The organism is Bhargavaea massiliensis (genome assembly GCF_050480245.1).
In the GTDB taxonomy this organism is placed as follows: domain Bacteria; phylum Bacillota; class Bacilli; order Bacillales; family Anoxybacillaceae; genus Anoxybacillus.
Genome location: NZ_JBCNEQ010000031.1, coordinates 1 through 49,185 on the forward strand (window position 1 = coordinate 1; position 49,185 = coordinate 49,185).

Below are 49,185 nucleotides of genomic sequence, written 5' to 3' on the forward strand. Positions count from 1 at the left end.
GACTTCGTTAATCGTGCCATCGCCACCTGCGGCAATAACAAGGTCAAATTCTCGCTCAACTGCTTTTCTTGCCGCCTCTGTCGCATCCCCTGCCCCTGTTGTCGCATGACATGACGTTTCATATCCTGCTTGTTCTAACCGAATGAGTACATCAGGTAAATGCTTTTTAAATATTTCTCTTCCCGACGTCGGGTTATAAATAATACGTGCTCGTTTCATCCCCATCATCCTATTTGTTTTATTTTTCCACTATTTAGCATCATACCAAATTTTCATGATCGTTGCAACGAACAAAAGAAAGCCGACTCGAATGAGCCAGCTTACACGAACATTTCATATCAAATTTTTATCACAGTCGCTACAATTAATACAAGCAAAATGTATTCGAGCACTTTCGTATTTATGTTTGTAGAAAATAATGACTCCTCGCTTTTCCTAATCACTTCTATTTTTCTGATCTCATTTCTTCATTTTCACTCATTTTTCACCAACATTTGATATGATGAAGGAAAAAAAGGTGATGAGGATGAAAGTATTGCTTGCAGAAGATGATGCCTATTTAGGTGAACTAATCGTCCATTTATTGAAGAAAAAAGGAGTCGAACATATTGACTGGGTGCAAGAAGGAGAAGATGCCTACGATTATGCCCTCGCTTCGTTTTATGATGTGATCATTTTAGATTGGATGTTGCCAAATAGCGATGGGGTGAGCGTATGTCAACGTTTAAGAAAACATGGTTATCACGGAGCGATTTTAATGTTAACCGCAAAAGATGCGGTTCAAGATCGCGTGGAAGGACTGGAAGCCGGGGCGGACGATTATTTAGTGAAACCGTTTGAAATCGACGAGCTTATGGCGCGGCTGAAAGCATTGTCTCGGCGCACGTTTGCACCGATTCAAGAAGAAATTGTCCGCTGGGGAGAATTTGAAGTGAATCGCACAAGCCATACATTGACGAAAAACGGAGAGCAAATTATATTAACTCCACGCGAATTTCAACTACTTGATTTATTATTGCAAAACAGAGGTCGTGTTTTAACGCGCGACATCATTCTTGATCGCATTTGGGGATATGATGCCGATGTGTCGATGAAAACAATTGATGCAACCGTTAAGTTGTTACGTAAAAAAATTGGTGATGAACAGCAGCAGCTTATTAAAACGGTGCGCGGGGTGGGATATACCATTGAAAAATAGCATTCGATCCTTTTTCCATCATTCCGATATGTTTCACCGCACACAATGGCGATTAACTGCCACATATAGCGGTATTCTTATCGCTTTTTTAGCGATTTTTATTGCGGTTGTTTCTTTTTTTATTCATGCTACGATCACAAATGATCTTGAACGGCGTATTCGCACGCTCGCCGAACAAGAAGGTCAAACGATTGAGAACATGCTAGAAGAGCAATCGTTTATCGGGTGGTCTAGCGATCAAAACGTCATATTTTTAAGTGAAGATCAACTATTTTTTTACGTCATTGATACGCGCGGACGATTGATGATGGGAGATGAAGTGAATAAAGGATTGCGACCGCTGCTCCTTTCGACGCTTCAACCGTGGACGCCGGAAAAAAACGAATTGAGATATGTCGAAGTCACGATCCCCCATCATCGCTATGAGTTAAAACGATTTCGTGCGGATGAATTAAAAATATTAACGGCTGCCCGACCAGTAATTGTTGACCGACAACTTATCGGCATTTTATACGTTGGGATGGATGCGACAAGCATGTTTCGCTTGCTCAAATGGTCGACATTTATTTTGCTTAGTCTAGGCGTCTTATTTATCGCTGTCGCTATTGCCTTTAGCTATTTCATGTCCAAACGAGCGCTCATCCCCATTCAAGATGCCTACAATCGGCAACGTCAATTTGTGGCGGACGCTTCCCATGAACTAAGAACCCCACTTAGCGTCATTTATTCATCTGTGGAAGCGTTGAAAATGGATGAGTCATTAACGTCCGATCCATTCAGCCAAAAAACAATTGAACGTCTAGGAGACGAAACGAAACGAATGACAAAGCTCATTAATAACCTTCTCACCCTTGCGCGTACAGACGATGCAAAGCTACAAATTGAAAGAAAACCGTTTGAACTACGTGCATGTGCAGAACGTACGTTACAGTCGTTACAAGAGCTTGCAAATAAAAAGAACATTACGCTTCAGTTTCATGCGTCTGAACAAATTGAATTTGTTGGAGACGAGGACAAATGTACACAACTGTTGTACATTTTGCTTGATAACGCCATCAAATATACACCTGAAGGCGGAACAGTTTCCCTATCGTTAGCTCAACACGTAATAAAACAACGAAAAGTAGTAACCATCTCTGTGGCTGATACAGGTATTGGAATTGCTCCTGAGCATCTTCCCCGCATTTTTGACCGATTTTATCGTGCAGACAAGGCGCGGACACGACAAATTGGCGGACACGGACTTGGGCTTTCCATCGCAAAATGGATTGTCGAAGCACATGAAGGAAACATTCAAGTACAGAGCGAAGTTGGCAAAGGAACGACATTCACGATCACTTTTCCAAATGATAAACGTGCATAAATATGTTGCACGTTTTTTTCTTTTTCACCTAATTTTCTCTTTTCTCTTGTACAATTCAAACTGTAAATAACGAAGGAGGTGATAGATGTGAAAAAACGAACGGTTTTCTTCTTGATCGGTGGACTAGTTGTCATCGCCGTATTCGCGCACATCGCTACTTATTTCATGCACATCGGTTGGAGCGGACGAATGCCAGCAGAACACATAATGGGAATGGGTAAACATCATCGCGCGTTCGGTCATCACGGTCCACAAATGATGCGACCACACGGTATGCCAATGTTCGGATGGATTCCTTTCCTTCTTCAGCTGGCATTAGTCATCATCGGATGGATCGTTTGGAAAACGACGCGCGGTGGTGGGAAGTGGATTGGCGGTGCGCTGATGGCAATTGGGCTCATTGCGCTTTTACCAAAAACGTTGCTCGCCGTCTTAGCGATCATTGCAGCGTACGTTTTACTAAAAAACAAAACAAAGCCGACACCTGAATTTGCACCATTTGTCTCACCTATTCAAAACGATAGCTTTTTAGATGAATGGGAAAAAACAATCCAAAAGGAGGAAAAGTGATATGGGCATTTTTAAACGCGTAAAACATGTCGTTCTTGCCGACATACATGACATCATTGACAAATGCGAAGATCCGATTCGCATGACGAAACAGTACATTCGTGAACTAGAAGAACAGCTTGAACAAGCACAACAAGCATTGGCACAACAGTTTGTGCTAGAACAAAAATATGAGCGTCTCATCGCAGATGCAGAAGAAATGATCGCAAAGCGGGCTCGCCAAGCAAAATTAGCTGTAGAAAAAAATGAAGAGCCGATCGCAAAGATGGCCCTTCAAGAAAAAATCGCCTATGAAAAAAAATTAGAGCTATATACGCAACAATACAACACATTAAAAGAAAAAACAACCGTTTTAACGGAAAAAGTGAAACAATTGTACGAAACGTACGAGCAATTAAAATTGAAACAAATGCAATTAATGACGCGCTTTTATGTCGCTGAAACGATGAAACAAATGGATGAGGCGATCACATCTTTCCGTTACGATCATATCGTAAAAGGCTTCGCACGTATGGAAGAAAAAGTAATGTTACTTGAAGCAGAAGCAAAAGCTCGCTCAGCCATTCAAACGTTGCCCCCACAATCATTTGATATAGAAGTCGAACAACAACTGAAACAATTAAAAGGTGAGTAATACAAAAGGTGTCCCTATCCGGACACCTTTTGTATATGTTATGTCGTCCATTCATCATGAATGATGCCGACAAGTTTCCATTGACCGTTTTCTTGTTCAAAAACAAGACGTAAAATGAATTGACTTGTTTTGCTTCGCTCTTCACTTGCTCGGCATCCAACTCAGTCTTTCTTGTTTTCTTTCTTGCAAAAATGATGAAAATGCGGGAAGTACACATGTATATACATGTTTACAGGTATAAAAAACAACCGGCATATGACCGGTTGTTTTTAATGCCCCGCATGTCCCGATGTCAATACCCAAATCGAGCCTGCGACAATGACGATCGCGACAAATACCGCATAAGCCATATTAATAACGTTCGTTTTTCCGTCTTCGCCTTCCGTTACATGCATAAACATAAACAGTTGCAGTCCGGCTTGAATGACCGCGAGTGAGCCAATGATCCACATCACAATTGTATATGATACGTTCATTTTCAACGCAACAAATACGGCGACAAACGTTAAAACTAACGAAAGCAAAAATCCAACAACGTGACTAACGGGATATTTACTTTTATGTTCCATTTACGCCACCATCCCTTTTAAATAGACGAACGTAAAAATAAAGATCCAAACGACATCAAGGAAATGCCAATATAAGCTAATAATAAACATTTTTCTCGCCGTAACTGGCGTCAATCCGCGTTGGAGCAACTGGATGATAAGCATGATTGCCCAAATGATCCCGAATGTAACGTGCGCTCCGTGTGTGCCAAGCAAAACGAAAAAGCTTGATAAGAACGCGCTCGTTTGCATCGTTGCTCCTTCGTGCACGTAACGAATAAACTCACGAATTTCCATAAATAAAAATCCTGCCCCTAATAAAAGGGTAATGACGAACCAAGTAAGCAGCTTTTTCATATCCCGACGGCGCATGAAGAAGACAGCTAAGCCAGATGTAAAACTACTCGTTAACAACAACAACGTTTGAATCAGCACATCGTTTAGCTTAAAAATATCGCTCGGCGTCGGGCCACCGGCATAGCGGTTACCTAACACACCATATACAGCAAACAACGTCGCAAATAATACAACTTCTGCGCCAAGGAAAATCCAAAATCCTAAAATGTTGAGACGGTTTTGTTCCGTCTGATATTCGAGCGGAAGCGAATGATTGACGTTAGCCGACATGGTTTTCCGTCCCCCCTTCTACATTTCTCCACGTGCGCTCTGTTTGTTTAATTTCATCGACGCTTACATAGTACCCATCGTCATAGTCAAAGGAACGAACAATAAGCCCAACAACAATGCCAATTGCCGCAACAGCTGCCGCGATATGCGCCTCAAAAACGAGGAAGAAACCTGTAATTCCAAACACAACCGCCATATAAAACGGTAAGCCTGAGTTGCTCGGCATATGAATTTTCTTTATGTCGCTTTCTTTTAATGTGAGCGTTTCACCGCGCTTTTTCATATGCCAAAACGCGTCTAACTGTTTCACCTCTGGGACGACCGCAAAGTTATAAAACTGCACTGGTGATGCTGTCATCCACTCGAGCGTACGCGCATCCCACGGATCGTGGGAAACATTTCGTTTCGCATAACGGAAGCTCCAATAAATGTTATAACAAAATACCGCAAAACCGATCGCTAAAATGATTGAACCGATCGCAGAAACGAGGAAAAGCGGCGCAAAGCCTGACTCGGCCGAGTACGTATAAGCACGACGAACGGCTCCTTTTAAACCAAGGAAAAACATCGGCATAAATGTGACGTTAAATCCGATCGTAAACAACCAGAAATGATATTTTCCAAGTTTCTCGTTTAACATAAAACCGAACATTTTCGGCCACCAATAATACAATCCTGCAAATACAGCAAACACGACGCCTGGAATTAACACGTAATGGAAGTGTGCGACTAAAAATAATGTGTTGTGATATTGATAGTTGGCCGCTGCCATCGCCAGCATGACCCCTGTCACTCCACCGATGACGAAATTTGGTACGAAAGCAAGCGTCCATAACATCGCTGTTGTAAATTGGATGCGGCCTTTTCTCATCGTAAACAACCAGTTAAAAATTTTCACTCCAGTTGGAACTGCAATTAACATCGTTGTAAAAGAGAAAATTGAGTTTACCACAGGGCCAGCATCCATCGTGTAAAAATGGTGTACCCATACGATCATACTTAAAAACGAAATACCAACGATAGAAATAACCATAGACTTATATCCATATAACGTTTTACGTGAAAACGTCGCAATGACTTCAGAGAAAATACCGAAAGCCGGTAAAATAACGATATATACCTCCGGATGTCCCCAAAGCCAGAACAAGTTTGCCCAAAGCATATCGCTGCCGCCTGAAGAAAGGGTAAAGAAATGCGTGCCGTACAAACGGTCAAACGTCATTAATGCTAAAGCGACTGTGAAAATTGGAAAAGCCGCTACGATAATGATCGACGCAATGAGTGTTGTCCATGTAAACATCGGCATTTTCATCAATGTCATGCCCGGTGCACGCATTTTTAAAATTGTAACAATAAAGTTAATCCCCGTCATTAACGTCCCAAGACCTGCAATTTGTAAGGCGATGGCATAGTAGTTATTTCCGATTCCCGGACTAAATTCCTTCCCTGCAAGCGGGAAATATGATGTCCATCCTGCATCCGGCGAACCACCGACAACGAACGAAATGTTAAATAACATCGCTCCACTGAAAAACAACCAAAAGCTAAGCGCGTTCAACTGTGGAAAGGCAACATCGCGCGCACCGATTTGCAACGGAACGACGACGTTCATTAAACCGATCAAAAAGGGCATCGCCATAAATAAAATCATAATGACGCCATGGGTTGTAAAAATTTCATTGTAATGTTGCGCATCCAAAAAGTTCATTTCTGGCCGAGCCGTTTGCGCCTTCATTAACAACCCGTCCATGCCACCACGGAAAAACATCAATACACCAGATAAAATGTACATAATCCCGATCTTTTTATGGTCGACGGTCGTTAACCATTCACGCCATAACCAACCCCATTTTTTAAAGTACGTTAAGCCAACGACAATCGCAACGACAGTCAGTACAATCGCAATTTGTGAACCAACAAGAAGCGGGTTTCCCCCAACAAGTATTTCATTCCACTTAATACCCATGATGTTCACCTCCGCTATAGCTTTCAGAAGCTTGTTGCTCATCATCTGTCACATTTGATGTATGTCGATCATTTTCGTCAAAAATTTTTCCTTGGTATCCATGCCCGCGATATAATTCTGGATTTGTGTACGTCTTTGACTGCGGATCAGCATGGTTTACCCATTGTAAATGTGTATCAACAAACGTCAATCGTCCTAAATGGGTTGGCAATAACAGCTCTTCATATTTTTCTTTCGTTAATTTCGGTGCCGTTTGTTTTACTTCTTGTACCCATTTGTCAAACTCTTTTGGCGTTTGTGCTAACACTTCAAATTGCATATGCGCATACCCTCGTCCGTTAAAGTTTGTATTTCTTCCTTCGTACGAACCAGGACGTTCCGCAACAACGTACAATTCTGTCTCCATTTTGTTCATCGTATATTTTTGTCCCGCTAACGCAGGCACCCAAAATGACTGCATAGTCGATGCGGAAGTCATTTTAAATAGCACGAGACGATTGACAGGAATATTGACGTAGTTCACTGTTTCAATATTTTGCTCTGGGTAGCTAAAAATCCATTTCCAATCCGCTGATGTCACGTGAATAACAAGCGGATCTTGATCTTCGTACCCCTTCGGAGGCTTTTCTAAATCAAATAATGTTCTCACAGTTGGGATCGTTAACGCAACAACGATAAGAATCGGAATAACTGTCCATACAATTTCAAGCACCACATTCCCGTGCTCCTCCGGAGGCTCCTCTCCTTGACGCTCAGGTCGATCTCGATATTTCCATACGATATAAGCAAACAAGGCAAATACAACAACAACAACAAGAAGCATCCACCAAATCGACCAAGTAATGAGCTCCATAATGCTTCGAGCAGCTGGTCCTTGTGGCTGAAAAACAACCATCTCACAGCCTGCAAGAAGCGGAAGCAATCCGACTACCAGTAAGGAAAACAAGCGCTTCATCATTTTTCACCTCAACAAAATTGTGATTCATTGAACAAGTAAGTAAATACATAACGAACGAATTTAAATAACTTTGTGGTATTAGCACTATCAAAATGATTTTAACATGTATTGTAGAAATAATTGTGACGAAAAAAGTAAGGAAGAAACTGCATTGAGGGGAAAACAAAAAGAAAAATCATTGACAAAAAGAAAAATACTTTTCTCAAATCTAAAGAACAAGCGAGGAAAGCGTTATTTTTTATATAATACATGGAAATAAAAAAAGAAATAGGTTGTCTGCATGAAAACTTGTCACATTTTCGTCAAATTTTTTTCGAAATTTGTTCAAATTTACTGTCCGAAAACAAAAAAGTGCCCGGTTAGGAACACTTTTTCATCTCAATAGTTTCCGCACCCATTTGGACGCATTTGGAAAGTTTGGATAAAACGAACACTAAATGCAAGGAGTTTATTCGCCATCCCCGGAATAATGACGGTTTTATTGTTCATTACTCCTTTTTTTAAACGTTTAAAAACTTAAACATATAAAATGAAAAATTTGGCCTTTAGCATATCTAAAGGCACTCCTTCTCAACAGCATGAATTAAATCTTTCAATAATTCAACAGCTTTTTCGATAGATAATACATAGTATCGCAATGTCCCTTTTTGTTCTACCGACACTAGTCCTTGGTCACGCAAAATTTTTAAATGGTGCGAAATCGCTGGACGCGATAAACTTGACCGTTCCGTAATTTCATTGACTGTTAGCTTATCGTGTTCCGCAAGCAGCAATACAATATCTTGGCGATGAGGATCGCTTAGCGCTTGAAATAATGGTATACACGATCGAAACACCTCGATCGCTTTTTGTCCCATTCCCCTCTTCCTTTCTTTTGTTTAAAAGTTTAAACATTTGATATCTTTATCTTATTCTTTTTCTTCACGCCTTTCAATGCATTATTCGAAAAATAGATCCTTTACCTTCCCTTCACCTCCCTCCTCAACTGTTCCACAAGCGCCTCTTGGTATCCTGCTTTTTTCCGCCGCAATATTTCTTGTTTTACTGGCTGCAAGTCATGAAGCGTCACCGATTGCAGTTTCGCCAAACGTTCATCGGATAGCGGAACGGTCGGTTTGGTCGCCAAATAATCAGAACAGTCGTAATGCCAAAGCCGAACAGATGAACCGTACCGCTCGACAAGGCGCTGCGCCATTTTTAGTCCTTCCGGGTCAAAATCGCCCGAATAATAAAGGGTAACCCCTTCTTTTACGAGTAAATCAAACAGCCACCTCGTCGCTAAATTCAATTGACCGTTTGTGCTAATGAGCGGTACGTTCGCATCTAACAGCGTCGAAAACACACCGGCATTTTCGACGACAAAGACGTTGTTTCCTACGGACGGATACGCCCGCACTAGTGGCATCACTTCCCGTAACGGCACATTTAGCGCCGTATTCGTTGCACATGCGGCAGCGAAAACAGGATGGCGGCCTTTCTCTGTTTCTGCCATCACGCCAGCGCACGTCACAAAGTTTAATACATCTTCCCGCAACAGCCGATACGACTGCAATAGTTCGTTCACGTCTTCGACCGCCGAAAGGTCGTACTCGGTGTCCGTATAAAATTCGAGCGCCGAAAGCAATAGCTTCCCTGCAAGTGTATGCAAATCAAACATATGCGGATCGTTCGCTACTTTTTGCGCAAAAACGGGCAAGCGAACGTAGGTGGACGGAAGCTGTTCGAGCGCGCGGCAAACAGCAGAAAGCGCCGCCTCTAACGCGTGATGGTTTTGTTGATACGCTAATTGCACAAACCGCTGCTTTTCTACCGCCATCAACCAATCGCGCTGTGCTCGATACGTATTCATAAGCCGAGCAAAATAGGCTTCCTTTTCCCGCTCTATTTCTTGTTGTTGCTCTTTTTTCGTTACGAGCGGCTCGCCAAAATAGCATGACAGCAACTCCACGAGAGAAATGCCGGCAAACCTTGTATTCGCAAGCTGTTGTTCAAACGCCGCGAGCGACACGCGGCTCATTTCTTTGCCAAAAAACGACGCGATCGCTTCCTTTTCCTCCGCCGAAAAAGACGAAACGGAAATCGTGCCCCCTATGCGACCAAGCGATTCGTATTTCTTTTTCATTTCGCAAAAAAGGCGGTGAAACGAACGTTCACCGCGAAAAAATTGCACCGCTTCCTCTACCCGATTCAATGCGATCCCCCTCTCATCATTGCCGCTAACTTTTCATCCGTAACAAGCTGCTTTATTTTTCCGTTCCAATAATAGCGAATGACCGTCACGAACGAAGCATTTTTCGGACGAACGAGTTCGCAAATCGACAGCGCCGGAACGGTATCATAATCGCCCCAGAGCGCTTGCGAGTTCATCACATAGTTAAACCCAAGCTGCTCGACAAGCCCGAACATATTGCGAATATTATTTTCGTCTACCCCCGCGAACGCTTCATCCAACGAAATAATGTACGGCGCATCATCTGCTGCTTCTTGATAACGCGAATACGTCGCGGCAAACAACGGAATATACATCGCCATCGCTTTCTCCCCGCCGCTAAATTGATAGAACCGTTGGTTCGTCAACTCTCGTTTCGGTTCATTCGTTTTTTGGTAATAAAGGGTAAATGAAAACCATTTCCGATAGTCTAATACTTCTTTAATAATTTGGTGGAGCGTATTGCCTTGGCCGCGCTCTTCTAGCAATTCGCGCGCTCGATGAATTTTCGAGCGGAAATGTTTCGTCACTCGCTGCAAATCTTCCTCTTTTAATAGCCGCGAGTTCATCCGCAACAACTCGACAAGCTCTTTCGTATCCATCTCTTCTTCCGTTTCCGCGGTGCGCGGCTTCCATTGAATAAACAACACCAGCCCAGAAGACGTGTCGAGCTGTTGCATTAGTTCGTTCATATCTTTTACCCAACGCTCCGCCCGTTGAATGCGGCTGCGCAAAATTCGACCGATCGTTTTTAAAATAATTTCTCCATACAATTCGCGGTCTTGCTCTTTCATATATTCCCGCTGCAAGAAAATGTCGTGCTCGATTTCACGCAATACATAAAATGGTGATACGCGCTGCCCTTTATAATCAAGCAAAAGGACGATGCGGTCTTGCTTTTCTCTCCATCCGGAGACTTTTAATTCCATTTCTTCATCTAGCTCGATATCCGTAAACAAATTGTCCTCCTCAGCTGCGACGGGCTCTTGGCTGAGCCGGTATTCCGTTAAATTCGCCGACTCTTGGAAAAAGACGCTATTTAATCGGTTCACAAGCGACGTTCGAGCTTCTTTCGCTAGCTCCCCGTATTGCTGCATCGCTTCTTTTGCTTTTTCCAACCAATCAGAACCGTGAAGCTCTACAAGCTCAAGGGAAAGCTCTCGCGCAAACGACCGCTTCCACGCCTCCGCTAGCCGCTTTGCGAACGTTTCTTTCACCGAAAGCTGTTCGCATTTTTCACGAATGGCTTTCAGCTCATGCTCTAGCGCAATGCGCTCGTTCATTTTCGCTGGCATTTCTCGCTGCAAAAATGCCAACCGGTCGCGGACGCGCTGAATTTCCGCTTGAATTTCTTCTGCGCCCATTAGTTGCAGCGTCCGCTCGATTTCTTGCCGCTTCAGTTCGAGTTTTTGCTGCTCTTTTGCGAGCATATGCCGTTCGCCTTTCGTTTCATCGATTTCTTGTTGCAACGTTTCTAACTGCTCCGTGAGACGATCAATGGTGTCGAGCACATGAGTAAGTGCTTGATGGGTAAGCTCAAGTTCATGCAGACGCCGCATATACGATTTCATAAAAACAAGCGCCTGTTCATAGCCGTCCTTGGAAAACTCTAAATCGAGCCCCTCGGTTTGCTCGCGCAACGTTTGTTTTGCTTGTTGCCAATCGCGGGCAAGCTGGGCTAACTTTTCGTTTTTCTTTTCCCATTCGCGTTGTTTGCTTATTATCATTCGCTTCGTTTTTTCTCGTTCTTCAAAGGCCGCGCGCATGTCGCGGTCGGTTGGAAAGGCACGAAACCAGCGGGTTATTTGCGCAATCGTCTGCTCGAGCTGTTTTAGCATGTCGGTTCCCTCATGAAGCTGGGCGCGAAGTTCGTGGAGTTCTGCTTCGAGTGCGGCGATCTTTTCTAGCCGCCAACGCTTGCGGGCAGTGCGTCCGATAAACAACGCTTTTTCCCGCGCCGGGGCATGCCCTTTGATTAAGCCGAGCGTATAACGCCCTTCTTCATGAAGCATAAACGTCCCGTCCATTTCTCCATCGGCAAGAACGATGCTTTGAAGTACTTCGTTAATGCGCGTTTTGGACACTTTGCATCCCTCATCTACATCTGGCTGCAAATAGTCTGCTAATGTATGCGCCAGTTCGACAGGACGTGGAACAATCACTCGGTCACACGTTACTTCGACATCGGTTTCTGTAATTAACGCATCAAGTAGCCCTGCATGATACAATGCCGATTCAATCCGCTCCCGAAGCGGTTCTGGTACATGGTCTTGAAATTCCACCCCTGCATAAAACGGGACAAAAGCAATCCCTTTTTCGTCTAACTCCGCCCGCGCTGCGATCGTTTGTTCATCGCGCATGAGCTCGGGGTCTTTTTGCGTTTTCCATTGGTTCCATTCGGCTTCTTTTGCGGCAATTTTTTCCTCTAATAACGTGCACGTATGCTTTTGCTTCATTTTTTCTTCGTTTTTTCGATTGAGTGCTTCGTAATACGCTTCCGTAAACGGTTGCTTCATCTCATCGACGTGATACGTTTCGTATAGTTCGTGAAGACGCTGTAAAAATAGTTGGACAGAGGGTTCCGGTACGGAAACGTCTTGGCATTGTTCGAGCCAGCGAAATACTTCTTGTTGGAAACGCGCCTTTTCGTTTTCTAACAGTTCGAGCCATTTCGCTTCTTCATGGCGCAATTCGTCTACTTCCCGCTGCAGCTCCCCTGCCTCTTTACTCGTTTCTTCATAGCGCGCCTTCATTTCATCATGGCGGCGCCAAAGCGCAATCGTTTGTTCTAGTTTTTCAACGTATTCTTGTCCTTCTCGCTTCCAGACGGTAAAATCAAATTTCGTTTGGCGCTGTCGAGCAAAGTCCGCTTCGTTAAGAGCATGGGAAGAGAAGGAACTTTCCATCGCATCATGTCGTAAGTCTTCTACTTGCTGCGTGAGTTGCTTTTCTATCTGATACCGCCGGTCTTCGTCTTCTTCTAACTGGCGCTTATAGCGGCGTTCGAGCCGCTCTTTTTCATCGATTTGCCGCAATAGTTTTTGTTGCTTGTCATGAATGTCGCGTATTTCTTGTTGGACTCGCTCATATTCTTTCGCCGCTTGAAACACTTCGTGGCTCGCTAATTCTAATTCTCGTTGATGCAATACGTCCTGTTCGTTTGCAAGCGTTTGAATGTATTCGCTCAAAGCGACAAGGTGCGCTTGCTTTTCCTGTTCCTCCGCAAGCCATTGCTTTTCTTCTTCTGCTAGCCGCTTCACTTGTTTGTCAGCCTTTATCCATTCGCTTGCTTTTTCCGCAATCATATACTCGTTATACGCTCGATATTGCGCACAAAGCCGTTTTAGTGATTGCTCATCGCGCTCTAGCTGCTCTAACTGCTGTTTCGTTTGGTCCATATTTTCAATCGTTTCCGATAAATGGCGCAACTCGTCGTCTGTCAACGCGGGGAGCGAGCTTTCTAAAATCTCGTAAATGACCGTTGGCTTGAAATCCTTCGATAGCTTCGGGCTACGCAATTGAATCAATAGCTCAATTAATTCTTGAAACGCCTCCATCGATTCAAATCGGAAGACGTGCTTATTGACGAGCTCCATATATTCTTTTTGTGAATCCACGACCGTTCCGCCGTTGCCAAGTACATTCGCCAGTTCGCGTTTGGTGAGCGGGATTTTTTCTGTGCCGTTCGCTGATTTTTCCGTTTTATATAAAAATAAATCGCGACCGATGCGGCGGTTATCAAAAATGACGAACCCCCAAAAGTCCATATTTTTTTGCCGCTTTGCCCGTAAGCCAATCCCTGTCGTTACGTATTGTTCCGTCTGCATTCGCTTATATTCTAAAAATAAATAGCCTGTCCGCTCATCGCGATCGACAATTTCCTTTTCGCCAAGCAAGTAATCTTCCATTTTTCGTGCCCGAGAACCGAACGGGTCGAGCCGGTCGGGCGTTTTTTTTCCGTCCAATAAGACAGGAAGCAAGCTTTGCATCGTTACTGACTTCCCAGAGCCGTTCGTCCCGCGCAACAACAACTTGCCGTCGGCAAACTCGAAATATTGTTCGTCGTAATACCAAAAATTAATTAATCCCGCGCGATGAAGCACCCATTTATTTGTCATCATCGTCTCTTCCTTTCGTTGTAAAGTCGTCTGGATATTGACCGACAAGTCGTCCAAGCAGCGGATAAAGCACGACCATGCCCGTTTCCTGTTCATATTCTGCCATCTTCCAGTCTTTTAAAGCAGAGAGCAGTTCAGAGGCGAGCTGTGCCGTCGTCATTTCCCGATACGTTTTGCTCCAGCCTTCGCCATACTGCTCGCTGCACCGGTGAAGCAGCTGCCGAAAATCGGACATCGTCACGTGGATTTGCCCGTATTCATCCGGTGGATAGTTGTCCAAATGAGCGCGAACGACAGAGGCAAAATGAAGGATAATATCCGACGTTCCCTTTTGATCTGGAAATAACGTATACACATGTTGCCGTTCTGGAATCGTCAGCAAGGCTGCATTTTTATATAGTTCGTAGCGAAAATCAGTATGCGCCTCGATGTCATCGCGCAGTCGATGGCGGAAGTTGCGCAAATAATAAAAGTTTGGGTCGTCTTTTTGCCGACGATATACAACAGGAGATAAAAAGAGCTGCCGATAAATAAAGTGGCGGCGGTAGTCGTCGGGTGACACTTTCCACTCTTCCTCCAACAGTTGCTCGATCGTTTCATATTGAATGAAGTCTTTCGGATAGGACCGCATAAAATAGCGGGACAGTACAGGAACTTCATACAACGCTTCTTCGTCTTCTTGATTGGCAAACGCCTCAACTTCCCCGTCGACGTGATGTATAATCCCGATTTGCTCGGCTGTTTTTAAGACGCGAATTAACGCGCGACGATGTTGGTAGTTCGTCCAATCGAGCGCCGTTTCGCCTGGATACATCGCTTTTATTTCTTCGCATACATCAGACAATAAAAATTTTTCCTCGACTGCTTTTCCTTCTAAATATGCTAACAAGCAACAAAATAACGCGTAGTCGAGCGGTTCTTGAAACGACTCCATTCCCATCCACGCTTCTGGTTCGGCTGGTATTTTTTCGAGCTTAGCAAAATAGCGGTGGACAATGAGCCGATAGCCGAATTTCTCTTGCACATACCGCTTTAGCACTTTTTCACGTTCTCGTATTTTTTGAAAAAGTTCCGGCTCTTTTTCCCGAACAATCCAAAACTGTTCAAACAGCGCCGTTAACGCTTCTTTCGCTTTCTCATCGAACTCTTTTTCCATTCTCTCTTCTCCTAGTCTAGCAAATGGATTTCGTAATTTGGCATCATTAACGTACCATCTTCTGCTTTCAGTATAATCGTCCCTTCACGTTGGACTACTTTCACTTTCCATCCGTTTTCCGTTTGCACCGTCCGGTCTTCTCGCCCCATCGCTTTTGCAATCCACCCGAGCAGCGTTTTGCGAATATGCGAAGCAACGACCGGTAGCTCCTGAAGTACAATTTTTCCGTCGTTTATAAGCTGTGTGAGTTCTTCTTCCTCCTGTTGTTTCGCTGCTAGGTAGGCGGCCATCGTTTCCTCTTTTTCTTTCCGCCGATCAATCATTGCTTCTGGCTTTTTCTTTTCTCGGTAGTGGCGAACGCGCGGTTTTACGAGCCATTCTGCCGGCTGTTCCTCCCAAATATCGCGGTACATATTTTCCGTTGCATCGTTTTCGGCGACGATGTGCTTTGTATGAAAACAGCCGAACACAACCGCCGATAATTTATGCGCTTCTTCTATCGTTTCTAATGAAGAAAACCATTTCGCTAAATGCAAGTAATCTTTTTTTCGGCTGCGGAAGTGGTGATGACGTTCCCCTAAGCGCTGAACGACGCGCGTCATTCGCCGAATCGCTTCGTTTGTCTGCTTTTGTAAAAACGACAGTTCGCTTTCATGCCCGTTTCGTCCTAAAAACCATTCGCTTAAACTGCGCCACGTGTCTAATTTCTCTTCTACTAGCTGTTCACGCGAAAGAATCGCCCCTTCAAAGCGTGGAATGGCAAGCTGGTAAGCGACCACTTCCTCAATAAAACGGCGAACACCGTCCTCTGGCAAGTCTTCGAGCAGTTTTTCAATTTGCATCGACGTTTTTTGCAATGCGACGATAAAATCGCGCAAATAAGCGGTAAACTGTTCTTTATAGACGAGAAATGAATCAGACATCATCCGTTCTTCCATGTTTTCTCCGTTTAAATAGGCAATATAGTCGGCAGAATTTTGGATGATTTTTTTAAAATAATCAAACGTTTCTTCCCACACTTGATTCATTTCTTCCCTTTTTTCGGCAAATCCATCGTGGATAATCGATTCCATTCGGATAAGCGACGCATACAAGCGGTCAAACCGCGTTTTTTCGAGCGAGCCGCCAAACGTCTCCCCTAGCTGCTCAAGCGTGCGAATCATTCGTTCGATTTCAACCGTATATGGGCTGCATTGATAGCGAAACCGTTTCTTTTTAAATTCCTCAATCGTCCGAATATGACCCGTTTCTTGTCTAGCGATTAAGTTTCTCCATTTGACGAGCTGCTCTAGGTCCTGTTGCAGCTCTTCTTCTGTATAATCTTGAAATTCATCGAATTGTTTTAAAAAAGCGTACACTTCTTCTGGAAACAAATATTGCCGCATTCGTTCGTGTTGCGTATAAAAATAGCGTAAAATCGCGCGGTACCGGTACGCGTTATCAACTACTAAATATTTCGCCTCCGTAATCGGCTTTAGCCATGACGTATCCATCTTGTGCTCCCCTTATATCCTTCATCTACTATCATTGTAATCGATTCGCCGGCCGTTCTCTACTAAAACGTCGTTGGGAAAATGTGCTCGCCTATAAGAAGCTTGCTTAAAACACGAATATGTTCGCTAGTCATCCGCTGTCGATTCGTGTAAAATGGAAACGAAAAGGAGGTGAAAGGAATGGTAGAACAGCTGCTATACGAAATTCTTCATGAAGTAAAAGCAACTCGAGAAAAAGTCGAATCGCTAGAAAAACGAGTGGAAGCAGTCGAGCAAAAGGTGGAAGCTATTGAAAAAGAAGTATCTTCCTTACGCCAACAAGTACAAGCACTGGACGAGAAAGTTCAAGCGCTGGACGAGAAAGTTCAAACGCTGGATGAGAAAGTTCAAACGCTGGATGAGAAAATACAGTTACTTGATGAACGAACACTCGAAACGAAAGCGATTTGTGAAGCGGTTCGTCACGGTCAAGAGGCGCTCGCCGCAAAATACGATGCACTCGCGCTCGATGTCCACAACATGCAAGGAAACATCACCCGCTTAACAAACATACTCGAAGAAAAAGTACTCCCTGCCCTCACCGACCACGAATCGAGCATCCAAGTATTAAACAATCGTGTATTTAAAGTCGAAAGCACTTTACAAAAGCTTGTTCATCTGTAAGAAAAGCGGCATTGTCCGATGGCAATGCCGCTTTGTTTTTATCGTTTATTAATTTCTTCAAGCAATAGCTTATTGACAAGCGGTGGGTTGGCTTGTCCTTTTGTTGCTTTCATAATTTGACCGACTAAGAAGCCGATCGCACGGTCTTTTCCGTTTTTGAAGTCTTCGATCGATTGTGGATTCGCGTCGAGCACTTCTAACACAATTTTGCGCAACGTTGCTTCGTCAGAAATTTGCACAAGCCCTTGTTGTTTGACGATTTGCTCTGGATCGCCGCCTTTTTCCACAAGTTCTTTAAAGATTTTCTTCGCAATTTTTGACGAAATCGTGCCGTTTTGAATGAGTTTAATCATGCTTGCAAGACTTTCTGGCGTTAACGCAATGTCATGTAATTCTTTTTGTTCTGCGTTTAAATAAGCAGATACTTCGACCATGAGCCAGTTTGAAGCAAGCTTTGGATCCGCACCATTTGCAACCGTTGCCTCAAAAAAGTCTGCCATTTCTTTTGTAAGCGTTAATACTTTCGCATCATACTCCGGCAAACCAAGCTCTTCGACATATCGCTTTTTCCGCGCATCCGGAAGTTCTGGAATGGACGCACGTACGCGTTCTTTCCACTCATCGTCAATATAAAGCATCACTAAATCTGGTTCTGGGAAGTAACGATAGTCTTCCGAACCTTCTTTTGTGCGCATCAAAATGGTTGTTTTCGTTGCTTCGTCGAAACGGCGCGTTTCTTGCTGGATCACACCGCCAGACAATAAAATTTTCTCTTGGCGCTTCGCTTCGTATTCTAATCCTTGGCGAACGAAGTTAAATGAGTTTAAGTTTTTCAATTCTGTTTTCGTTCCAAATTTGTCTGAGCCAATTGGACGAAGGGAAATGTTCGCATCACAGCGAAGCGAACCTTCTTCCATTTTACAATCGGATACACCTGTATATTGAATGATCGACTTTAATTTTTCTAAATACGCATACGCCTCTTCTGGCGAGCGAATATCTGGCTCAGAGACAATTTCAATGAGCGGTGTCCCTTGACGGTTGAAATCAACTAACGAATAGCCATCCCCTGTATGCGTCAGCTTCCCGGCATCTTCTTCTAAATGAATGCGCGTAATGCCGATTTTTTTCTTTTTGCCGTTCACTTCAATTTCGATCCAACCATTTTGTCCAATCGGTTGGTCGTATTGTGAAATTTGGTACGCTTTCGGGTTGTCTGGATAAAAATAGTTTTTTCGGTCAAATTTCGTTTCCGTCGCAATTTCGCAGTTTAACGCCATCGCTGCTTTCATCGCATATTCAACCGCTTGTTTGTTTAGCACCGGAAGAACGCCCGGATACCCTAAGTCAATGACGCTCGTTTGTGTGTTTGGGGGCGCTCCGAATGCGTTTGGACTGCTTGAGAAAATTTTCGATTTCGTTTTCAGCTCGACGTGCACTTCAAGTCCGATGACGATTTCAAAATTCATCACTTATTCCCCCCTTACAACGTTGGTTTTTGTTTATGATAGTCTGTTGCTTGCTCGAAAGCATGAGCAACGCGGTAAATCGTACTTTCATCGAAATGTTTGCCGATAATTTGCAAACCAACCGGAAGCCCGTCGACAAATCCGCATGGAATCGAAATACCTGGAACACCGGCAAGGTTTACTGGGATCGTTAAAATGTCGTTTGCGTACATTGTTAATGGATCGCTCGTTTTTTCACCAATTTTAAACGCTGGCGTTGGGGTTGTTGGTCCGATAATGACGTCGTATTTTTCAAAGACGTTTTCAAAGTCTTGTTTAATGAGCGTCCGCACTTTTTGCGCTTTTTTGTAGTACGCATCATAGTAGCCCGAGCTTAACGCAAACGTTCCGAGCATAATGCGGCGCTTCACTTCGTTGCCGAACCCTTCGCTGCGCGTTTGCTTGTACATCTCCATTAAATTTTTCGCATTATCTGTCCGATAGCCGTAACGAACGCCGTCAAAGCGAGCAAGGTTAGCAGACGCCTCAGAAGATGCTAATAAGTAGTATGTTGCTAGCGCATATTTTGAATGAGGGAGCGATACTTCTTCCCACGTTGCGCCGAGGCTTTCTAACACTTTTAGCGCTTGAAGAACAGATTGGCGAACTTCGTCTGATACACCTTCGCCCAAATATTCTTTCGGCACGGCAATTTTTAAACCTTGAATGTCACCTGTTAAGGCAGAAACATAATCTGGTACATCGACATTTGCTGATGTAGAATCCATTGGATCTAAACCAGAGATGACTTGTAGTAAATATGCGTTATCTTCCACCGTGCGTGTAATTGGACCGATTTGGTCAAGCGAAGACGCAAACGCAACAAGCCCATAGCGCGATACGCGACCGTACGTCGGTTTTAAACCAACGACGCCACAAAACGCTGCTGGCTGGCGAATCGATCCACCTGTGTCTGATCCAAGCGCAAATGGCACTTCTCCTGCCGCCACTGCTGCTGCTGAACCACCGCTTGAACCACCTGGCACGCGCTCTAAATCCCACGGGTTGCGCGTGAGTTGAAAACCAGAGTTTTCTGTCGATGATCCCATCGCAAACTCGTCCATATTTAATTTACCGATCGTTACTGCATCAGCTTCGTTTAAACGCTCTACAACCGTCGCATCGTAAATCGGGTCGAAGTTGTACAAAATTTTGCTGGCACACGTTGTGCGAAGCCCTTTTGTCACAATGTTATCTTTAATGCCAATTGGCATCCCAAAAAGCAAACCAAATTCCTTTTCCGTAGCTAGTTTTTCATCTAACTGTTTCGCTTTCGCGCGCGCTTGTTCTTCGTTTAACGTTAAAAACGCTTGTACTTTTTCCTCTACGTCATGAATGCGTTTAAACGATTCATCCACTAAATCCGAAACAGAAATTTCTTTTTTATGTAATAAACTGTGTAACTCAGATATGCGGTAGTCAAACAATGACATATTCTTCCCTCCTTACTCTAAAATGGCTGGTACTCGGAATTGCCCGTCTTGATGGTCTGGTGCGTTTTTCAATACGTCTTCTAACGGAAGACCAGCTGTCGGTACATCTTCCCGCATCACATTTTTCATATTTAATACATGTGACGTTGGTGGAACATTTTCAGTATCTAGCTCATTTAACTGCTCCGCAAACGTAATAATGGCGTCTAATTGTTTCGCAAACATTGTTGCTTCTTCCTCTGTAATCGCTAAACGTGCTAAATGCGCGACGTGTTTTACTTGTTCGATTGAAATTCGTGACATATGTTTCACCTCCGATATTGTCGACCTTCCACAATACTATGATGATACCAAACTTTCGCGCAGTGAAGCAACATTTACCATTCATTTTACTTACAGAAAAAATCATTCATTGACGAAAAAACGATGAACGTTGTAGAATGAAAAAAATTTTAAAAAAACAACTCGTATAATTTCGGAAATATGGTCCGAAAGTTTCTACCAAACGACCGTAAATCGTTTGACTACGAGGATTGCTCCTCGTATCGAGTTGGGGAGGAGGAACATCTATGAAACGACTTACTGTAGCTTCAAAACAACAATTAGCCGATGTTGTCGTAAAAAACGGAAAAATTATCAACGTCTTTACACATGAAATTGTCCAAGCGGACATTGCCATTGCCGATGGCAAAATTGTTGGTATCGGTGCATATGACGGGCAAACCGTCATTGACGCAAAAGGAAAATACGTATGTCCTGGACTTATCGACGGACATGTTCATATTGAATCATCAATGGTCACCCCAAGCGAATTTGCTCGCGTCGTCGTTCCACACGGCGTCACCACCGTTATTACGGATCCGCACGAAATTGCGAACGTCTCGGGGACAAAAGGCATTGAATTTATGCTAAACGACTCCAATGACATTCCGCTTGATGTATATGTCATGTTGCCATCATGCGTGCCTGCAACCACTTTTGAACATGCTGGGGCAACGCTTCACGCCGAACATTTAGCCCCATTCTTTTCCCATCCGCGCGTGCTTGGGCTTGCAGAAGTGATGGATTATCCTTCACTTCTAGAAGGAAAGCAACCTATGCTTGCGAAACTAGCCGCTGCGATGGAAGCAAATAAACTGATCGACGGTCATCTAGCTGGACTGGATGAAACAGCTGTGAACGTATACCGAAGCGCCAATGTCCATACTGACCATGAATGTGTCACCGTAGACGAAGCGCTCACTCGCGTTCAACGCGGCATGTACGTTTTACTTCGCGAAGGGTCGGTCGCAAAAGATTTAAACAAACTCCTTCCAGCTATTAATACGTATAACGCGCGTCGCTTTTTATTTTGCACGGACGATAAACATATTGACGAGCTTGTCACAGAAGGAAGTATCGATCATCATATTCGTCTAGCGATTCAGGCAGGCATGAATCCACTTACAGCTATTCAAATGGCGACATTAAATGCGGCAGAATGTTATCGCCTATATACGAAAGGCGCGATCGCTCCTGGGTACGACGCTGACTTTTTGCTTGTCGAAGATTTACCGTCGTTTTCCATTACGCACGTCTATAAAAAAGGGGTACTCGTTGCAGAAAACGGACGCGCTACCTTTTCTGTGGCGAAAGCAACTTCGATCGACAAAGCGATTACTCAATCGGTTCATGCCAAAAAGATAACAAAAGAAGATGTGCAAATTTCGTTTACACGCGGAAAGCAAGCAAATGTCATTCAAATCATTCCAAATCATTTGCATACGAAACGAATCGTAACAGAAGTGGATGTTGAAAATGGCGTCTTTCAACCGTCGATCGGGCGAGATTTATTAAAGCTCGTTGTCGTTGAACGTCATCGCGGTCTCGGTGTCGGTGTTGGCATTGTCAACGGCTTTCAACTGAAAAAAGGAGCGATTGCTTCATCGATTGCCCATGATTCACATAACATCATCGCCGCTGGAACGAACGATGACGACATCATCAATGCAATTGAACATATAAAACATATAAACGGTGGACTTGCTGTTGTCGAAAGCGGACACGTGTTGGCAGACTTGCCGCTTGAAATCAGCGGTCTCATGACAGCGAAAAGGTTTGAAGACGTATTAGAACAACTGCAAAAGATACACGATGCTTTAATAACGATTGGAGCATCAGACGAATTCAATCCATTTATTACGCTCGCCTTTTTAGCGTTGCCAGTCATTCCAGAGCTGAAATTAACCGACCAAGGCTTATTTGACGTTTCATCGTTTCAATTTATAGACGTGGAAGCATAGGGGGATTTTTTATCCCTCTTTTTTATCGAATGAAATTACATGATTCTCCGCCCCACATAATATCCCAGTGCTCCCATATAAATCGGGGCTGCAAAGCCAAAAGGAGGATAAAAAGGAAGCGACGTAATCGTTGCGATCCCTAAAACAACAGCCCAATCCCATTTAAATCCCCATTTTTCATCGATAAAAAAAATGAGCGCCTCTGTTACCGCACATATAAACGGAACAGCTAGTACTGCAATTGGAAAAATGGCAATAAAGAAAGAAAAACCGCTAAATAATGAGAGCGAAAGGGCAAACATGACAAACGACAACAAAACTCCTATTAAAAATTTTTTCACTCATTCTCCCCCTATTCTTCCAATTCACGAACTCGTTTTTTCATCTCTACTAATAATTGATCAAATAAATGAACGTATCGCTGGCGAATATGTTCATAAATTTCCATCGCTATTTGTTCATCGTATGTATGTGATGTCCTATTTCGATCTTCTAACATTTGAATCCACGCTTCTCCATCTTCAATAAGTCCTTCTTTAAATGCTTGTTTAATCGTTTTTCGCGGACTTGTCACTTCGTTATTTCCGTTATATTCCAAGTAACTTTTCATCCATTTCCATGCTAGCTCGTACGTAAATTCAAATCGTTGAATTGTTGCGTCAAGAACTAGGTCGTCTTTTTCCACATCACGCGTAATGCTTTGATGTAGTTTATTTAATGCTTTTTCAAAGTCAAATAGTTTATCCATGATTTTATTCATCGTCACAACGACCTCCCCTCGTTCATTCGTTAAAAAAATTGTCTTTCCTTCAAGATCAATATACGATTTGAGTTTTTCATTGCTGATCTTTTCATAATCAATAGCATCTACCGTATAAATGATATTTGCTTCCGCTAAATCGTCTTGAATGCGATACAGCTGCTCGTTATGGCTTCTAAACTTAATCGCAATATCGATGTCCGACGTTTCTTTATAATCGCCTCTTGCCCTTGATCCGAACAAAATCACTTTTTCGATGATGTTCGCATAATTTCGAAACACACAAATGAGGTTATAAAATGTTTGCTTTTTTAAGCCGTACATGTTTGTACTCAATCGCCCATCACCACCCACTTCTATATCATCTTTTATACCCTATCACTCTTATCTTACGTATTTGAAACCCCTCTTAGCATTTTCGCCAAGAGGGGTTTTCCATTAAAACATTTCGGATACCGTTTTTGCTTGCATATGAAGAAGTAAGTAGTCTGGTCCACCTGCTTTCGAGTCTGTTCCAGACATATTGAACCCACCGAATGGATGGTAGCCGACGATCGCGCCTGTGCAACCGCGGTTAAAGTAAAGGTTACCAACATGGAACTCCTCACGCGCTTTTTCAAGGTTAAAGCGGTTATTTGAAATGACGGCACCTGTTAAGCCATATTCGGTATTGTTGGCAATTTCAAGCGCATGGTCGAAGTCTTTTGCTTTCGTAAACGCCACAACAGGTCCGAAAATTTCTTCTTGCATAATGCGCGCTTTTGGATCAACATCGGCAAACACCGTCGGCTGAATGAAGAAGCCTTTCGAGTCGTCTCCTTCACCGCCTGTCATAAGCTTGCCTTCTTGTTTCCCAATTTCGATATATTCCATAATTTTGTTGTACGCCGATTGATCAATAACCGGTCCCATAAACGTGCTTTGTTCTTCTGGGTTGCCAACTTTTAATTGCTTCGTTAACTCGACGACGCGGTTTAATACTTGGTCATACACGTCTTCAAGCGCGACAACACGCGAGCATGCCGAGCATTTTTGCCCAGAGAAGCCAAAAGCAGATGCCACGATCGATTGTGCAGCTAATTCTAAATCTGCTTCTTTATCGACGACAATTGTATCTTTTCCGCCCATTTCCGCAATGACGCGCTTGAGCCAAATTTGTCCTGGATGCACTTTCGCTGCGCGCTCGTAAATGCGAATGCCGACGTCGCGTGAGCCTGTAAAGCTAATGAAACGTGTGCGCGGATGATCTACTAAGTAGTCGCCTACTTCTGCGCCGCTTCCTGGAATGTAGTTTAATACGCCTGCTGGAAGACCTGCTTCTTCTAGCACTTCAACGAACTTATATGCTACGACTGGCGTTGCACTTGCTGGTTTTAAAAGCACCGTATTTCCTGTGACAAGCGCGGCAACGGTTGTTCCCGCCATAATCGCAAATGGGAAGTTCCATGGTGAAATGACAACGCCAACACCAAGCGGAATGTAGAAGAAGCGATTTGTTTCTCCTGGACGACTCTCAACAGGAATGCCATCTTTCAACTTCAACATTTGACGTGCATAATATTCCATAAAATCAATCGCTTCAGCTGTATCCGCATCGGCTTCTTTCCATGGCTTCCCTGCTTCTTTCACAAGCAATGCGGAAAACTCATGTTTGCGGCGACGCACAATCGCTGCCGCACGGAACAAAATATCTGCGCGCATTTCTGGCTTTGTTTTGCTCCACCATGTAAATGCCGCATCGGCTGTTTGCATCGCTTTTTCTGCTAAATCTTTATTCGCTTTCGCTACGCGACCGACAACTTCTGTTTTATTCGCTGGATTAATTGAAACAATCTTATCTTCTGTCATGATTCGCTCGCCGCCAATCACAAGCGGATAATCTTGACCGAGATAAGCTTGTACCGTTTTTAACCCTTCTTCAAACGCTTTTTTGTTTGCTTCGACTGTAAAATCAGTAAATGGTTCATGTTTATAAGGTTGTACCATTTATAAGCCCCCTTCGTTGAGATTACAAAAGCGTTCCCACACACAATCCCATTCTACCGAATGAGCGATACATATTCAAATGTTATGGCTGATATATGTGAACAAACGGCTCACTTTTGTCTGGGCTTTTTATAATGATGCTTTCCGGTCCACGGACGGAAGAAATGTAAACAGAAATTGGCATATAGTCAGGCATTTTTTCCATGAGAAGACCTGTAACGTATTGCGTAAATCCGATCACTTCCGCCTTTCCGTAAAACTGCATAACGATGTCAATCGTCAATTGTTGCAGTTGGTCATCGCGATAAAACGCTCTGCCAATGACTCCGGTGTAATTCGGGAAAAATTCTTCAATATCCGATTTCAAGTTTAGAAACTTCACTAGATCATCGCGATGGTTTTTTTCCGCTTCATCAGACGGGAATACATAATATTCTTCATTGATGTTTTCCCAGTCTTGAATGGTATTGCTTCCCTTATCTACGTAACCAACCGCAAAAAAGTGTCCTGGAACAATGGACGATTTCGGCTGTTGTTCAAATAAACCAACGACGATCGGCACTTCCTTTAGCCCATCGATTTGACGTAAGCGAGAAACAATTTCTTCTGCTGCTTTTTTCCCTTCCTTCTCCATATCGCTTTTTGAAATTTTTACTTCGCGTGGATATCCTTCTTCTGTTTCATAGTAATGAACAGAATTCATCGCAAGTCCGATGACAACCCCGCCTAATTTCACTTTATCGTTTCCCGTTTTCACTAAGTAGTTATGTTCTAAAATATGTGAAATGTAAAGGGGCGATTTTTTATTTTTTTCTGCATTTGTCCCTTCATTTCCTAGAGCAGGATTCAACCCTTCGCCATTTCCTTGTTTTCGTTTGAGCCACGACTCAATCGTTTTTCGATCTAAATATTGTCCTTGTTGGAATAAATATTGCGATGGGGAGAATTTCTCTTGTGCAATGCGCATTAAACCAAGTTCAAATTCATCCATATCTAATCTTGTATTCACATTTTCAACGACAAGCCCGCGCGCCTCTCCAGGTTGAAAAGGTAAAATGGTGCGATAATACGAATTAGAAATGTTGTACTTTGGAATAATCGCCTTTTGTTTTTTATTATCTGTCTCTTGCACTACTTGCTCTTCTTGATTAAATTTTGGCGCGCATGCTGACAAAGTAAGAAGCATACAAGCAAGCAATATGATCCACTTTTTCATCGTTCACACCTGCTTTGATTGTTGTATTTCTTGAAGAAAACGCGCTTCATCCCAAATCGTAATGCCGAGTTGTCTTGCTTTTTCTAATTTTGATCCAGCGTCTTCACCGACAACGACAACGTCTGTTTTTTTGCTGACGCTTCCTGTCACTTTTCCACCTAACGCCTCAATTGTTTCTTTTGCTTCACTCCGCGACATCGACTGCAACGTACCTGTTAAAACAAACGTCTTCCCAGCAAACGTGGAGCTTATATCGACTGTCTGTTTTGCTCCTTTATATGTCATATTGACACCATATGCCCGCAAACGTTCAAGCAACTGCTTCACTTCTTCTTTTGAAAAATACGTGACGATTGAATCCGCCATTTTTTCACCGATTTCGTGAATGGCCGTCAGCTCTTCTTTTGTCGCTTGTTGGAGTCGCTCCATCGTTTCAAAATGTTCCGCTAACGTTTTTGCAGCTTTCGCGCCCACGTGACGAATACCGAGCCCAAACAACAAACGTTCAAGCGAGTTTTGTTTCGATGCTTCAATCGCTTGCAGTAAGTTTGTTGCTGATTTTTCACCCATTCGTTCTAATGCGACAAGCTGGTCTTTTGTTAACGTGTACAAATCTGCCACGCTGCGAACAAGACCATGCTCAAATAGTTGAGCAATGACTTTTTCCCCCAATCCGTCAATGTTCATCGCCTGGCGTGAAACGAAATGAATGAGCCCTTCTCGAATTTGTGCCGGACATTGTGGATTGACGCAGCGAAGGGCGACTTCATCATCAAGTCGAACAAGTTCGCTCGCACACGCAGGACAATGCGTTGGCATATCGAACGGTTTCTCTTGTCCTGTCCGCCGCTCTAGCAACGAACGAACAACCTCTGGAATAATATCGCCTGCTTTTTTAATAACAACGTAATCACCGAGACGAATATCTTTTTCACGAATGTAGTCTTCATTATGAAGCGAAGCACGTTGCACGATCGTCCCTGCGACGCGTACCGGCTGCAAAATGGCGGTCGGTGTCACCACGCCTGTCCGACCAACGCTTAATTCAATATCAACAAGTTGTGTCACAACTTCTTCTGCCGGAAATTTATACGCGATCGCCCAACGTGGACTTTTCGCTGTTGCCCCGAGTTGCTTTTGCTGCGCAAATGCATCTACTTTTATAACGATTCCATCAATATCATACGGCAATGACGCTCGCTGTTCATGCCACTGCTCGATGTAAGCAAGCACGTCATCAATCGTTTCACATACTTGTCGTGCTGGGTTAGTTTTAAATCCGAGCTCATCTAAGTAACGAAGCGATTCACTATGAGAGACAAGCCCGAGCTCTTCGCCGTTGACAACACTATATATAAATACATCTAGTTGGCGAGCAGCGGCGACTTTGGGGTCAAGCTGACGAAGCGAGCCAGCAGCCGCATTGCGCGGATTGGCAAACAATTCTTCCCCATTCATTTTTCGCTGTTCATTTAGCTTTTCAAATGATTTTCGCGGCATATATGCTTCTCCGCGCACTTCAATTGTCACTTTTTTACTCAATCGAAGTGGCAGCGAACGAATCGTTTTTAAGTTTTCCGTAATATCCTCGCCCGTCGTTCCATCGCCACGCGTCGCCCCTTGTACAAAATAACCGTCTTCATAGCGAAGCGATACCGCTAAACCGTCAATTTTTAATTCACATACATAACGCACATCGCCAACTTCTTGGCGTACACGGCGGTCGAAATCGCGTAAATCCCCTTCATTGAAAGCGTTGCTTAAACTAAGCATCGGTACGCGATGGGTAACTTTTTTAAACGCTTCTAACGGGGCGCCACCAACGCGCTGTGATGGAGAGTCGGGCGTTTTATATTGAGGATATTGCTCCTCTAACTCCATTAATTTTCTCATCAATTCATCATATTCCGCATCAGAAATAGACGGTTGATCTAACACGTAATATGCGTAATTATGCTTTTCAATTTGTTCGCGCAATTCAACAATTTGCTTTTCAACGTCGTGTTGTGCCACGTTTTTCACCCTTTCTACACTTTCGTAATCGGAGCAAATTTCGCCAATAGTCGCTTAATGCCGATTGGACTTGAAAAGGCAACATCTAGCTCTTGATCGCCGTCGCTTTCTTTTATGCGAACGATTGTGCCAATCCCCCATACTTTATGGCTCACTTTATCGCCTACGCGCCATCCTCCGTACGAAACTGTAGATGGACGTTGCGACGCCGGCTGTTTTGTCACACGTTTGTGCGCATATTCAATGAGTTCTTCAGGAATTTCATCAATAAATCGTGATGGGGCGTTGACATGCGTTTGTCCAAACAATGTGCGCATATGCGCGCGCGTTAAAAAGAGCTCTTCTTGCGCGCGTGTAATGCCGACATACGCTAACCGACGTTCTTCTTCCATTTCATCTTCATCGTTTAATGAGCGGTTATGTGGGAAGATGCCTTCTTCTAGTCCGACTAAAAAGACGACTGGAAACTCTAATCCTTTTGCCGAGTGAAGTGTCATTAAAACGACGGCATCATTTGTTTGTCCTTCGCTATCATTATCAAGCTGATCAATATCTGCCACAAGCGCCAAATCCGTTAAAAAGGCAACGAGCGATTTATCTTCGTTTACTTGTTCAAAATGTTGGGTGACAGATAAAAACTCATCAATGTTTTCAAGTCGGCTATGCGCTTCTAACGTTTTTTCTTCGCGAAGCATATCGCGGTAACCTGAACGATCGAGTACATCTTCAACAAGTTCGGTTACAGATAAATAATGTTGCATTTGGCTCCAATGATGAATTTGTTCGCGAAATTGTACGAGCGGTGCAGCGATGCGCGCGCTAATTCCGATCTCTTCAATGAAAGCAAGCGCATCAAACATCGATATCCCGCGGCTAGAAGCATATGCTGCGATTTTATCAATTGTCGATGCACCGATGCCGCGTTTCGGAACGTTAATTATTCGCGTGAAGCTAATGTCATCATTTGGATTCGCAATTAAACGCAAATAAGCTAAAATATCTTTAATTTCTTTTCGGTCGTAGAATTTTAACCCTCCGACAATTTTATATGGAATGTTTGCCTTTAATAACATTTCTTCAAGGACGCGCGATTGCGCATTCGTCCGATATAAAACAGCAAAATCTTTATACGTTCGTTTTCCTGCATCAACATATTCTTTCATTTTTCCGACGACAAACTGCGCTTCATCTACTTCCGTCATCGCCTCATAATACACAAGCGCGTGTCCTTCGCTATTTTCTGTCCAAAGTTTTTTCGGTTTTCGCTGTGTGTTATGCTCAATGACTGCGTTTGCCGCTTGTAGAATACGCTTTGTTGAACGATAGTTTTGTTCAAGCAAAATAACTTTTGCATTTGGATAGTCTTTTTCAAACGATAAAATGTTGCTAATATCTGCACCGCGCCAACGATAAATCGATTGATCAGAATCGCCGACAACACATAAGTTTTGAAATCGTTTCGCAAGCATGTTCACTAACAAATATTGCGAACGGTTCGTATCTTGATATTCATCGACATGAATGTATTGAAACTTTCGTTGATAATATTCCAACACTTCCGGAACGCGTTGAAATAGTTGAATCGTCATCATAATTAAATCATCAAAATCAAGAGCATGATTGCGCAACAATCGTTTTTGATACTCCTTGTACACGTCGGCAACAAGCTGTTCATATGGGTTCGCCGCTTGATCAGCGTATTTTTCTGGCGTTATCAATTCATTTTTTGCGCTACTAATCACGCCTAATAGTGCACGTGGATCGTATTTTTTTGGATCAATATTGCGGTCTTTTAAAATATGTTTTAACACCGATAATTGATCGGTTGGATCTAAAATAGAAAAGTTAGCATGAATGCCAATGCGATCAATATCGCGTCGCAAAATGCGGACGCACATCGAATGAAACGTTGAAATCCATATATCTTCCGCCTGCTCCCCAACGATGCGCTCCACACGCTCTTTCATTTCACGCGCCGCTTTGTTTGTAAATGTAATCGCTAAAATGTTCCACGGAGCAACGTCTTTTTCCGCCATTAAATAGGCGATGCGATGCGTTAATACGCGTGTTTTCCCACTTCCTGCCCCAGCCATAATCAAAAGTGGGCCTTCCGTCGTTTTTACCGCCTCTTTTTGTTTTTCATTTAAACCTTCTAACAGCATACGTGCTGACATACTCATTTTTCCCACCACCAAAACATATGTTCTCTTTTTTATTCTCCATTTATGTCAATTTTCCTTTTACCACCTCGACTGTTTGTAATGCCATTTGTAAATTTGTATAAATGGCATTTCCAACGACAATCGTATCTGCCCACATCGCCATTTCTTTCGCTTGCTCTGGTGTATGAATGCCACCGCCATAAAATAAGCGAGTATGACGTAGCGTCTTTTTCACTTTTTCTACGAGCGCCACATCTCCGTACCGCCCGCTATACTCCATATAAAAAATCGGGAAATGATACATATGTTCTGCCATTCGAGCATACGCAATCACATCTTCATCTGTTACATTCGTTCTTGCACTCGTTAACGATGCCGCCTTACATTCCTCGTTTAAAATACAATATCCTTCAACAAACAGTTCTTCCCAATTGATTAAATCACCAAACTGCTTCACCGCTTCATGATGTAAATCAATGAGCCAAGTAAGATCCCGACTATTTAGCACCATCGGAATAAAGTAATAGTCAAATCCAGGAGTGATCGCCTCGATATTCGATACTTCTAGCGCACACGGAACGGAAAAACGGCGCACGCGCGCAAGTAGATCGATGACGTTTTCAAGCGTCACACCGTCCGTTCCACCAACAATAATGGCATCTGTACCTGATTCACATACTTGTTCTAACTGCTCATCTGTTATATCTTTATTCGGATCTAATTTGAACACATGTCGCCACGTTGTCATCTCATTCATTTTTTTCACCTCATCTCATTATAACAGAAATCATAGCAAAAAAATCGTAAAAAGAAGCTGACTCATTGTGAGCCAGCCTCCTCCTTTTGTTCGTTATAAATGCGATCGAGTGCCATCGCATACGCATCATTTCCGTAATTTAAGCAACGTTTTACACGCGAAATGGTCGCTGTGCTTGCACCTGTTTCTGTTTCAATTTTATGATACGTATATCCTTCACGTAACATGCGCGCCACTTCTAATCGTTGCGCAAGCGCTTGTATTTCATTCACTGTACATAAATCGTCAAAAAAACGATAACATTCTTCTAAATCTTTTAATGACAAAATCGCTCGAAATAATTGATCAAGCTCCCTACCTCTCAATTTATTAATTTGCATACACTTCCCCCTATTCATATCGTACTTGCCTTAAGTCTGGAACGACTTGAATCCATGTTTTCCCTGGAATAAATCCGAGCGGAACACCGTCTTTATAAGGAAGGAGGCGTCCATCAACATTTTTCCATTGTACGTGCTGCACGGTTCCTTTTTGGAATAAATAACCGTTTCCACCTGACATAAAATCAATATCTCTCCGCCCATAATCATCAATGATTCGATGCACGGCTTCAATCACAAACACATTTTCTACCGCAATCGGCGTATTTGTCTCTCGGTCGACTGTCGGCTCACCACCGCTCGAACGAACATATTTCGCCCCATCGTACGCATAATGAACGTGAGCATACGACCGTTTGGAGTACACCACATCAATATTCGTCGCTTTTATAGCATTTGTCAAATCGTTTGTGAAAAAAGGTAGTGGTTTGACTTCTTCTTCGAAAACATAGCCGTTTTTTTCAGCACCTTTTTTAATATGTTCAAAGGAAATGTACGAATTGTGCGGTGCCTTTCGCGTTCGATCTCTCCAAAATAACGTCCCATCATAAAATAGCCCATTTAAATAATCCGCCGCACCAGACTTTAATAACGTTTGCGCTTCCGGACTCCATCCATGACATACGTATAACGCATGAAAACCGTTGCTTAGCTGAACAAAATAATCTCTTGCGCTTCGAACAGGCCCGATGACATTAGGCTGTTCACTTTGATAAATCGCTAACAGCCGCGTAATATCGCCCTCTGCAAGCACTTCATAAACAATATCTGCTTTGTGCAGCCCTGACTGCGGCCGAGCAGCAGGATAGTTGTTAATCATCACCGCCACAGCGCGTTGCATCGCTTTTTCATTTGTTGGGATTCCTGTTAACGGAAACGTCCATGACGTTTCCTCTTGTTTCTGTTCTTTTTCTTGCTCAACCGTTGTTGACGGGGACTTCTTTTCTTTTGTGTTTGATTCTGCGCGCTGACATCCGATACAAAAGATAAGCAACATCATAATCATCAAGAAAAAAAATAATCGCCGCAACATGAACCCAACCTTTCCTTTTCGCTCCTTTTATATTTTAACGCATTATCGTTGGAAAGAGTACTGTTTTATGCATTACATCGTAAATCCCTTTCGGTGTAATGCGAATATACGGTAAATGTGTCGACGACAAAAAGAGCAGTGTGTAAATCGGATCAGCAAACGTATACCCACGCGCTCGCAACAGTTCGCCAAGCGTTTTTTCTTCTTCCATTAACGCTTCTATCGGTTTTGCCGACATTAGTCCGCCTAAAGGAAGCGAAATTTCATGAATGATTTCTCCATGTTCGCAAAGGACAATGCCGCCCCCCATTTGTTTCATACGCTCAAATGCAAGCAAAAGATCGCGTTTGCTTTTTCCAATTAAAATGATATCCCCCGTATTCGAATACGAACTAACAAGCGCTTGCACATGTGTCGCAAATCCTTTTAATACGGTGTTTACGCGCCATTTTCCGTCACGATCAATGAGCATTAAAAAGCTTTCATCGTGATCGGTTGATAATTCATCAGCCGATGTATCTATCGAAATAGAATACGGTTTAATAATGACGGAGTTTTCCATATACATACCTAATGGCATCGAAAACTGTAAATCATCCATCTGTAAATCCCAAGTCAGCACAAGTGGCATAAGACCATGTGCATCCCATTCCATCGTTGAGAAAGCATGAACAGGAACGCCATCACGTTTGACCCATTGTCCGCTGGCTAAAACAGAGATCGGTGTCGGATTGGAAGCATGTTCAAGAATATTAATATGTGCAATACGCCCGGGTGTAATGCTTCCGTGCAAATGATCCATATTATAATAACGAGCGACATTCCACGTTGCCATGCTGTATGCTTCGATTTCAGGCACTCCTTCTTGCAAGGCGATGCGAATCATCTCATCAATCATTCCGTTTTCATAAAAAGCAGGGGTCGAACCGTCTGTCGTAAACATGCAATGATCGTAATGATGAATGCCGCATTGTTTCATCTCTTTAAGCAACGTCGGCAAATCAGGCCGAATGGATGAATGACGCAGCGATACGGTATACCCTTGCATCAACCGCTTATAGACGTCACTTCCGGTCATCGCTTCATGGTCAGCGTCCGCACCAAACAGTTTCATTTTCGTTAACGTACGATCTGAAGCGCCCGGAAAATGACCTTCTACTTTTTTACCGAGCTTTTTCGCTTCTTGCATCCAATGGAGAACGAAATCGTCTCCTTCTAACAATTTTGGCCATCCTGTTAATTCACCAACTTGTAAAACCGCATCATTTTCAAGCCAGCCTTTCATGTTTTTATATGAAAAAAGATGCTCTTCTCCGTCCATTTCTGTTTGTGGATCAAGTCGGCACCACCAATACATCGTGACAGGCTGTTTTTCCATAGCCACCAAAAAAGAAAACGCTTTCTTTTTTGTTAACTGTAAAAAAAGGAATAGATTGTCATTAATAAGTGTCGTTGTTCCGCACTGAGCTGCATATTCCGCTAACGTCTGGGGATTATATAACTGAAACGGATGAGCATGAGGCTCAATGTAACCAGAAACAAGCATACGATTCGTGCAATCAACGACTTCGCATGAGTCCAATTGCTTCGGTTTATCCGGACCGACGTATACAATTCGGTCATCGCAAATCCATACGTTCCCTTTCACCCATTGACGAATGTATGGATGTAAGTATGTGGCATTTAGCAACACTTTCGTTGGCGCTTGCTTTCCATCAACAATCGCAACGTGCTTGCGAATTTGTTCGCTTTTCCATCGATACCGTTTTTCCATCATCATCGCTTTCCTCCTAAATCGTACCATCGTATATACACATTTTAACGGATGAAAGCGAAATTCACAAACAAAAAAGGAGGAATAACATGAAACAAAACATCGGTATTATTAATGCGATGATTCGCATTACATGCGGATTTACTATGCTTGCTTGGGCAACGGCCAATCTCGCCCGTAAACCGTGGCGCGAATCGTATATATGGGTCACCATGATCGCTGCGATGAAAATTGCGGAAGGTATTGTTCGCTTCTGCCCTGTTATAGCGTTGTTTGAACGATACCAATGCCATTGTGAAAACAACAACGAAAAAGAAAAAGCCATTTCAATTGAACCAGTCAATCCTTCGTAACAATGACCCCCTTGTATCACATACAAGGGGGCAAAAAGGAGAGAGCAAATATGATTGCAGAATATATAATAGATACATTTTTCATTCTTATTCTTTTAATTGGAAGCATCGTTGCCCTTAGTTTTGTATACGTTCGCAAGCGGCGTGCGCGATAGCTTTATGGCCAATATCGTGCCGATAAAACAGTTGATCGCATGAAATATGCTGAATTTGTTCATACACAAGACGTTGTGCTTCTTCTAATGTCTTTCCATTAGCAACAACGAGGAGCACTCGTCCTCCATCCGTTACCCACTCATCGTTTACAAGTTTTGTGCCGGCGTGGAAAATTTGTGCTTTCGTTATACGTTCTAGCCCGCGAATAACAGCGCCTTTTTCATATTGCTCAGGGTATCCTTTCGCCGCTAAAACAACGCCAATTGTTGCCTCATCGCTCCAATGTAATGTAATCGGCTGATCTTCTAATAACGAAACAATCACTTCAACAAGATCGTTTTTTAGTCGTGGTAAAATGACTTGTGCTTCAGGGTCGCCAAATCGCGCATTAAATTCAATCACTTTCGGTCCTTCTTCTGTGGCGATTAATCCTGCGTATAAAAATCCTGTAAATGAACATCCTTCTTTTTTCAACGCTCTCGCTGTCGGTTTCACAATTGTTTCAACCGCTTCATAAACCGTTTGTTCGCTAATTTGCGGAACAGGGGAATACGCACCCATTCCTCCCGTGTTCGGACCTTGATCGCCATCAAATGCTCGCTTATGATCTTGGGCGATAACCATCGGATATACGCGCTCCCCGTGCACAAATGTCATAAGTGAAAACTCTTCACCTTGTAAATATTGTTCAACGACGACTTGTGCACCTGCTTCACCGAACTTTTTCGCAACCATCGTGTCATGTAACGCGCAAAGCGCCTCTTCAACTGTCATTGCCACCGTGACACCTTTTCCAGCCGCAAGTCCATCCGCTTTAATAACGATCGGTGCACCTTGTTCGCGCACATAACGTACAGCGTCATCATAATTTGTAAATGTCGCATAGTTCGCTGTTGGAATGTTGTATTTTCTCATGATTTCTTTCGCAAACGCTTTGCTTCCTTCAATGAATGCCGCTTGTTGTTTCGGACCAAAAATACGCAATCCTTCACTTTCAAAACGATCGACAATACCTGCTAACAATGGGGCTTCCGGACCAACGATCGTTAAATCGATCGCTTCTTTTTTCACCCACTGAGCTAGCGCCTCAACATCCGTTTCTGAGATTGGAACGCGCGTAGCAATCGAAGTCATTCCGTCGTTTCCTGGCGCGACATACACACTAGTCACAAGCGGGCTTTGGGCTATTTTCCATACAAGCGCATGTTCTCGACCACCACGCCCAATAATGAGCACTTTCATCGTTCGTCGCCTCCCTTAATGTTTGAAATGACGGACTCCTGTAAATACCATCGCCATTCCATATTCATTTGCTTTTTGAATCGAATCTTCATCGCGAATCGAACCGCCCGGTTGAATAATGGCTGTGACTCCCGCTTGAGCAGCCACTTCAACTGTATCGCTCATCGGGAAAAAGGCGTCGGAGGCTAATACCGCACCGTTTGCCTTCTCACCTGCTTGCTCAATGGCGATTTTTGCCGCTCCTACACGATTCATTTGACCAGCACCAACACCGATTGTCATCCCATCTTTCGCTAACACAATCGCATTCGATTTCACATGCTTCACAACGCGCCAAGCGAACGTTAAATTCGCCCATTCTTCTTCTGTCGGCTGTCTTTCAGTCACAACTTGAATGTTCGCATCATCAATCGTGTATATATCTTCATCTTGGACAAGCAATCCGCCACGCACCGATACGATAAATGGCTCTCGTTTCCGTTCTGCTTGAAAATCAACAGTTAATAAGCGAATATTTTTCTTTTTCGTTAACATCGCAAGTGCTTGTTCTGTAAATGATGGGGCGATGACAATTTCTAAAAAAATGTCATTTAACTTCGCCGCCGTTTGCTCATCGACTTCGCGATTCAATGCTACAATGCCGCCAAAAATGGACGTCGGGTCGGCTTCATAAGCTTTTTGAAACGCTTCTGCAATCGTTTCACCGACACCAACTCCGCACGGATTCATATGCTTGACTGCTACCGCTGCTGGCTCAGTAAATTCCGCAACAATTTGCAACGCTGCATTTGCATCATTAATGTTGTTGTATGACAGTTCTTTTCCGTGTAGCTGCTTCGCTGCCGCAATAGAAAACGATGAGCTGAACGGTTTTTCATAAAACGCAGCGGTTTGATGTGGATTTTCGCCGTATCGCAACGATTGTTTTTTTACAAACGTCATTGTCATCGTTTCTGGATATGTTTCTCCGATGACATTTGTCAAATATTGCGCAATCATTGCATCGTATGCTGCGGTATGACGGAACACTTTAGCCGCTAACGCTCGTCTCGTCTCAAACAATACTTCGCCATATTGTTTTAACTGTTCAATGACTACATCATAATCGGCAGGATCGACAACAGCTGTGACGTAAGCATGATTTTTCGCCGCCGCTCTAAGCATGGTCGGACCGCCAATATCGATCTGTTCAATCGCTTCCATCAACGTCACGCTTGGCTTTGCAATCGTCTCTTGAAATGGATATAAATTAACAACGACAAAATCGATCGGCGTGATGCCATGCTCTTGCAGTTGCTGTTTATGTGTTTCGTCATCCCGAACAGCTAACAGCCCACCATGAATATTTGGATGTAATGTTTTGACCCGTCCATCTAAAATTTCTGGGAAGTTTGTGACATCAGAAATGCTTGTCACAGGAATTCCGTGTTCTGCTAATACACGCTTCGTGCCACCTGTTGAAATGATTTCCACTCCAAGCTCAGCTAGTTGCTTGGCGAATGTGACAATTCCTTTTTTATTTGACACGCTAATGATCGCTCGCTTTTTCATCTTCCGCCCTTCCTTTCTCACTTACCAGCTGCTGAATGACTTTCGGATACAATACATGCTCGATCTCATGAATACGACGCTCAACGCTTTCTAACGGCTCTCCATCATCAATATATAGCGCTTGTTGCGCAATAATCGGTCCGGTATCCATCCCTTCATCAACGTAATGTACCGTCACCCCTGTCACTTTCACGCCATAACGGTACGCTTGACCAATTGCATCTTTACCCGGAAACGACGGCAAAAGAGAAGGATGAATGTTTACAATTTTATTTGGGTACGCCTGTAAAAGCGTTGGTCCGATGAGTCTCATATAGCCCGCAAGAACAATCCAGTCGATTTCTTTTTGTTGTAGTTGTTGTAAAATCTCACGTTCAAACTGTTGTTTCGTTTCATATTGTTTAGGGTTAAAAACAAATACCGGCACGTGTTCACGAATCGCTCGTTCAATCACTTTCGCTTGCGGTCGATCACATACAAGAAGCGCCACTTCTGCTTGAATGTCTCCTTTTTTTACTGCGTCGACAATCGCTTGAAAATTCGTTCCGCTTCCTGATGCAAAAATAGCTATTCGCTTCATTCGATTTTTCCCCCAGCAAACGATACACCTACTCCTTCTTTTACCCGACCGATAATATACGCTCTCTCTCCGCACGATTCAAGCAATTGCACAACGTCTGGCACAACATCGCTATCGACAGCTAATACAAAACCGATTCCCATATTAAAAATATTAAACATTTCCGTTCGTTGTAGCTGTCCATGTTGCTGTAAAAAGTTAAAAATCGGCGGAATCGGCCATGAACCGTAGTCTATTTCGGCTTGTAATCCTTTTGGCAACATACGCGGAATGTTTTCGATAAAACCGCCCCCTGTAATATGTGCCATCCCTTTCACATGAAATTGTTTTAATGCTTCAAGTACCGCTCGAACGTAAATGCGTGTAGGCGTTAACAACTCCTCGCCAAGCGAGCGAGAAAACGGTTCATATATATGATTTAACTGTAAATGAGCATCTTTTATAATTTTTCTTACAAGCGAATAACCGTTGCTATGAAGCCCGCTCGAAGTCAAACCGATCAGCACATCGCCTGGAACAATCGTATCCCCTGTAACTACTTTCGCTTTTTCAACAACTCCAACCGCAAATCCAGCTACATCATATTCATCTTCACCGTACATGCCCGGCATTTCTGCTGTTTCCCCGCCAATGAGCGCACAGCTTGCTTCGACACAACCGTCGGCCATCCCCTTGACAATGTGCTCAATTTTTTCTGGCACCGCTTTTCCGCAGGCGATGTAGTCAAGGAAAAAAAGCGGCTCTGCCCCTTGTACGACAATATCATTCACACACATCGCTACACAGTCGATTCCGATCGTATCGTGCCGATCTAAAGCGAACGCAAGCATCAATTTCGTACCTACTCCGTCCGTCCCTGATACAAGCACAGGTTGTTTGTACCCGAGCGAAGATAGATCAAACATCCCGCCAAAACCGCCTAAACTTCCTAATGCACCCATTCGGGCTGTTTTTGCGACATGTTTTTTCATCCGCTCCACAGCTTCATAACCAGCTTCAATATTCACACCAGCTTGTTTGTACGCATGTGCCAACGTACTCTCCTCCTATCTTCGTCGGATATTGTCCTGTAAAGCAAGCTAAACATTGTCCGCAGTTTGGCGAATCTTTTGTCCGTCCAATCGCTTGCAAAAGCCCTTCTTGGCTTAAAAAAGCAAGCGAGTCTGCTTCAATGAGCTGGCGGATTTCCTCTATGGTATGGGTAGCAGCAATCAGCTCTTCTTTTGTTGACGTATCAATCCCATAAAAACATGGGTGCGTAATCGGCGGGGAGCTAATGCGCACATGCACTTCCGTTGCTCCTGCCTCTCGAAGCATGCGTACGATACGCTTGCTCGTCGTTCCACGCACAATGGAGTCATCAACCATGACGACTCGCTTCCCAGCGACGACCCCTCGAACAGGCGACAATTTCATTTTTACTCCTTGTTCCCTAAGTGCTTGCGATGGTTGAATAAACGTCCGTCCAACATACCGATTTTTAATTAGCCCCAACTCGTACGGAATACCTGTCGCTTCCGCATAGCCGATCGCTACTGAAATGCTTGAATCCGGTACACCGGTAACTACATCTGCCTCAACAGGCGCTTCCAAAGCTAGTCGTTTTCCGAGATTTTTCCGTGCTGTATGAATGTTAATGCCGTCCACATTGCTATCCGGGCGAGCGAAATAAATATATTCCATACTGCAAATCGAGCGGGGAACTTTAGGGGCGAAACGCTCAGAACGAATGCCTTGTTTATTAATCATAATGAGCTCTCCCGGCTCCACTTCTCGCTCATATGTGGCACCAATGACATCAAACGCACACGTTTCCGACGCTACAACGTACGCCTCGCCTAAACGCCCAAGCGATAAAGGGCGAAATCCATGTGGATCAAGAGCGATATACATTTCTGTTTCCGTTAAAATTAAAAAGGCAAAAGCGCCACGTAAATGCGACAACGCTTCTTTAATCCGTTCTTTTAAAATCGGTTCGCCACTACGCTTAATTAAATGAGCAAGCACTTCCGTATCAGAAGTCGTTTGAAAAATACTTCCTTGTTGTTCTAAACGAAAGCGCAACTCATCGGCATTTACTAAATTTCCGTTATGTGCAAGCGCTAAACTGCCGCCTTGGGAACGGAACAAAAGCGGTTGAACATTCGCATACCCGCCTCCGCCGGCAGTTGAGTAACGGACGTGGCCGATCGCAGCCATGCCCGTTAATTGTTCTAGTTCACCGCGACTAAACACTTCTGTGACTAAACCAAGTCCCTTATGAAATTGTAACGTTCCGTTGCCTTCGACAACAATTCCCGCTCCTTCTTGTCCGCGATGTTGCAAACTTTGCAGTCCGTAATACGTCAACGTTGCTGCTTCCTCATGTCCCCAAATGCCAAAAATCCCACACTCTTCATTTAATCCTTTGATTTCAGCAAGCATGGAATAGCTCCTTTCCATACGTTTCGCATTGTTTCTACTGGAACGTGGATGATACTCGTATCCTCATTCACCACATGAAGCATTTCATCGTTCGTCACTTCCCCAATACATATCGCTTGAACGAGCTGTTCAAACGCTTGACGATGTTCCTTTTTTACAGAAACGATAAAGCGTGATTGTGTTTCACTAAACAATTCCGCAGCAATATCACCGTCGATTGTCACATACGCTCCTAAACCGTTTGTGCTCACTAAACATTCCGCAAGCGCAATCGCCAAGCCACCTTCCGATATGTCATGCGCTGATGCTACTACTCCAGCTCGAATCGCGGTGAGAAGCTGTTGTTGTCGCTCTGCTTCCACATGTAAATCAATCGTTGGCGCTTTTCCAAAAATGCGACCTGTTAGCCATTTTTGTAGCTCGCTCCCACCAAATTCTTGCTTAGCTTCCCCAATGACATAAATCAAGTCGCCAGGTTGTTTAAATGCTTGTGTCGTAATATGACTAATATGTTCAACGACACCGACCATGCCGACAATTGGTGTCGGATAAATGGCTTCGCCGTTCGTTTCATTATAAAGCGATACATTTCCGCTAATGACAGGCGTTTCTAGTACACGACACGCTTCGCTCATTCCTTCTACCGCTTTTTCAAGTTGCCAAAAAATTTCTGGTTTTTCCGGATTTCCAAAATTCAAACAATCGGTAACGGCAAGTGGCTGAGCACCGGAACATACGATGTTGCGTGCTGCTTCTGCGATCGCAATTTTCCCACCGACTTCTGGATCTAAATATACGTAGCGAGAATTACAATCGGTTGTCATCGCCAGCGCTTTATTTGTGCCACGAATGCGTAAAACAGCTGCATCAGACCCTGGAGCAACAACCGTATTTGTTCGCACCATATAATCGTATTGTTCATACACCCATTCTTTACTTGCAATCGTTGGCTGACTTAGTAGCGCAAGCAGCGTTTCTTCGTAATTATCAACTGTCGGTATGTATTCCATCGCTTGGAACTCACGATAATACGCTGGTTCTTGCGAAGGCTTATGATACACAGGAGCATCTTTGGCAAGCGCATCAACCGGAATTTCAGCAACGACTTCTCCACGATGATACAATCGCAACATATGGTCGTCTGTTACGCGCCCAATCGCTTTCGCTTCGAGTCCGTATTTTGCAAATACATCTGCAATTTCTTGTTCACGACCTTTTTTGACGACAAGAAGCATGCGCTCTTGTGACTCAGATAACATCATTTCATACGGCGTCATCCCTGTTTCGCGTTGTGGCACGAGATCTAAATTCAGTTCGATCCCAGAACCTGCTTTGCTCGCCATTTCCGCTGATGAGCTTGTTAAACCGGCAGCTCCCATATCTTGCATCCCAACAAGCGCATCGGAATGAATGACCTCTAAACAAGCTTCAAGAAGCAATTTTTCCATAAATGGATCTCCGACTTGAACAGCTGGACGTTTTTGTTCAGATTGTTCCGTTAATTCTTCCGATGCAAACGTTGCTCCATGAATGCCGTCACGCCCCGTTTTCGCCCCGACATACATGACCGTATTTCCAACGCCTGATGCGATTCCTTTTTGAATATCTTCATGACGAATAAGCCCGACGCACATCGCGTTCACGAGCGGATTTCCTTCGTATACCGCATCAAATTGCACTTCACCACCAACGGTCGGAATGCCGACGCAATTTCCGTATCCAGCAATGCCCGCTACAACGCGCTCAAATAAATATTTCACACGCGGTGACGTTAATTCGCCAAAGCGAAGCGAGTTTAATAATGCAATTGGTCGCGCACCCATTGAGAATACATCGCGAATAATTCCCCCAACACCCGTTGCAGCTCCTTGGTACGGTTCAATCGCAGACGGGTGGTTATGGCTTTCAATTTTAAACGCCACAGCTAATCCATCCCCAATATCTACAATGCCCGCGCCCTCTCCTGGTCCTTGGAGCACATGCTTTCCTTCCGTTGGAAACTTTTTTAATACAGGCTTCGAATTTTTATAGCTGCAATGTTCCGACCACATGACAGAGAAAATGCCCGTCTCCGTATAATTTGGCGAGCGCCCAAGAATACGTTCCACCATCGCAAATTCTTCGTCTGTTAATCCCATTTCACGATATAATTTTTGCTCTTTAATCATTGCCGGACTTGGCTCAAGTAGTAACGACATGTGCGTCCCTCCAATATGTCACGATTGATTGAAACAGTTTTAATCCGTCTGCTCCCCCTAGCAACTCATGAACTGCTCTCTCAGGATGAGGCATCATACCAAGTACGTTTCCTCTTTCATTCACGATGCCTGCAATGTTGTGTAAACTGCCGTTTGGATTTTCTCCCTCGTACCGAAAAACAATTTGGTTGTTGGCAATGAGCTGTTGTAACGTTTGTTCATCACAATAATAGTTTCCTTCTCCGTGCGCAATGGGAATCGTAATGATTTCTCCCTGTTCGTATTGCGATGTAAACATCGTTTCGTTATTTTCGACACGAAGCTTTACCGGACGGCAAATAAACGTTAACGTATTGTTGCGTCGCATCGCACCTGGGAGAAGTCCTGCTTCAAGTAAAATTTGAAATCCGTTACATACACCTAAAATCGGCTTGCCTTCATCGGCTGCTTTTTTGATCGCCTTCATCACGTTAGAAAAGCGTGCAATCGCTCCAGAGCGTAAATAATCCCCATATGAAAAGCCGCCCGGCAAAAGAATGGCATCAAAATCATCTAAGCAATCCACATCATGCCAAACGTATTCAACTTCCTCCCCTAATTCATCTGAAATGGCATGATACATATCGACGTCGCAATTGGAGCCTGGGAATACAACGACCGCAAATTTCACTGAACGACAACCTCCTCAATCTCGTAGCGATAATCTTCAATGACGGTATTCGCAAGTAACTTTTCACACATCTCTTTCACAACTGCATCGATGTTACGATCACTTTTTTCGACGAGTAACTCCATAAACTTCCCGATTCGTACATCTTGCACTTCACGATAGTTTAAGCTATGCAATGCTCCTTTTACCGCATTGCCTTGCGGATCTAATACATTTTCACGCAATGTGACATACACTTTTACTTTGTACATGATAATCCTCCTAATCGTTGTAAAAGTTTCGTATATGTTTCTGTTAAGTCGCCTAAATCACGACGAAATACATCTTTATCAAATTTTTCTTTCGTGTGTACATCCCATAATCGACACGTATCTGGGGAAATTTCATCCGCCAACAATACCGCCCCCGTTTCATCTTTTCCAAACTCTAATTTGAAGTCGACAAGCTGTAAGTCACATGAACGAAATAAGGAAGTTAAAATGTCGTTAATGCGTAACGCCGTCTGTTTCATGTGCAAAAGCTCATCATGAGTGGCGAGCTGCAACACGGCAATATGATCTTCTGTTAATAGAGGATCGCCTAAGTCATCGTTTTTGTAGTAAAACTCTACAATCGGTTTCTCGAGTGCAGTTCCTTCCTCTAAACCGATTCGTTTCGCTAAACTACCGGCGACGATATTGCGGACAACAACTTCGAGGGGAATAATCGTCACTTGTCGCACAAGCTGTTCCGTATCCGATATTTTACGAATAAAGTGATTGTTCACACCCGCTTCATGCAACAAGAAAAATAGTAAACTCGTAATTTCGTTATTTAATCGTCCTTTTCCAGCAATCGTTGCTTTTTTTTCACCGTTAAATGCAGTTGCTTCATCTTTATATTCAATCCATAATACACGCTCTTCATTCGTCGCATACACTTTCTTCGCCTTTCCTTCATATAGAAGGCGTTGCTTTTCCATGTTCTCTCCCCCAGTTATACAGAATATTAGGAAATTTTCGTGTAAAGGTAAGGACGGCGCCTTACCTACTGCAAGCCAAGTCGCTCGAAAATCGTGTCGACATGCTTTAAGTGATAGTTGTAGTCAAAGCAATCAGCAATTTGATCCTTCGTTAAACGACTTGTAATTACTTCGTCTGCTTCAATTAACGAGCGGAACGGCACTTGTTTTTCCCACGCTTCCATCGCTTTCGGCTGTACGAGATCATACGCTTCCTCACGCGTCATGCCTGTGTCAATAAGCGCTAGCAACACGCGCTGAGAATAAATAAGCCCAAGTGTACGATCCATGTTTTTCTTCATGTTTTCAGGGAATACGGTCAAGTTTTTCACGATGTCCGTAAAGCGGTTGAGCATATAGTTTAAGGCGATCGTTGCATCCGGCAAAATAATGCGCTCGGCAGATGAATGCGAAATGTCGCGCTCATGCCAAAGTGGGACATTTTCATATGCTGTTAACATATAGCCGCGAATGACGCGCGCCATTCCTGTCATATTTTCTGAACCGATTGGGTTGCGCTTATGCGGCATGGCTGATGAACCTTTTTGCCCCTTAGCAAAAAACTCTTCCACTTCACGCGTTTCACTTTTTTGCAATCCACGAATTTCAACCGCAAATTTTTCAATCGATGTCGCAATTAAAGCGAGCGTCGCCATATAGTGCGCATGACGATCACGCTGTAACGTTTGCGTCGAAATAGGCGCAGGCTTTAAGCCAAGTTTTTCACATACGTACTGCTCAACAAACGGATCGATATTGGCATACGTACCAACAGCACCAGAAATTTTTCCAACGCGTACCGTTTCGGCTGCTTGCTTGAAACGTTCTAAATTTCGCTCCATTTCGGCATACCAAAGCGCCAATTTTAATCCAAATGTCGTTGGCTCAGCATGAACACCGTGTGTCCGCCCCATCATGACCGTATATTTATGTTCAATCGCTTTTTCTTTTAATACAGCAATAAAGTTTTCTAAGTCGCGCAATAAAATTTCGTTCGCTTGTTTTAATAAATATGACAATGCTGTATCAACAACATCGGTAGACGTGAGTCCATAATGCACCCATTTCCGTTCTTCTCCTAACGTTTCTGATACCGCGCGCGTAAAGGCAACGACATCATGGCGCGTCTCTTCTTCGATTTCTTTAATGCGCGCGATATCGAATGAGGCGTTTTGACGAATTTTCACAACATCCTCTTTCGGGATAACACCTAACTCGGCCCATGCTTCACACGCTAAAATTTCGACTTCCAACCAAGCACGAAAACGGTTTTCTTCCGTCCAAATCGCACCCATTTCCGGTCTTGTATAACGTTCAATCATACGTTCATCCTCCGATCTGTCCAAATCGCTAACTCGTCTATTTTTTGTTGCATCGCATCGACATCATTAGCTAACCACGTGATATGTCCCATTTTCCGCTTCGGCTTTGCTTCTTTTTTGCCATAGAAATGAACATGAGCGTCACGAAATTGAGCGATGTTTCGGACCACTGCATCGACATGTTCACCTAAAATATTGACCATAATTGTAGGCTTTAATAACTCGGTACTGCCAAGCGGCCAATGGCAAATGGCGCGAATATGTTGCTGAAATTGCGATGTGATACAACCGTCTATTGTATAATGACCTGAGTTGTGTGGTCTAGGGGCAAGTTCATTGATATACAATTGTCCGTCTTCTGTCAAAAACATTTCAACGGCTAACGTGCCAACTAGTTGGAACGTTTCGGCTAACTGTTTCGCATATGTTTTTGCCTGTTCCATGATTGGTTGACTGACTCGAGCTGGGGCAATTGTTTCATGCAAAATGTTCTCGCGATGAATGTTTTCTACGACAGGAAACAGCGCCATTTCACCAGAGACACTACGCACAACGATGATGGATAGCTCTTTTACAAACGGTACCCATGCTTCCAATACACACTCCCCATAAGCTAAAAGCGAACGCGCCGCATGTATATCATCTAAACAACGAATGACGACTTGCCCTTTTCCATCATATCCCCCACGGCACGTTTTCAACACAGATGGAATACCAATCTCTCGAATCGCTCGTTCTAATTCTTCTTCTTTTAGCACAAGACGATAAGGTGCAACAGGCAAATCTGCAGACTGAATAGCCCGTTTTTCTTTCCAACGATGTTGCGTAATAGCAAGCAGCTCGCTTCCTTGAGGCACATACCCTTTCTTTGCTAATCGATTCAACGCCTCCGCATCAATATTTTCAAACTCATACGTCACAACATCACTTACTTCGGCTAACTGACGTAACGCTTCCTCATCGCTATACGAAGCAACAATTTCAATATCGGCCACTTGCGCACACGGAGATTGAGGAGTCGGATCGAGTACCGCTACAAAAAATCCCATCTCCTTTGCAGCGATCGCCATCATTCTTCCTAACTGCCCGCCGCCAATAATACCAATCGTTTGCCCCGGGACAATCGTTTTAGTCAAGCTGATCACTACTTTCCATCACTTGTTTTCGAATCGCTTCACGTCGCGCACGTAACGCTTCCATATACGTTGGTTCATACGTTCCAAGAATCGAAGCAGCAAGCAGCGCAGCATTGATTGCACCTGCTTTTCCGATCGCTACGGTCGCAACTGGCACTCCTCCGGGCATTTGGACAATAGATAGTAACGAATCAAGACCATTTAGCGTTTTAGACATAACCGGAACACCAATAACAGGCAACGTTGTTTTAGCTGCTACCATTCCTGGCAAATGAGCAGCTCCCCCTGCCCCAGCGATAATGACTTTAATGCCGCGCTCTTCAGCTGTTTCAGCATACGTAAACATAAAGTCCGGTGTACGGTGAGCTGAAACAACTTTTTTTTCAAACGGAATATGCAATTCTTCTAATATATCACATGCATGACGCATCGTTTCCCAATCTGATTGACTTCCCATAATGACAGCTACAAGTGGCTGCATCCGTACTCACCTCTTTTTATAATCAGAAAAAAATCCAGAACAACGCCCCTCGACCATAAGGGAAAGCATCGTTCTGGACACATTTCGCCCATTGGGTGAAAAAAGCCAATAAGATCCTTTCCCTCATAGTCCAATAATTTACGGTTATTGGGTAGAGACTTTTGGGCCATATTCCCAAAATTATATGAGGGTTCAACAACGTATTCATTTATCTTCATCTTACCAGTCGTTTTTCAATCATGTCAACATAAAATCGAACATTTTTACACACAAAATAATTAATGTTCGGTTTTTACTTAAAAATCACCATTTCATCTTTTTCACCATATAGTAAAAAGAAAAAGAGAAAGGGGAGAAGCTTATGGATTGGGCAAAGCAATGGGAAGCGTTTTTTTCCAACCCATTTTGGAGCTCATCAAATGCTTTTTCTTCTCATTCTCCGGGCGTCAACATGTACCGCCGTGAAAATGAGCTGCTCGTCGTTGTAGCCATCCCTGGTTTAGAACATGTACATGATGCAGAAGTATATATTCACTATAATACGTTGGAAATAAAAGCAACTGTTCAATTACACTTCGAAGGATTTGAATTAATTGAAGAAGGGATTACACAAGGGCCATTTGGGCAAGTGATCGAGCTCCCTTTCCCTGTAGGAGAAAAAGTCGAAGCCATCTACGAAAACGGACTACTATTTATCCATCTTCACCGCCTCATTCCCGACCATATAAGAAGAAAAGTAGAGATTAAATAAAAAATGAGCTAACCGATACCGGTCAGCTCTTCACTATGGGGGAGAGGATTGTAAAAGCGTTAAACGCAAATACATGGACAAAAAAAGTTAGAGAACAAAACGGAGATGCCCTCTAACTTGCTATGTCCGCCCGGCAACGTCCTACTCTCGCAGGCGGTGTCCCGCCAACTACCATCGGCGCTGGAGAGCTTAACTTCCGTGTTCGGGATGGGAACGGGTGTGACCTCTCCGCCATCGTCACCGAGCAATATACAGAAGGATTATTCCTTCAAAACTAGATAACAGGACCGTTCTACGCTTTTCGTGATGTCTAGCTTCGGCTCCTAGCCCCTCGAATTGCTTCAGTCCTGCTGTGGCGGCAACAGCCTCCTCGCAGGCCTTTCGCATTCTTCGTGGCTGGACAGTCGCCTACGCTTTTCGTGATGTCTAGCTTCGAACTAACATCCTCCTACGCCTTTCGCTTTTTCCGTTCGACGTGCACGCACGTCTTCGTCAAAAGCTCTCGGCTCCGTCG

Annotated in this window: 44 protein-coding genes, 1 rRNA gene and 2 riboswitches; of the genes, 9 read left to right on the top strand and 36 right to left on the bottom strand. The window is 43.6% G+C overall.

Going from position 1 to position 49,185, the window contains the following annotated elements:
* On the bottom strand, positions 1-219 hold a 219-nt coding region (locus ABEV15_RS07640), incomplete at its 3' end, for a diacylglycerol kinase family protein (protein WP_498852857.1).
* A gap of 307 nt (positions 220-526) precedes the next feature.
* Between ABEV15_RS07640 and ABEV15_RS07645 the strand changes: the two genes are divergently transcribed.
* The 4 genes from ABEV15_RS07645 (at position 527) to ABEV15_RS07660 (ending at position 3,765) form a co-directional block, all read left to right on the top strand.
* The gene (locus ABEV15_RS07645) at positions 527-1,198 is read left to right on the top strand and encodes a response regulator transcription factor (RefSeq protein ID WP_498852882.1); all 672 of its coding nucleotides are present in this window, start codon (positions 527-529) and stop codon (positions 1,196-1,198) included.
* The gene (locus ABEV15_RS07650; RefSeq protein WP_498852858.1) at positions 1,188-2,561 is read left to right on the top strand and encodes a sensor histidine kinase; all 1,374 of its coding nucleotides are present in this window, start codon (positions 1,188-1,190) and stop codon (positions 2,559-2,561) included. Before ABEV15_RS07645 ends, ABEV15_RS07650 begins: the two co-directional genes overlap by 11 nt.
* Before the next feature lie 87 nt (positions 2,562-2,648).
* Positions 2,649-3,131 carry a hypothetical protein gene (locus ABEV15_RS07655; protein WP_004888825.1) on the top strand — a complete coding sequence of 161 codons (483 nt, stop codon included), beginning with the start codon at positions 2,649-2,651 and terminating at the stop codon, positions 3,129-3,131.
* A gap of 1 nt (position 3,132) precedes the next feature.
* Positions 3,133-3,765, top strand: a complete 633-nt coding sequence (locus ABEV15_RS07660; RefSeq protein WP_004888824.1) for a PspA/IM30 family protein — start codon at positions 3,133-3,135, stop codon at positions 3,763-3,765.
* Between the two features lie 269 nt (positions 3,766-4,034).
* On the opposite strand, the gene qoxD is transcribed toward ABEV15_RS07660, so the two are convergent.
* The 9 genes from qoxD to ABEV15_RS07705 all read right to left on the bottom strand — a co-directional run bounded on the left by qoxD (position 4,035) and on the right by ABEV15_RS07705 (position 16,840).
* Complete coding sequence (qoxD, locus tag ABEV15_RS07665) at positions 4,035-4,334, bottom strand: cytochrome aa3 quinol oxidase subunit IV (RefSeq protein ID WP_498852859.1); 300 nt, start codon at positions 4,332-4,334, stop codon at positions 4,035-4,037.
* Entirely contained in the window at positions 4,335-4,940 is a 606-nt protein-coding gene (gene qoxC, locus ABEV15_RS07670; protein ID WP_498726128.1) for a cytochrome (ubi)quinol oxidase subunit III, read from the bottom strand. It lies immediately after the preceding gene.
* Positions 4,930-6,906, bottom strand: a complete 1,977-nt coding sequence (gene qoxB, locus ABEV15_RS07675; RefSeq protein ID WP_498726126.1) for a heme-copper oxidase family protein — start codon at positions 6,904-6,906, stop codon at positions 4,930-4,932. The genes qoxC and qoxB overlap by 11 nt, the downstream gene beginning before the upstream one ends.
* Positions 6,896-7,864: a cytochrome aa3 quinol oxidase subunit II gene (qoxA, locus tag ABEV15_RS07680; protein WP_498852860.1), complete on the bottom strand. Its 969-nt coding sequence runs from the start codon at positions 7,862-7,864 to the stop codon at positions 6,896-6,898. The genes qoxB and qoxA overlap by 11 nt, the downstream gene beginning before the upstream one ends.
* Positions 7,865-8,418: 554 nt before the next feature.
* Positions 8,419-8,721 carry an ArsR/SmtB family transcription factor gene (locus tag ABEV15_RS07685; RefSeq protein ID WP_003398862.1) on the bottom strand — a complete coding sequence of 101 codons (303 nt, stop codon included), beginning with the start codon at positions 8,719-8,721 and terminating at the stop codon, positions 8,419-8,421.
* A gap of 101 nt (positions 8,722-8,822) precedes the next feature.
* Entirely contained in the window at positions 8,823-10,055 is a 1,233-nt protein-coding gene (locus ABEV15_RS07690; protein WP_498852861.1) for a TIGR02679 family protein, read from the bottom strand.
* Positions 10,052-14,191, bottom strand: coding sequence for a TIGR02680 family protein (locus ABEV15_RS07695; protein ID WP_498852862.1), 4,140 nt, complete (start codon positions 14,189-14,191; stop codon positions 10,052-10,054). The genes ABEV15_RS07690 and ABEV15_RS07695 overlap by 4 nt, the downstream gene beginning before the upstream one ends.
* The gene (locus tag ABEV15_RS07700; RefSeq protein WP_091702584.1) at positions 14,181-15,347 is read right to left on the bottom strand and encodes a TIGR02678 family protein; all 1,167 of its coding nucleotides are present in this window, start codon (positions 15,345-15,347) and stop codon (positions 14,181-14,183) included. Before ABEV15_RS07700 ends, ABEV15_RS07695 begins: the two co-directional genes overlap by 11 nt.
* A gap of 11 nt (positions 15,348-15,358) precedes the next feature.
* Positions 15,359-16,840, bottom strand: a complete 1,482-nt coding sequence (locus ABEV15_RS07705; RefSeq protein WP_498852863.1) for a TIGR02677 family protein — start codon at positions 16,838-16,840, stop codon at positions 15,359-15,361.
* 180 nt (positions 16,841-17,020) lie between these two features.
* Between ABEV15_RS07705 and ABEV15_RS07710 the strand changes: the two genes are divergently transcribed.
* Positions 17,021-17,503, top strand: a complete 483-nt coding sequence (locus ABEV15_RS07710; RefSeq protein ID WP_498852864.1) for a hypothetical protein — start codon at positions 17,021-17,023, stop codon at positions 17,501-17,503.
* 38 nt (positions 17,504-17,541) lie between these two features.
* On the opposite strand, the gene gatB is transcribed toward ABEV15_RS07710, so the two are convergent.
* The 3 genes from gatB to gatC are packed head-to-tail and all read right to left on the bottom strand — an operon-like array spanning position 17,542 to position 20,747.
* Positions 17,542-18,972: an Asp-tRNA(Asn)/Glu-tRNA(Gln) amidotransferase subunit GatB gene (gene gatB / locus ABEV15_RS07715; protein WP_192948590.1), complete on the bottom strand. Its 1,431-nt coding sequence runs from the start codon at positions 18,970-18,972 to the stop codon at positions 17,542-17,544.
* A gap of 14 nt (positions 18,973-18,986) precedes the next feature.
* Entirely contained in the window at positions 18,987-20,444 is a 1,458-nt protein-coding gene (gene gatA, locus ABEV15_RS07720; protein WP_088223594.1) for an Asp-tRNA(Asn)/Glu-tRNA(Gln) amidotransferase subunit GatA, read from the bottom strand.
* Between the two features lie 12 nt (positions 20,445-20,456).
* Positions 20,457-20,747, bottom strand: a complete 291-nt coding sequence (gene gatC, locus ABEV15_RS07725; protein ID WP_004888803.1) for an Asp-tRNA(Asn)/Glu-tRNA(Gln) amidotransferase subunit GatC — start codon at positions 20,745-20,747, stop codon at positions 20,457-20,459.
* Between the two features lie 142 nt (positions 20,748-20,889).
* A riboswitch (purine riboswitch) is annotated at positions 20,890-20,991 on the top strand.
* Positions 20,992-21,013: 22 nt separating this feature from the next.
* Here gatC and ade point away from each other — a divergent pair.
* Positions 21,014-22,726 carry an adenine deaminase gene (gene ade, locus ABEV15_RS07730; RefSeq protein ID WP_498852865.1) on the top strand — a complete coding sequence of 571 codons (1,713 nt, stop codon included), beginning with the start codon at positions 21,014-21,016 and terminating at the stop codon, positions 22,724-22,726.
* Positions 22,727-22,761: 35 nt separating this feature from the next.
* Here ade and ABEV15_RS07735 read toward each other — a convergent pair whose 3' ends face one another.
* The 10 genes from ABEV15_RS07735 to ABEV15_RS07780 all read right to left on the bottom strand — a co-directional run bounded on the left by ABEV15_RS07735 (position 22,762) and on the right by ABEV15_RS07780 (position 34,810).
* Complete coding sequence (locus ABEV15_RS07735) at positions 22,762-23,067, bottom strand: hypothetical protein (RefSeq protein WP_088223591.1); 306 nt, start codon at positions 23,065-23,067, stop codon at positions 22,762-22,764.
* Positions 23,068-23,078: 11 nt separating this feature from the next.
* Positions 23,079-23,810 (bottom strand): HI0074 family nucleotidyltransferase substrate-binding subunit, encoded by a 732-nt coding sequence (locus ABEV15_RS07740; RefSeq protein ID WP_498852883.1) that lies wholly within the window; start codon positions 23,808-23,810, stop codon positions 23,079-23,081.
* A 114-nt stretch (positions 23,811-23,924) separates the two neighbouring features.
* Positions 23,925-25,472 (bottom strand): L-glutamate gamma-semialdehyde dehydrogenase, encoded by a 1,548-nt coding sequence (gene pruA, locus ABEV15_RS07745; RefSeq protein ID WP_192951489.1) that lies wholly within the window; start codon positions 25,470-25,472, stop codon positions 23,925-23,927.
* An 82-nt stretch (positions 25,473-25,554) separates the two neighbouring features.
* Entirely contained in the window at positions 25,555-26,688 is a 1,134-nt protein-coding gene (locus ABEV15_RS07750; RefSeq protein ID WP_498852866.1) for a CamS family sex pheromone protein, read from the bottom strand.
* Between the two features lie 3 nt (positions 26,689-26,691).
* The gene (ligA, locus tag ABEV15_RS07755; RefSeq protein ID WP_498852867.1) at positions 26,692-28,710 is read right to left on the bottom strand and encodes an NAD-dependent DNA ligase LigA; all 2,019 of its coding nucleotides are present in this window, start codon (positions 28,708-28,710) and stop codon (positions 26,692-26,694) included.
* A 5-nt stretch (positions 28,711-28,715) separates the two neighbouring features.
* Positions 28,716-30,881 carry a DNA helicase PcrA gene (pcrA, locus tag ABEV15_RS07760; protein ID WP_498852868.1) on the bottom strand — a complete coding sequence of 722 codons (2,166 nt, stop codon included), beginning with the start codon at positions 30,879-30,881 and terminating at the stop codon, positions 28,716-28,718.
* A gap of 43 nt (positions 30,882-30,924) precedes the next feature.
* Positions 30,925-31,620, bottom strand: a complete 696-nt coding sequence (pcrB, locus tag ABEV15_RS07765) for a heptaprenylglyceryl phosphate synthase (RefSeq protein ID WP_429633342.1) — start codon at positions 31,618-31,620, stop codon at positions 30,925-30,927.
* 62 nt (positions 31,621-31,682) lie between these two features.
* Complete coding sequence (locus ABEV15_RS07770; protein ID WP_004888780.1) at positions 31,683-32,000, bottom strand: YerC/YecD family TrpR-related protein; 318 nt, start codon at positions 31,998-32,000, stop codon at positions 31,683-31,685.
* A gap of 10 nt (positions 32,001-32,010) precedes the next feature.
* Positions 32,011-33,033, bottom strand: coding sequence for a DUF3048 domain-containing protein (locus tag ABEV15_RS07775; protein ID WP_498852869.1), 1,023 nt, complete (start codon positions 33,031-33,033; stop codon positions 32,011-32,013).
* A 34-nt stretch (positions 33,034-33,067) separates the two neighbouring features.
* Positions 33,068-34,810 carry an adenine deaminase C-terminal domain-containing protein gene (locus ABEV15_RS07780; RefSeq protein WP_498852884.1) on the bottom strand — a complete coding sequence of 581 codons (1,743 nt, stop codon included), beginning with the start codon at positions 34,808-34,810 and terminating at the stop codon, positions 33,068-33,070.
* 86 nt (positions 34,811-34,896) lie between these two features.
* Between ABEV15_RS07780 and ABEV15_RS07785 the strand changes: the two genes are divergently transcribed.
* Complete coding sequence (locus ABEV15_RS07785; protein ID WP_498852870.1) at positions 34,897-35,160, top strand: YgaP family membrane protein; 264 nt, start codon at positions 34,897-34,899, stop codon at positions 35,158-35,160.
* 50 nt (positions 35,161-35,210) lie between these two features.
* The gene (locus tag ABEV15_RS07790; protein WP_429633348.1) at positions 35,211-35,315 is read left to right on the top strand and encodes an EYxxD motif small membrane protein; all 105 of its coding nucleotides are present in this window, start codon (positions 35,211-35,213) and stop codon (positions 35,313-35,315) included.
* Here ABEV15_RS07790 and purD read toward each other — a convergent pair.
* The 12 genes from purD to purE form a co-directional block, all read right to left on the bottom strand.
* Positions 35,278-36,558, bottom strand: coding sequence for a phosphoribosylamine--glycine ligase (gene purD, locus ABEV15_RS07795; RefSeq protein WP_498852871.1), 1,281 nt, complete (start codon positions 36,556-36,558; stop codon positions 35,278-35,280). The two genes, ABEV15_RS07790 and purD, sit on opposite strands and share 38 nt — an antisense overlap.
* 15 nt (positions 36,559-36,573) lie before the next feature.
* Entirely contained in the window at positions 36,574-38,109 is a 1,536-nt protein-coding gene (purH, locus tag ABEV15_RS07800; RefSeq protein WP_498852872.1) for a bifunctional phosphoribosylaminoimidazolecarboxamide formyltransferase/IMP cyclohydrolase, read from the bottom strand.
* Positions 38,087-38,689, bottom strand: a complete 603-nt coding sequence (gene purN / locus ABEV15_RS07805; RefSeq protein ID WP_498852873.1) for a phosphoribosylglycinamide formyltransferase — start codon at positions 38,687-38,689, stop codon at positions 38,087-38,089. Before purN ends, purH begins: the two co-directional genes overlap by 23 nt.
* A complete protein-coding gene (gene purM / locus ABEV15_RS07810; RefSeq protein ID WP_498852874.1) occupies positions 38,686-39,723 on the bottom strand; it encodes a phosphoribosylformylglycinamidine cyclo-ligase in 1,038 nt (345 codons plus the stop codon). Before purM ends, purN begins: the two co-directional genes overlap by 4 nt.
* Positions 39,686-41,113: an amidophosphoribosyltransferase gene (gene purF, locus ABEV15_RS07815; protein ID WP_498852875.1), complete on the bottom strand. Its 1,428-nt coding sequence runs from the start codon at positions 41,111-41,113 to the stop codon at positions 39,686-39,688. Before purF ends, purM begins: the two co-directional genes overlap by 38 nt.
* Positions 41,089-43,311: a phosphoribosylformylglycinamidine synthase subunit PurL gene (purL, locus tag ABEV15_RS07820; RefSeq protein ID WP_498852876.1), complete on the bottom strand. Its 2,223-nt coding sequence runs from the start codon at positions 43,309-43,311 to the stop codon at positions 41,089-41,091. Before purL ends, purF begins: the two co-directional genes overlap by 25 nt.
* The gene (gene purQ, locus ABEV15_RS07825) at positions 43,295-43,981 is read right to left on the bottom strand and encodes a phosphoribosylformylglycinamidine synthase subunit PurQ (protein ID WP_498852877.1); all 687 of its coding nucleotides are present in this window, start codon (positions 43,979-43,981) and stop codon (positions 43,295-43,297) included. The genes purL and purQ overlap by 17 nt, the downstream gene beginning before the upstream one ends.
* Positions 43,978-44,232 (bottom strand): phosphoribosylformylglycinamidine synthase subunit PurS, encoded by a 255-nt coding sequence (gene purS, locus ABEV15_RS07830; protein WP_006323591.1) that lies wholly within the window; start codon positions 44,230-44,232, stop codon positions 43,978-43,980. The genes purQ and purS overlap by 4 nt, the downstream gene beginning before the upstream one ends.
* The gene (gene purC / locus ABEV15_RS07835) at positions 44,220-44,942 is read right to left on the bottom strand and encodes a phosphoribosylaminoimidazolesuccinocarboxamide synthase (protein WP_498852878.1); all 723 of its coding nucleotides are present in this window, start codon (positions 44,940-44,942) and stop codon (positions 44,220-44,222) included. The genes purS and purC overlap by 13 nt, the downstream gene beginning before the upstream one ends.
* 65 nt (positions 44,943-45,007) lie before the next feature.
* Complete coding sequence (gene purB, locus ABEV15_RS07840; protein ID WP_498852879.1) at positions 45,008-46,303, bottom strand: adenylosuccinate lyase; 1,296 nt, start codon at positions 46,301-46,303, stop codon at positions 45,008-45,010.
* Positions 46,300-47,448: a 5-(carboxyamino)imidazole ribonucleotide synthase gene (purK, locus tag ABEV15_RS07845; protein WP_498852880.1), complete on the bottom strand. Its 1,149-nt coding sequence runs from the start codon at positions 47,446-47,448 to the stop codon at positions 46,300-46,302. Before purK ends, purB begins: the two co-directional genes overlap by 4 nt.
* Positions 47,432-47,920, bottom strand: coding sequence for a 5-(carboxyamino)imidazole ribonucleotide mutase (gene purE, locus ABEV15_RS07850; RefSeq protein ID WP_429633370.1), 489 nt, complete (start codon positions 47,918-47,920; stop codon positions 47,432-47,434). The genes purK and purE overlap by 17 nt, the downstream gene beginning before the upstream one ends.
* Positions 47,921-48,026: 106 nt before the next feature.
* A riboswitch (purine riboswitch) is annotated at positions 48,027-48,128 on the bottom strand.
* A 153-nt stretch (positions 48,129-48,281) separates the two neighbouring features.
* Between purE and ABEV15_RS07855 the strand changes: the two genes are divergently transcribed.
* Entirely contained in the window at positions 48,282-48,671 is a 390-nt protein-coding gene (locus tag ABEV15_RS07855; RefSeq protein WP_498852881.1) for an Hsp20/alpha crystallin family protein, read from the top strand.
* A 128-nt stretch (positions 48,672-48,799) separates the two neighbouring features.
* Here the strand turns inward: ABEV15_RS07855 and rrf are convergent.
* Positions 48,800-48,916: ribosomal RNA gene (gene rrf, locus ABEV15_RS07860) — 5S ribosomal RNA — on the bottom strand.
* Positions 48,917-49,185: the final 269 nt, after the last annotated feature.

Coding starts and splice junctions, on each gene's coding strand:
- ABEV15_RS07780 (WP_498852884.1), bottom strand. CDS start 34,810: ATGATGGAAAAACGGTATCGATGGAAAAGCGAACAAATTCGCAAGCAC.
- purE (WP_429633370.1), bottom strand. CDS start 47,920: ATGCAGCCACTTGTAGCTGTCATTATGGGAAGTCAATCAGATTGGGAA.
- ABEV15_RS07790 (WP_429633348.1), top strand. CDS start 35,211: ATGATTGCAGAATATATAATAGATACATTTTTCATTCTTATTCTTTTA.
- qoxD (WP_498852859.1), bottom strand. CDS start 4,334: ATGGAACATAAAAGTAAATATCCCGTTAGTCACGTTGTTGGATTTTTG.
- pcrB (WP_429633342.1), bottom strand. CDS start 31,620: ATGAATGAGATGACAACGTGGCGACATGTGTTCAAATTAGATCCGAAT.
- ABEV15_RS07855 (WP_498852881.1), top strand. CDS start 48,282: ATGGATTGGGCAAAGCAATGGGAAGCGTTTTTTTCCAACCCATTTTGG.
- gatA (WP_088223594.1), bottom strand. CDS start 20,444: ATGTCATTGTTTGACTACCGCATATCTGAGTTACACAGTTTATTACAT.
- ade (WP_498852865.1), top strand. CDS start 21,014: ATGAAACGACTTACTGTAGCTTCAAAACAACAATTAGCCGATGTTGTC.
- purF (WP_498852875.1), bottom strand. CDS start 41,113: ATGCTTGCTGAAATCAAAGGATTAAATGAAGAGTGTGGGATTTTTGGC.
- purL (WP_498852876.1), bottom strand. CDS start 43,311: ATGTCGTTACTACTTGAGCCAAGTCCGGCAATGATTAAAGAGCAAAAA.
- purC (WP_498852878.1), bottom strand. CDS start 44,942: ATGGAAAAGCAACGCCTTCTATATGAAGGAAAGGCGAAGAAAGTGTAT.
- pruA (WP_192951489.1), bottom strand. CDS start 25,472: ATGGTACAACCTTATAAACATGAACCATTTACTGATTTTACAGTCGAA.
- ABEV15_RS07660 (WP_004888824.1), top strand. CDS start 3,133: ATGGGCATTTTTAAACGCGTAAAACATGTCGTTCTTGCCGACATACAT.
- purN (WP_498852873.1), bottom strand. CDS start 38,689: ATGAAGCGAATAGCTATTTTTGCATCAGGAAGCGGAACGAATTTTCAA.
- qoxC (WP_498726128.1), bottom strand. CDS start 4,940: ATGTCGGCTAACGTCAATCATTCGCTTCCGCTCGAATATCAGACGGAA.
- purB (WP_498852879.1), bottom strand. CDS start 46,303: ATGATTGAACGTTATACAAGACCGGAAATGGGTGCGATTTGGACGGAA.
- ABEV15_RS07740 (WP_498852883.1), bottom strand. CDS start 23,810: ATGTACGGCTTAAAAAAGCAAACATTTTATAACCTCATTTGTGTGTTT.
- pcrA (WP_498852868.1), bottom strand. CDS start 30,881: ATGAGTATGTCAGCACGTATGCTGTTAGAAGGTTTAAATGAAAAACAA.
- ABEV15_RS07695 (WP_498852862.1), bottom strand. CDS start 14,191: ATGACAAATAAATGGGTGCTTCATCGCGCGGGATTAATTAATTTTTGG.
- gatB (WP_192948590.1), bottom strand. CDS start 18,972: ATGAATTTTGAAATCGTCATCGGACTTGAAGTGCACGTCGAGCTGAAA.
- ABEV15_RS07775 (WP_498852869.1), bottom strand. CDS start 33,033: ATGTTGCGGCGATTATTTTTTTTCTTGATGATTATGATGTTGCTTATC.
- ABEV15_RS07685 (WP_003398862.1), bottom strand. CDS start 8,721: ATGGGACAAAAAGCGATCGAGGTGTTTCGATCGTGTATACCATTATTT.
- ABEV15_RS07700 (WP_091702584.1), bottom strand. CDS start 15,347: ATGGAAAAAGAGTTCGATGAGAAAGCGAAAGAAGCGTTAACGGCGCTG.
- purD (WP_498852871.1), bottom strand. CDS start 36,558: ATGAAAGTGCTCATTATTGGGCGTGGTGGTCGAGAACATGCGCTTGTA.
- ABEV15_RS07645 (WP_498852882.1), top strand. CDS start 527: ATGAAAGTATTGCTTGCAGAAGATGATGCCTATTTAGGTGAACTAATC.
- ABEV15_RS07785 (WP_498852870.1), top strand. CDS start 34,897: ATGAAACAAAACATCGGTATTATTAATGCGATGATTCGCATTACATGC.
- qoxB (WP_498726126.1), bottom strand. CDS start 6,906: ATGGGTATTAAGTGGAATGAAATACTTGTTGGGGGAAACCCGCTTCTT.
- gatC (WP_004888803.1), bottom strand. CDS start 20,747: ATGTCACGAATTTCAATCGAACAAGTAAAACACGTCGCGCATTTAGCA.
- ABEV15_RS07710 (WP_498852864.1), top strand. CDS start 17,021: ATGGTAGAACAGCTGCTATACGAAATTCTTCATGAAGTAAAAGCAACT.
- qoxA (WP_498852860.1), bottom strand. CDS start 7,864: ATGATGAAGCGCTTGTTTTCCTTACTGGTAGTCGGATTGCTTCCGCTT.
- purH (WP_498852872.1), bottom strand. CDS start 38,109: ATGAAAAAGCGAGCGATCATTAGCGTGTCAAATAAAAAAGGAATTGTC.
- ABEV15_RS07750 (WP_498852866.1), bottom strand. CDS start 26,688: ATGAAAAAGTGGATCATATTGCTTGCTTGTATGCTTCTTACTTTGTCA.
- ABEV15_RS07770 (WP_004888780.1), bottom strand. CDS start 32,000: ATGCAAATTAATAAATTGAGAGGTAGGGAGCTTGATCAATTATTTCGA.
- ABEV15_RS07705 (WP_498852863.1), bottom strand. CDS start 16,840: ATGGATACGTCATGGCTAAAGCCGATTACGGAGGCGAAATATTTAGTA.
- purS (WP_006323591.1), bottom strand. CDS start 44,232: ATGTACAAAGTAAAAGTGTATGTCACATTGCGTGAAAATGTATTAGAT.